Raw genomic sequence first — 57,671 nt, 5'->3', positions numbered from 1 at the left:
TGATCGAAGCGTCGGTTTGGAGCAAATGCTCGTATTTGTGGTCGCCTTCTTCATCCGCTATCGTAATCGGACGATCCTTAGCGCTAAGTACTCCCATCGTTATCGTATGATCGAATCCGTACGGATTGCCGATCGCGATTACCCAATCGCCGATATTCGTCGCGTCCGATTGTCCTAAAGTCAGGGAATGAAATGCTTTGTTTTCGGGGTTTTCCACCTTCAGTACCGCCAGATCGAGACTAGGATCCGAACCCACGACTTTCGCGGTAAGCGGCTCATCGTACCCTTCGACCGTAACCTTGACTTCCGCCGCCCCGGCGATAACATGCTCATTCGTTAGAATGTAGCCATCGTCCTTGAAAATAAATCCGGAGCCGGAGCCGACCAGTTCAATCTGCCCATTCGACTGTTGTTGCCGTTGACCTTCGCTCCGGTCACCCCCGAATAGATTACGGGTATTCGGGTTCATCTGAGAGTTTACCGTAGCGTAATTTTCGATTTTCACGACAGCCGGACTTGCCGTATCATACACCGATGCGATGCTTTTGTCGCCGATTACCGCCGAAGTTAATCCCGGATCTTGAAGCGACGAACTCCCGGCGACATTGATATGGCTATTCATAATAGCCTTACCCTCGACACCGAACCAATTCTGCCTGTCCGCCGCATAGGAGAATCCTCCGATGACAACCGCGCCAACCAAGAATGCAGCAAGCATGACTCTCATCGAATTGGCGGATTTTCGTTTCGGGTCACTCCCCCTATTTGCGTATTGTTGCATCATATCGGTATGTTTGCCGAGTTCCTTTTCGTAAGAAGACCTCAAATCGGATATTTCTTTAGCGGAGTCGTGAATGTAAGATGTCACCGGCGGGTTATGTTCGGCGTTATCGAACGCGTTCTGTTCATTCATTCCTATCATCCTCCTTGTCGCTGCCTATGAATCTATCATGGAGGACAAACCTTAAATGAAAGTTAAGCTTAAGTAAAATAAACATGAATAAATAAGTCAATGCGTAAGAATAGACGGTTTTGTTTATTCTATTTCTATAAGAAAGGAGCGATTAACCATGACGATTTCCCAAGGTACTTCGACCGAGCCCGTTCTCGGTACCCAGACGCAATCGCCCAGTCGCCCGAGTTCCTTCCCTCCGCAGCACCAGAACCGACAACCCGGAATCCAGCAAAATATGAATCCGCTACCCGAGGCCGAATCTCCGGTCTATCGCCCGGCAGGCAAGCTGACCGGCAAGGTCGCCATCGTTAGCGGGGGCGACAGCGGAATCGGTAGATCCGTATCGATTCTCTATGCCAAGGAAGGCGCGGACGTCGCCGTCATTTACTTAAACGAGGACGTGGACGCGGAAGAGACGAAACGCCAGATCGAAGCCGAAGGACGACGCTGCTTGTTGATCCGAGGAGATATCGGAGATCAAGCGTTTTGCAAGCAGGCGGTCGATCAAGCCGTCAATGGTTTAGGCCGGTTGGACATCGTCGTCAACAATGCCGCGGAGCAGCATCCTCAGGACAAGCTCGAGCAGATTACCCCGGATCAACTGGAAAGAACTTTCCGTACGAACGTATTCGGTATGTTCTATCTTACCCAAGCCGCGCTTCCTCACTTGTCCGCAGGCTCCACCATCATCAATACGACATCGATAACCGCTTATCGCGGAAGCCCGACTTTGCTCGACTATTCTTCTACCAAAGGCGCTCAAGTCGCTTTCACCCGCTCCTTGGCCTTGAATGTCATCGGACAAGGAATACGAGTTAACGCGGTTGCTCCTGGTCCCATCTGGACTCCGCTCATCCCCTCTACCTTCGATGCCCAGAAGGTAGCCAAATTCGGAGCCGACTCGCCGATGCAGCGAGCCGGTCAACCGGACGAGCTTGCCCCGGCTTACGTGTACCTTGCCAGCGAGGATTCGTCCTACATGGCCGGACAAGTCTTGCACGTCAACGGCGGAGAAGTCGTGAACGGTTAATGTCGCGGAATAAAAAGAAGCAGACCGATCTCCCAAGAGACCGGTCTGCTTCTTGCTCACTATGGCGATAATCAACCGTGCGCTTCCTTCATTCTTACTTCGTTGAAGTCCGTTCTGTAGTATCGAATCATGACGGCTAGCCCGAGAGCCACAAGGAACGAATACAGTGCAAGCCAAGCTCCTATGCTTCCCCAATCGAAAACCGTCACGAACAGATACGTTAAAGGCACGAACAAGAAGAGACTGAGAACGAACGAGGAACGCATGAGGAAGGTCGTGTCGCCGATTCCCCTCAAGCCGCCGGCATAGAAATTGTAAAATCCGTCGAATATTTGCAAATAAGCCGATACCTGAATCAAATGAGCAGCCAACTCGTAAACGCCGGGATCGTCGCTATATAACTTCGCGATTGGCACTGCCCATATTAATTCCGCCGTTCCGAGACAGATAAGGAATATCGTCCCCAGTATAGCCGTATTCGTTCCGGCCATTTTCGCTAATCGCGGTCTTCCTTGACCGATTTCCTGGCCTACGAGAATCGTCGCCGTGGAGCCGAACGCGAACGCGGGCATAAACCCGAACGACATGACGCTTAAAGCGACCTCGTTCGCCGCGGTTGCCATTTCGCCTAACGTTAGTACGAAAATCGTGAATATGTACATAGAGACGCTCATCGAGAATTCTTGCAATCCGAGCTTGCCGCTTTCCCGGGAAATCAGCTTTAACTCGCGCCAATCCGGTTTCTGCAGCTTTCTTGTTTGGTAGCGCTTATGCATCGGTCCCCAGAATACGGCAAGGCAGATCGCTAGCTGAACCGCTTCTCCGATCAATAAGGCATAACCCGCGCCGATAATCCCAAGATCCGGCAATCCCCAGTGACCGTAAGTTAACCCGTATGTCAACGCGACCATCAAGACATTCGCCACGATCGATACGATCATCGACGTCCGAGTGTCGCCGACCCCACGGAAAAAACCATGAAAAACAAAGCTGATAATTCCGAAAGACATCGCATAGAACCGCAGCTCCAAGTATCCGCCGCCGGTTTCGACCAGGTTATCGGAGCCGCCGGTTAGATTGAGCACGGCTCCGCTCGCCAGCCATCCGGCTAAAGCGATAACCACACCCACCCCTACGCTGACAAGCAGCGCGAGATACATTCTCTGCATCCCCTTGCCCATCTCTTTAGCGCCGAAATTCTGAGCGACAAGATAGTTGACCGAATGTCCGATTCCCGAAAATATGGCGAATACGTTGTACATGATAATGTTGGAAACGCCAACGACGGCAATAACCACGAAGCCTAGGTCGCCGACCAAAATTAAATTAACCGTACCTGTAAGCGTTTGCGTTGCGAATGCGAATAAGGATGGGAGAGCGAGTATTAGAATGCCATACCAGCTCTTGAGAAGTTTCATGATGTCATACCGTCCCCGCTAACTAAGATGTCCCCATTCTGCCTGAGTTGATCGACTAAGTCAATGAACTCTGCGGTGTTATTTTTATCGGATTATGCTCAATTTACGCTAGTTTAACCGCCGCTATTCTTAGCCTGCGATAATCCGCGGTCCATGTCCCCTCATCGTATAGCCGGGTTTGCTTGAGCCTGCTTGCGGCTTCTTCTATCCATGGTGCGGCTTCCTGCTCTCCAGCGCTCGGAAACATCGCCGAACCGAACATCCTTAACCAGCCCTTCATTCCGTCTTCGCCTTCTTGCAGAACCGTTGGACGGTCGAAGAGCAGTGCGCTTTGCACCTCCAGACCCGCCTTTTCCAACAAGGAAGAGTATTCTCCCACAGTAGGAAAATACCAAGGCATAACGAACGCATCCTCTCGGCCATGCATACTTAAGGATTGCCGTGTCGCCTCGATTATGGTCGAAACATTACGATGCCCACCCAACTCCGCGATCAATCTTCCTCCGGGCTTAAGTCCGCTGATCATGCTTGCGATTGCGGCTTCGGGATCCTTCATCCAATGCAGGGCCGCATTGCTGAATACGGCGTCGTAGGACCGTTCCGCTTTCCAGTCCATTCCGTTAGCTTGGAGAAAGCTCAAATGAGGGTACTTCCTCCAAGCTCTATCGACCATTTCCGGGGAAATATCCACTCCGAGAACCTCCGCCCCGCTTCGCGCGATCTCGGCGGCCAAATCTCCGGTTCCGCACCCGAAATCGACGATGGTTTCCCCCTTCCGCGGATTTAACCATTTCACGATATCTTCGCCATATCGCGATACGAAACTCATCGACTCGTCGTAACGATCCGCTTCCCAATTCACCTTTTGACTTAGGTCCCTTCGGTTCTCTTGATTTTCCATACCCGATCATCTCCCGTAACGAATTCATGATAGGTATGTTATAACATGACACTCCGTTATAAGTTAAATATATATAAACTATTTTATTGATAGGAAATAACTATAAACAATCAAAATAAAAAAACCAAACCTCGGCGGCTCGGCGGCTTGTTTTCCAGAAATGACCCACACTTATTTTTTCCAAAATAATGATGGCTTCGGAAAGGCTGTCTTGTACTTCGCGCTGTCTTCCTTAGCCAAGTGCTCTACTTTGCTTACGTTCGCTTCCGATACGGTCGCGAATTTACTATCCGCAGTCACCGGATGATCGAAATATACCTTGCGAGCCTTGCGATCAAATGAATTCACGTGGTTCATGTTGACAATATTTGTTCTATCCAGTCGTTCGAAGCCTGATTCCTTAAACAATATAAGCAATTCGTCCAAAGTAGTAGGATAGAAATACTTGTCATCCTTCGTAAAGAACTCAGGACCATCCGCCGAAGGCTTTATCGCAATCAGATCCTCGATATTTACTGTGCATGGATTCCCGTCGCGATCCAGCAAGCGGATTTGTTCAGTCATGAATTCACCCCTTCCATCATAAGTATATGAAAGTTTCAAACTAACCCCTTAACTCTTCCGGTATTTCAGGTCTATGCATAATCCACAAACAAGCTGTGCTGACGAATACAACCGCAAATAATCCTAGTAGCTTCGCAAACGGGACTAATAATTTCTTTTTCAAATTTATTCGCCTCCTTTCTCTTTAGGCAAAAGTAAAATCGATTGCAACACTAATATGGAAGTCAGCGTTGAATCTTTCCAAAATAAATTACTTCCACCAATCAACACTGCCGCTATTTTTAGAAATGGATAATATTTCTCTGGAATTCGAGCATAACCTTTAAAGTTTCTCGGTGCAAGTATCGCTATAATACCAACGGATACTACGGTAATAATCAGTGTCCACATTTGCGTAAAATGTATATATGGCGCAATGCAAACGAATAAAATTGATAGTACCGTGCACCATGTGGATGAATGAAGATGAAATCCTCCCGCAAATATCCTCAGCAATATGAAATACATCAATCCCATTAGAGTAGCCATTGGTTCATTAAAAATAATTGCTACCAAAGTAATTGAAATTATTGTAAATAAGTTATGCAGAATGATATATAGTGAATATTTCATCACGTCAATACTTGGCGTATTCTGCGCGTCAACCTGCTTAAGATATGTTGCTAATCCCATGGATAATTTATTTATCATTTTTATTATCCTTTCGGGTAGAGAAATAAATTAATATCACCAAAACAAGAATAATTACTATTGCAATCGTGTAAAAATATTGGGGTAAACCTACGGATCCTATATACATTGCATTAACGACGAAAACTACGAATAACGATATAACTAGCGTGACTAAGAATAGCCTGTTCCCTTTTACCTCTTCCTTAAAAAACCTGCTGCTTGCGCGTATATAACTGAATCCGCCATTTGTGACAAGTATAAAATACGAAATGAGTACCAACATAGCAGCCGATGACGCTTGAAGGATATATCCACTAAATGTATACGGTTTAATTTCGCTAAAAAGACCAAATTTGATGAAGATCGTCAGCAGTAACCATTGAACTAAGGTATATACTAAGTAGGATAATATGACCATAATTATGGAATGAAGAAGCCTGATTCTAAGAATGATCGATAACAAGAAGACTAGGAGAAATACATTGATCACCGGGGAGATATTTTGCAACGACTCAACTTGCAGAGTGTTTGAGACTAAAGCAAGAATAAATGACGATAAACAAAACTTAACGATGTGTTCCTTAACAGAAAACCGAAAAAGAACCATGGCGAATATCGAAAAGGTTATGTACTCTAACATTGATGCAAAAATGAATTGTATAAACTGCATTTTACGAGCCTCCGACTCAAATGACAGATGAAATGGTTCTTAATCTATAATAGCAAAAACGAAGAATAAATAATATTCATTTCAGTCTAAATATCGCTGTTATTTCTGTACATATTGAACTAGTACATTATAATAAAATAGTACTAGAAATATATCAATGTATTCTGACGTTATTCTTACATTTATTTCAATAATAATTAGATAAAATATCCATAGTTTTTATAATTAGGAGAGATAACGGCGTGCATGAGTTTTTTGACTTTCTTAAACTTAACCTCTTGGCTTCTCAACCTCAGACCTTCGTGTTCTGGGTGTTTTGTTTTTCGTTTTTAGAAATCCGACCTCCTAAATTAATTAAGAGAATCGCGATATTGACAGTTATTCATTCTATTTATACTGATATCTTGATTCTAGCATTGCCACTGCCTTTTCATTTCATCAATACCATTGTATCTGGATTATTACTTCTATTTATTATTTTCAAAGAAATCGGGACGAAACAAAAGCTTTTCCTAATGTTATTCTCTTTGGTTTTAGGCGTATTCACAGATTTAATATCAGGAAGTATTTTAATTTATGTGATGGGTGTTTCTTCCCATGCAGATATGATCCGAGATCATTTATATCAGCTTCTTACCGTCTTATATCCCGAATTACTCGTTTTGCTAGTCGCTTCCTGGTTTATCCACAAGCGGAATCTATTTTCCGCAAAAAGGTTATTCACTATAGTATTAAAAAATGAAAGGAGCACGTTAACGAAAGTAATTATTTTTATATTCATTCAATTCGTCCTTTTAGGAGCACTGCAAATTCTGCAATATACTCCCGATAATAACCAGGCTAGAAATTCCATTTTCATCTACGTCATCATATTCGTCAGTCTCCTAGCACTAGTCTCCATCATCCGCCTTCTCATCCGAACGAGGGAGCAAGCGGCGAGGATGACGCAGGAGGTTTACGTCGAAGAGATCAACGACATGTTCACGTCCATTCGCGGTCAGCGCCACGACTTTCTAAATCACGTGCAAGTCATCCATACGATGGTTCAGATGAACCGGACCGAGCAATTGAAGTCATACGTGTCCGAATTGGTTAAAGAGACTCGCGACGTAAGCGATATCGTTCATCATTCCTCTCCGGCTCTTGCTGCTTTCGTTCAAGCTAAGCTAACAGTATCGCTTGGGAAAAGCATTTCCTTCACCTACGAGCTTCCCGATCGATGGAATGCTCAAGAAACGACGGTCAAAGTGATCGACGTGGTCAAAATACTCGGAAACCTTGTGGACAATGCGTTCGACGAAACATCGAATCTCCCACTCGGACAGCGCCAGGTACATGCATCGATCTCTATTAACAAGGAGGACCGTATCGAGCTGCAAGTTTCCAACAAAGGCCGAACGATAGATTCGGCCGAGCGGGAACGCATCTTCGCGCCGGGTTACTCCACCAAGGGAGAAGGGCACTCCGGACTCGGGCTGGCGATCGTCCAAGAACGGGTTAAACATTATAACGGGGATCTGAGCCTGCAGTCGGACGATGCGAACGGGACCACTCTATTTCGCGTCACTCTTCCGCAAACCGCAGTTTAATATATTTCCTATTTATCCATATTCTTTGCATTTACTCCTCTCCCTATCTCCCGGAAAATAAGTAGTAACTACTTATTCAATAGACTCGCAAGCGAGCTTCTATTACCGGAGGGAGAGCGACAAGTGAAAGCGAATACAACCCGGCTCCGCCTGATGCTGCTGTTGATCGTCATCGGATTCGCGGCTTTACCGCCCCAATCGAGCCATGCCGGCAACGAAATCAAACTTACATACGAGAATACCCGCATCGTATTCGCTGCCCCCCCGATTACTTTGAATGCCAATACCTACGTGGAAACTCGCCCTTTTATCCAACCTATCGGCCTGAGTATCGAATGGATCGACAAAACCCAATTCAAGCTTGCCAAGCCGGATTTGACCCTCGTAATGGACGTCAACAGCACACTGGCCCGATTGAACGGGATTCAGGTCTATTTGACCGTGCCTCCCGTTCTTCGACAAGGAAAATTGTTCTTGCCTGTTCGCCCTATGGCGACGCTTCTGAATCTGAACTTAAGTTGGCAAGCATCGACGTACACCATCTCGCTGAGTCCCAAGAGCTCGAACACGATACCGCAACCGCCGATTACGGAGCCTGTACCCAATCCTAGCAGCCCCTACAAAGTAATCGCCTACTATCCATCTTGGGCGGTCTATCAGAATTATCCGGTTTCCAAGATCGCCGCGCCAAGCATCACCCATATTAACTATGCTTTCGCAAACATTCAGGACGGCCAGGTCGTCATGGGGGATCCTTTGACGGATACAAGCAATTTTCGGGAGCTTCGCAAGCTTAAGGAAACGAATCCCCATCTTAAAACGCTGATCAGCGTCGGCGGATGGACTTGGTCCGGCGATTTCTCGGATGCGGCCCTTACCGTCTATTCTCGCAATAGATTTGCCGATAGCGTCGTGCAGTTCCTAAGAGTCAACGGCTTCAACGGCGTCGATCTCGACTGGGAGTACCCGGTGGCCGGAGGATTGGCCTCCAACGTAACAAGGCCCGAAGACAAACGCAACTATACGTTGCTGCTTCAGGCCGTTCGGGACAAGCTGGATGCGGCCGAAGCCGCAGATGGCAAAGCTTACTTGCTTACGATAGCCGCTGGAGCTTTTACCGGATTCGCGAACCAGACCGAGATCGCCAAGGTCGCCGCGACGACCGACTGGATCAATCTCATGACCTACGACTATCATGGAGATTGGGAAAGCAGCAGCAATCATTTGGCGCCGCTCTATGCGGACCCCGCCGATCCGGCCAGCGCCAAATCGAACATCGACAGTACCGTGAAAGCTTATATCGGCGCGAAGGTTCCCGCGGATAAGTTGATACTCGGCATCCCGCTATACGGGAGAAGCTGGACCGAATGCGGCACGACCAATCAAGGACTCTATCAATCCTGTAACGGAGCAGCGCCGGGCGTCATCGCCGACGGAGTCCACGAGTACGGTAATCTGGAAGAACAGGGGTGGATTAACGGCAACGGGTTCGTCCGATATTGGAACGATACGGCCAAAGTCCCTTGGCTGTATAAGAAAACGACCGGAACCTTCGTCACCTACGAAGATCCGGAATCCATTGCATACAAGGCCGACTATATCAAAACTAAGAAGCTAGGCGGCGCCATGCTGTGGGAAATCAGCCAAGATTTCAACGGGACATTGCTGAACAAGCTTGTAAATTCGTTAAAATAGCTTTATTTCTTCTTTCCGCGTAAGCTGCTGAAAGAAGCGAATACTTCACTCAAGAACTTCAACCAGTAATAACCGATGGCGGGAATCGCGACAATGGCTAGCCAAGCAAAGCTTCCATGCGCAATTCCCGCTTTTACGGCTAGAACGATTGCCCAAAGCGTAATTAATGGGAGTCCTCCCCATACTTTCACTTTGATTGAAGCCTGATCGAGAAGCTCCTCCCGCCAATGAAACAACGCAATGTAAGGCTCGGATAACCATTGCTTCCATTGTCTTTGCAACATGGCCAGCAGCAACAGCGGAAGAACCAGCCATACGATGACCGCCAACGGAAGCGGAGATAGAATAATCGCGACGGCTCCGGCGCCCGCGAAATACAGAAAAGGCTTCAGGAGGTCGAATCGCCTCAGTACCGACTTGAACCAGCTATCGATCAGCCTATGGACATCGTCCCGATGCTTAATGAGAGGACGCGATTGCTTGAAGAGGACCGGCCTGCGCAGCTTCGGTAACGGTTTCTTATCCAGCGAATCGGAGAGAATCCAGCCCACGTTCGCGATATAAGCGGCATTCTCGACGGCGATCTCATGCATAAGCGTCCCCTTCTTCCGGATGCGCAGCCTCATTTGCCAAAGCGCGGTTGCCGATGCGAATACGAGCGCCGCGTATACAAACTCGCGATGCTGTTCTCCTAGCGTTGCTACCCATACGAAAACAACTACGAAAACCGGCCTGATGAGCAACGAGATCAGCGTTCTCCGCCACCCCTTCCACCTTCGCTCCACCTGGTCCCTTAGAACGATCCAGTTCAACCCGAGGATCGCGGACAACAAGGCTAGAATCGTTACATATATGCCGGGAAACTCGAAAATCCGGATTAAAACGGGAGAGATAACGGCAGCGACGACGGTAGCGACCACTGCGCGGACGATAATTCCGTATAGAAAACCGGACGCGGACAATCCGCGGTTCCACCTTGCGTTGCGATGCAGGAATAATCCGTCGCCGGACTCCGCGAACGTTCTGTATTTTCCCGTAAGCTGTACGACCGCAAGAGAAGTCAGAAGCAACGCGACGGGAATATCGAATAGCCAAGCCGGAGGGTTACGTACCAAATCGCGATACATCCCCCCGAAGATAAGCAATCCGGGAATAAATATATATAACCAGACTGCCCAGTCGAGAACGGTTCTCCAGCATTTCCAGATGGCTACCCAGTAGGCGGTCATTCGTTCCACGAATAGAGGAAACGGGCCGTAACGCTTAATCGGGAATACGTCGAGATGGCGTTCGTTCTTCATGTAAGTTCCTCTGCGTTCTTCGTCAATTTCACGAAACAATCGAATAACGACGCGTCTTCCCCGCACCTTGCCGCTGTTCGAATGTCCGCGAGAGTGCCGGATGCGGCCACACCTCCGTCATAGACAAGCAGGAACCGGTCGCATAGTCGTTCGGCGGAATCGAGCACATGGGTCGTAAGCAAGACGCCCGCTCCGCGATCTCGCTCCTCGTCCAATGCTTCCAGCAGTTCCATTACCGCGCCGGGATCAAGCCCGATGAAGGGCTCGTCCACCAAATAGAGCTCCGGCTTGATCATGAAACCGATAATCAGCATGACTTTCTGTTGCATTCCTTTGGAGAATTTAACGGGAAATTCATGCTTAACCTTATGAAGGCGGAACCGGCGCAGAAGCTTATCCGCGCGTTCCCTGAATATCTCCTCGGGAATGCTTCCGGCTGCCGCGACCAGCACGAGGTGCTCCCATAACGTCATCCGTTCATACAGTATGGGTTGTTCCGGAATGTAGGCAATGCGCGAAGACATCTCGATTCCGCCGACGTCTTCTTCTTTGCCATGCCAATAAATGTCGCCCTTCCAATGCGGAAGCTGTCCGAGCAAGCCCTTCATGATGGTGCTCTTGCCCGCGCCGTTAGGTCCCAAAAGCCCGACCCGTTCTCCGGCGGCGACGCCGAGTACGACATCCTTCACGATCGGATCTTCCGACTCGTATCCCGCTTCCCTAACATGGGCTCGAAAAAGCACCTCTGCTCCGTTATCCAATGGTCTTGTCCTCCTCCAATTCTTCACCATAACCTATACGCAATCGGAAGATTAACGGTTGCTTTTGACGGACGGCAAAAAAAATGCGGCCTCCCCCGAGTGGGCGAAGACCGCAACCTGTTATTACCTATTAAGCAAGCTTCCGACGTAACGAAGCAATTCGTTCGAACAGGCCGGACAATAGCCGTGCTCGTCGATCAGCCGTTTGGATACCTCGTTGATGCGCTTCAGTTGATTCTCGTCCGGCGTCTTCGTCGACGTCGTAATCTTCACGATATCCTTCAGATCGGTGAACAGCTTCTTCTCAATCGCTTCCCGGAGCCTGTCATGCATGCTGTAGTCGAACTTCTTGCCCTTCCTGGAATAAGCGGAAATCCGGATCAGAATTTCCTCGCGGAACGCTTTCTTCGCGTTCTCCGAAACTCCGATCTGCTCTTCGATGGAACGCATTAGCCTCTCGTCCGGATCCATCTCCTCTCCGGTCAGAGGGTCTTTGATCTTAGCCCAGTTGCAATACGACTCGATGTTGTCTAAGTAATTTTCGAACAAGGTTCTCGCGGACTCCTCGAAGGAATATACGAAGGCCTTCTGAATTTCCTTCTTCGCTAAGTTGTCGTATTCCTTGCGGGCAACGGAAATAAAGTTCAAATATTTCTCCCGCTCCTCCCGCGTGATGGACGGATGTTGATCGAGCCCGTCTTTCAATGCCCGCAATACGTCCAAGGCATTGATGCACGGTAAATTGTGTTTAATCAACGCGCTGGAAATCCGGTTAATGACGTATCTCGGGTCGATGCCGGACATTCCTTCTTCGGCGAATTCGTTCTGCATCTCCTTCAGATCCGCTTCCTTGTAGCCTTCGACTTCCTCTCCGTCGTACATCCGCATCTTCTTGACCAGATCCATGCCCTGTTTTTTGGATTCCTTCAATCTTGTCAGAATGGAGAAAATAGCGGCGGCGCGCAAGGCGTGGGGAGCGATATGGACATGGTTCATATCGGATTGGCCAATGAGCTTCGTATAAATCTTCTCTTCCTCCGACACCCTCAGATTATAGGGAACCGGCATGACGATCATCCGCGACTGCAGCGCTTCGTTCTTCTTGTTGGAGATGAAAGCCTTGTACTCCGATTCGTTCGTATGCGCCACGATTAGCTCATCCGCGCTGATCAGAGCGAAGCGGCCCGCCTTGAAGTTGCCTTCCTGCGTGAGCGACAATAAGTTCCATAGAAACTTCTCGTCGCATTTAAGCATTTCCTGGAACTCCATTAATCCGCGGTTGGCCTTGTTCAGCTCTCCGTCGAACCGATAAGCTCTCGGATCCGATTCGGAACCGTATTCCGTGATCGTCGAGAAGTCGATGCTTCCCGTCAAATCCGCGATATCCTGCGACTTCGGATCCGACGGACTGAACGTGCCGATGCCGACCCTGTTCTTCTCCGAGATCAGCACGCGCTCGATCGGTACTTTCTCGATATCGCTTTCGAACTCCGTGCGCAACCGCATCTGGCAAGAGGGACATAGATCTCCCTCAATGCGCACGCCAAGCTCTTGCTCCACTTCCGGCCTAAGCTCGCTTGGTATGAGATGCAGAGGATCCTCTTGCATCGGACACCCTTTAATCGCGTATACGGCCCCTCTGGCCGTACGGGAGTATTGCTCCAATCCCTTCTTCAAGAGCGTGACAATGGTCGACTTCCCGCCGCTCACCGGCCCCATCAACAATAAAATCCTCTTGCGCACGTCAAGCCTTCTCGCGGCGGAGTGGAAATACTCCTCGACGAGCTTCTCCATCGTCTGGTCCAATCCGAAAATTTCCGAATTGAAAAACTTATATTTTTTACTACCTCCCCGCTCCTCAACCCCGTGGGAAACGATCATATCGTATACCCGGGCATGAGCGGTCATCGCCGGAGTCTTATCGCGGCGAAGTAGATCGATGTAATCCCGAAAAGTGCCCGACCAGCTTAGCTTCTCACTCTCGGCCCGATACTCTGAGATCCGACTGAAGATGTCCATGCCGCTTCCTCCTCGCAACTTTCTCTACTCTTGACCTGACGTAATACATACTTATGCGAGGGAACGGACGAATTTGACCTAACATTGCTTTTACATTGTGTAATTCACGGAAATCCGTGTGCTATAATGGCGATAATCCAATGGTTATCCGTTGAAAGAGTAGGAGGGACAGCCGGTGGCCGTCAAATTTGAGACCGAATTATATCCTCCGGTGAAAGGCTTCTTTACCGCAAGGGGTTACGAAGTAAAAGCGGAAGTCCGCGGTTGCGACCTTGTCGCCTATCGAGCCGACCTGTCGGAACCCGTCATCGTAGAGATGAAGAAGACGTTTACTCTCCCCCTCTTGCTGCAGGGGGTCGACCGTCAGAAAACCGGTTCGATCGTCTGGTTGGCCGTCGAACGCAACCGCACGAAGCGCGGAGCTCACAATCAAAGATTCGGCGAGATTACCGCGCTTTGCCGTAGGTTGAATCTCGGATTCCTTACGGTGACGTTCTATCGGACCAAATCGCCGATGATCGACGTATGGTGCGAACCTGCAGGTTTCGTAGCCCTTAGTCCGCCCCTAACCGATCAAGCGCTGGTCGCGGAATCCCCGCTAGCATACTCAGCGGCAAAAGTCGGTCGGAATAAAGCAAAGGCAACGAAGCTGTTGAAAGAATTCGCGGCGCGCAGCGGCGATTATAACGTCGGCGGGAGCACGAAACGCAAGCTCGTCACGGCCTATCGGGAGAAATCCATTCAATGCGCCCTGGCGCTTGCCTGTCACGGCCCCTCCGCTCCCCGCCAGATAAGGGATTGGACGAATTGCCCTACTGCAGGTGCCCTGCTTAGGCAGAACTACTACGGCTGGTTCAGGCGTTTGACGAAAGGCGTCTACGAGCTCACGCCCGGCGGACATACCGCCTTGCAGCTATTCGGAGACGTCACGAAAGTATGGATCGATCAATTCCCGTGGGCTTCCGATTACTTGCCGGCAACGGGTAGCCAACTAACGGAAGAAGGAATATACACAAGATGAACGAGCAAAATATCGATATCGGATCGACGGAGTCCTTCTCCGAGTTTCCGGCAGCCGTTACGATCGAACGCGAACCGTATTGGCTTGTCCTCACGCCCGAAGGCGAATATCGCTTGTTTCTGGCGATTTGCCCCCACGCCGGGGGAGAAATTCGTCCCCATAACGACGTCCTCTTCTGCCCTCTGCACTTCTGGACGTTCGACGCGACAAGCGGAGCTTGCTTGAACGGCAACGATGAATGCCTCATGCAACGCAAGGTAGTCGCGATGGACGGTCGCCTGTATGCGGTAGGCGGCAATTATTAACTTCTGGACCAGCGCCCCGTAAACTCCTCCATGCTCTCGGCTAACCTTCCCAGGCCCTGCTTCATTTGACGCTCGTCTGCGAAAGCGTGAGTGATCCTCAGCGTGTTGACTCGGGGATCCTTAACGAAAAAGGGGGCACCCGGCTGGAAGATCAGCCCTTTCAACCAAGCCCCCCTCAGCAGGGCTTCTCCATCCAGACCTTCCGGTAGGGTGAGCCATAAATGAAGCCCTCCGGCGGGTTTGATCCAAGATAGATCGGGAACCTCCCTGATCGACAATTGTTCGATCATTCTTCTCATCCGCTCCGCGCATTGTACACGTAGCATGTCGAATAACGGCTCTAGCGGCTGCTCCTCCATCATTTGGGACAGAGCCCGGTGTTCCAAAGAATTCGCCCCCGTCTCCTTACGGGAGCTAGCCGCATCCGTCCTGGCGATTAGCTGCTCGGCAGCTCCCGCCACCCAGCCTAGCCGCAGCCCCGCTACCAATCCGGGAGGCAGCTGGCCGATAGATAAGACGCCAGCCTCAATCCTTCTGTTCGGCATGACGAAACCGGGCTCATAGTTCAGTAACTCTTGCCTATCGTCCGTTACGAGAAGAACGCCGGCTTCGCGGCATCTGTTGTGCAACGCCGTCCTGCATTCCGAACTCCAACTCAGCCCCTCGGGCTCCGTGCACGAGGGGGAAACGTAGACCAACCTCGGACGGTACTTGTACAGCGCCGTCGTCAACGCTTCCGGGTCCATCCCCCTTCGGTCTCCTTCCACCGCTTCCACCCTCATTCCCGCTTTGCGGAATGCCTGCAAGGCCGACCTGGACGTGAGCTTCTCGGTGAGCACGACATCCCCGGAAACGAGCTTATTATCCACGAGCCAAGCGAGCGCTCCATCCGCGCCATGCTTTAAGCGAAGTTGGTTGCCGTCTCCTCCCGTCTTTCCCCTTAATATACCGTTCGCCAGCTGCGCTCTAAGCTTCTCCTCCCCGAACGGATCGGATTTTCTCTCGATGACTCCAAGCTTCTCCGCCGCTTCAATGGCCGCGGCCGCCTCCACGCGTTCTTCCCAATCGGCCGCTGAAACCAACCCTTCCTTAGGCCATCCGCCCATCCAATTAATGACTGAACTCAAGGCGATCCCCTCCCTTGACGATCGATCTCGGCCTCGATTTCATTTATATGCCGAACGATATTAAAAAACGACCCCGCAAGAGCAGGGTCGTTCGGAGCTTTCATTGTCGTTGCTCTGAATCGTTGTACGTATTATTTCATGGATAACCGTTCCCATTCGCGGAAGTTGCTCACAAAGGATATTCGATTGTTCACAACATTTTGCGTTTTCTTTTCGGCAGGGGTTGGGTATAATAAGGGAAGTTAAGTGGAGGTGTGGAATATGTTTCTTGCGGAAACGGCTGCGAATGCGGCAGAGCATTTCGAATTGCTGGGCATGTCCAATAAGTTCTGGATCGTAATGCTAGTTCTGGTGTTGTTCATCGTGTCCATATTGACTTCTTCTTATAATGATGACAAGACTAAGGGACTGTAAGAACGATTCTAAAAAGCCGGATGCAGCCTCCCTTCGGGAGAGACATCCGGCTTTCTCTATAAAAGAGCGCAAAAAAAACCGTCCCCCCTTGGGACGGTTTTTTCGTGCCGGTTAGTTATGTTTACAGTCCGTGCATGTCTTTAACGCAAGATGCGCATACATAGCGCTCCTTGAACTCTCCGACGCCTTCCATCGAAGAACAGAACACGCAACGAGGCCGATAACGTTCCAGGATGATATGATCGCCTTGGACCAGTATTTCTACAGGGTCCCCTTCGTTCATTTGATATCGTTTACGCAACGATTTAGGCAGTACAATTCTTCCAAGTTGGTCCACTTTACGGACTACGCCTGCAGGTTTCAATGCAGTACCTCCATTCATACGCTATTCTAGCTAGTTATCACGAAACCTTTTAGCCACTCTATACCGTTCTATATCGAAGTTGGATTCCCTGCTTTAATGTCGATTTGCTTAAAATAATACAATATTTCGACACGGAAACTCATAAGATCGGTTATTATGTCGAATCGTGTAGTTTATGACAACGGGAAATCGTTTTGTCTAAGCGCTTCATAGACGAGGATCGCAGCCGAATTAGCCAGATTTAGAGACCTGACTTTGTCTGTCATAGGAATCCTCATGCACGTTTCCTTATGAGCATCGAGCAACGCCTGCGGTAATCCTGCGGTTTCTTTACCGAACACGAAGTAATCTCCGTCGCGGAATTCAAAATCCGTATAATTCTTCGTAACTCGCGTGCTAGCGAAGAAAAATCTGGCATCCGAGTTAGCCGCCTCGGCAACCTCCTCGAACGAATCGTAGTAGGTGATGTTAACCGCATACCAGTAATCCAGTCCCGCTCTCTTCAGAATCTTGTCGTCCGTCGAGAAGCCCAGCGGCCGGACAAGGTGCAGGTGAGTCCCGGTCGCGGCGCAGGTTCTAGCGATATTTCCCGTATTTGCCGGAATCTCCGGATTGACGAGCACGATATGGAACGCCATTGCATGTCCTCCTAAAACTCATAACCATGAATCATGAGAGTCGAATCGGCGCAGAGTAGGATTAACGGCCCTTCACCGCTAATCCTACTCTGCGCCGTATTCGGTTCTTCGTGATCAGGCATTGCGACTATGGAACTCTTTCATGAAGCTCGCCAACGCGCGAACGCTTTCCGGTGGTACCGCGTTGTAAATCGATGCCCTGAGGCCTCCGACGCTGCGATGACCTTTCAACCCGACGAAGCCTTGAGCTTCCGACTCCTTAACGAATTGTTTCTCCAGTTCTTCGTTTGCAAGGGTAAACGTAACGTTCATTAACGAACGGCTGTCTTTTTCCGCGAAGCCGCGATAGAATCCATTGCTGTTATCGATGACATCGTAGATAAAGCCGGCTTTCTCGCGGTTCCGTGCTTCCATTCCCGCCGCGCCGCCGTTTGCTTTAACCCATTTCAGTACTTCGTTCATCATATAAATAGCGAATGTAGGCGGCGTATTATATAAGGAGTCCGCTTTCGCGTGCGTATCGTAACGCATCATAGTCGGTACGGAAGCCGCAGGTTTAACGATCAGGTCCTCGCGAATAATGACGATGGTAACTCCCGACGGCCCTAAGTTCTTCTGCGCGCCGGCATAAATAACGCCGAACTTGGATACGTCGATCGGACGGCATAGAATATCGCTCGACATATCGCCGATCAGCGTAACTTCGCCCGTATCGGGAAATTCCGACCATTGGGTTCCTTCGATCGTTTCGTTCGACGTGATATGGAGATAGGCTACATCGGGACTATACGCCAATTCGACGATGGAAGGAATACGCTTATAGGAGTCCGCTTCCGAAGATGCGGCTATCGACGTCTCTCCGAACAGCTTAGCCTCCTGGATGGCTTTAGTCGCCCAACTGCCCGTCGCGACATAAGCGGCCGTAGATCCCTTGGGAAGCAGGTTCATGGGAATCATGGCGAATTGCGTGCTTGCTCCGCCCTGAATGAACAATACCTTGTACCCATCCGGGATCGCCAGCAGTTCCCTTAGCAGCGCTTCGGCTTCGAAGTGGACTTTCTCGTAGATAGCTCCCCGATGGGACATCTCCATCAAGGACATTCCGCTATTGTCGAATTCGACGAATTGCTCCTGGGCTTTCTGCAGTACCTCGAGCGGAAGTGCCGCCGGTCCCGCATTGAAATTATAAGCGCGGTTAGCCATGTTGTTCCCACCTTATCCTAAATTCATAATAGGGTTATCATATCAAAGCTTTACTCCTTAGAGCAACCATTAACTGTCCTTATTTCGATATTCAATAGCGAAAACACGAACGAAAGCGGTGACATATGTGTATAATTTTCGTCTTTTCCTAAGTATCACGCGTATGAAGACATGAAAAAGCTCCCCGAATGGGGAGCTTTCAATCAAGCTTCGATTAACAATCGAAGTAGAGGCCATACTCGTAAGGATGAATACGGATCGCAACGGCTTTCGCTTCGCCGCGTTTTACGTTTACGTAGTTCTCGATGAATTCCTTCGTGAACACTCCGCCTTCGGTCAAGAATTCGGAATCGGCTTCCAGAGCGTCAAGCGCTTCGTCCAGTGTACCTGGAACGCTGCGGATTTCTTTCTTCTGCTCGTCGGAAAGCTCATAGATGTTCGTATCGAACGGTCCATAACCTAGAGCGGAAGGATCGATTTTGCGTTTGATTCCGTCCAGACCCGCCATCAGCATCGCTGCGAATGCAAGGTAAGGGTTAGCCGTGGAATCCGGCGTACGGAACTCGATGCGGCATCCTTTAGGCGTTACTGCTGCTACCGGGATACGGACTGCAGCGGAGCGGTTACCTTTGGAGTAAACAAGGTTAACCGGTGCTTCGTAGCCAGGAACCAAACGTTTGAAAGAGTTTGTAGACGGGTTAGTAAGGGCGATAAGCGCTGGCGCATGGTGCAAGATACCGCCGATGTAGTGAAGCGCCATTTCGCTAAGGTTAGCGTAGCCGCCTTTTTCGTAGAATAAAGGTTCGCCGTCGTTGAAGATCGATTGGTGAACGTGCATTCCGCTGCCGTTATCGCCGAAAAGCGGTTTAGGCATGAATGTTGCGACTTTGCCGTATTGGCGAGCCACGTTGTGCACGATATATTTATATTTCATAAGGTTATCTGCAGTTGTCGTCAGCGTGTCGAAACGGAAGTTGATTTCCGCTTGACCTGCGGTAGCCACTTCATGGTGATGACGTTCAATACGAAGACCGGATTCTTGCATCAGGCGAACCATTTCGCTACGGATGTCTTGTTGGGAGTCTACCGGAGCAACAGGTACGTATCCGCCTTTAACGCCGACTTTGAAGCCCAGGTTTCCGCCTTCTTCTTTGCGGTTCGTGTTCCAAGCCGCCTCTTCGGAATCAACGAAGAAGGAAGAAGAATTCATAGTGGACTCGTAACGTACATCGTCGAAGATGAAAAATTCGGATTCAGGGGCGAAGAATGCAGTCGTACCGACGCCGGACTTCTGAAGGAACTCTTCCGCTTTGTGTGCAATAGAGCGGGGATCACGCTCATAACGTTGACCGTCTGGCGTATGGATGTTGCAAATGACGATTAAAGTCGAATGGGCTGTGAAAGGATCAACATACACCGAATTCGTATCCGGCATCATAACCATATCGGATTCTTCGATTCCACGGAAGCCGTGGATGGAGGAACCGTCGAATGCTACCCCGTTAACGAACGTTTCCGCATCGACTTCGGTAGCTGGTAAAGTAATGTGATGAGCGCGACCTGCGAGGTCGATAAAACGGAAATCTACGAACTCGATGCTCTTTTCCTTAATCAAATCCAAGACTTGCTGTGCTGACATTTGAATTTCCTCCCCATTTCCGAACATTAAGTGCGTGAAACCGATCGATTGTTCAAGTTTTCACCGAACTTATGAAGTTATTATAAAACTCCTCTATAAGAGCGTCAATACTTATGTAAGGTATTTTTTGCGCTTGTGTGAGCATTGCTCACAACTTCATGAAAACTTCATAATTGCTTATATCCGTTACCATCGCTTTATCTGCCACGGATTCCGGCCTTCCGCCCCATTGTCCTCTCTGCATGTGAGCGCTTACGTATTTCCCCCTCCATACCTAACATCATTCCGATAGTCTGTCGCATATTCATAATTTAATGAAATAGAAAATTTAAAGAGCCGTTAGCTCCTTCAGAAAGCCGAGATGCCAGATTCCGAACGAAGGTAAACAGGGAACCCGGCAACAACAAAAAGCCGCCCGAAATAGGCAGCTTTTTCGCAAACGCCTTACTTAATCCAAGTTGCGAAAGCTTCGGCTGGCGCTTTTTCCGTATCGAACTTCTTCCCTAATAGCGGAGCAAGCTGTTCGAGTTCCTTAAGCAGGTTTGCGAATTGATCAGGGAATAACGACTGCACTCCGTCTCCGGTGGCCGAATTATCGGGATCCGTATGCATTTCGATGATCAGTCCGTTCGCTCCTGCAGCCAACGACGCCTTGGTCATCGTCTCTACCAGTTCGCGACGTCCCGTCGCATGACTCGGATCTGCGATTACCGGAAGGTGGGACAGCTGCTGAATGACCGGAATCGCCGCTAAATCGAACGTATTGCGCGTGTAAGTCTCGAACGTGCGGATTCCGCGTTCGCATAACATAACATTGGGATTACCGCCCGCGAGGATGTATTCCGCCGCATTCAACCACTCGTCGTAAGTCGAGCTGAATCCGCGCTTCAATAACACCGGATTCTTAATCGTGCCCAGCTTACGAAGCAGATCGAAATTTTGCATGTTCCGCGTTCCGACTTGCATGATATCAGCATATTCGGCGCAAACGTCGACGAATTCGGGGGCCATGACTTCGGTGATCGTCAGCAAGCCGTATTTATCGCCCGCATCCTTCATCCACTTAAGCCCTTCGACGCCGATGCCTTGGAAGCTGTATGGCCCGGTTCTAGGCTTGAACGCGCCTCCGCGCAATACCTGCCCGCCCGCTGCTTTCACTAGACGCGCGATCTCGTCGATTTGCTCCGGCGTTTCCACCGCGCAAGGACCGCCCATAACGACCAGATTATCTCCGCCGATCTTCACGCCCTTCACTTCAATGATCGTGTCGTCCGGATGGAAATCGCGGCTGGCCAACTTATAGGATTTGGATATCTTGATCACGTTCTCTACGCCTCTCATGGAACGGATATGCTCGGCGAGCGTCGGCTCCGCTTTGCCGATGATTCCGATGACCGTACGGTCCGTTCCGCGCGATACGTGCGCCTGTACGCCAGATTGCTCGATATGATTGACGATTTCCGTAATTCGCTCTTCTGCGATATGTGGGGAAGTAATAACGATCATAGTGTCCACGCTCCCGATTGGTTTAACGCGTATACGCTTCAACGCTTATACGCTTTTAAGCACTAAAGTAAATATAGATGAAAAAATGCTCCATGTCAACCCCGCAAACCGCTATACGGCTGAGTTAATAGAGAGCATTTCCGCATTTTTTCGCCCATATTCAAGTACATCGTCCCTTACCTATTCGATAGCCGATCTCGGTTCGACCTTGTTCTTTAATTTCCTCTTGTCCTTGCGCTTAGCCTTATAAGCATTCAAGCTGTACTTAATAGGAAAGTAAAAGATCAAGCCGAGAATTGCCCCGTCGACCATACCTCCGACGATCAACTTTAAGTTCGTAAGCAGGAGATGGTTGAACCATTCCGGTACTACGGGAAGATGAATGCTCAGATGTTTCGGCAGAATCCACCCCCCGACTTTGGAGTTCGGATAGATCATCGGGATATAGATGACTTTGCCGACGACGAATCCGATAAGCGCGGCAGGAAGGTTCCCCCTTAATAGATAACATAACGGGAAGATAAGGATAAACGCGAATCCTAATGTCGGTAAGGTAAACATCTCGACCGCAAGTCCGATCGCGAAACCCATCGCGACTATTGAAGCCCCGCCTTCTGCCCTAATCAACATCATATACTTATATTTCAGCCAACGGCGTAACAGTCGAAGTCGATGCATGAGTTGCTCCTTCCATTGGATGACACGGCCGTCTAATACCGCAATTACGCGTTAGACTCCACGGCCCTTACTTTTACGTTAGGCAACAGTTTATTCGGATTGACCGTACGGGTTAAAGGCCAAGTCAGCGGATTATTCGAATCGAATTGTTCCAAGTAAGCGATGACTTCCTTCGTTAACGCGGTCGGTGTCGACGCTCCGGACGTAACGGCCACCCGTTCCAATCCTCGGAGCCATTCGATATCGATTTCCGACACGTCCGCGACGCGATAAGCCGGAACGCCGGCGATTTCTTGAGAGACTTGCGCCAATCGATTCGAATTATTGCTTCTCGGGTCGCCGACGACGATGCATAACTGTGCTTCCCCCGCTTGATCGGCCACCGCCTCTTGGCGAACCTGGGTCGCAAGGCAAATTTCGTTGTGGATTTCCGCGGTCGGGTACGCGGATAGCAGCAAAGCCATAAGATGTCGAATGTCCCATTGGGACATGGTCGTCTGATTCGTTATGATTACTCGATCGGAAGTTAGTTCCAATTTCGCGATATCCCCTTCGCGCTCGATAAGATGGACATGGCCCGGCGCAATTCCGATGGCTCCTTCGGGCTCGGGGTGATTCTTTTTCCCGATGTAGATGACCTCGTAGCCTTCTCCGACTTTCTCGCGAATAAGGTCGTGGGTTTTGGTCACGTCCGGACAAGTAGCGTCCACCAGCGTCAAGCCCTTCTCTTTAGCTCTTCGACGAACTTCCGGAGAAACTCCGTGCGCCGTGAAAATGACGGTTCCTTGTTCGATCTGCTCCAGAATTTCCAAGCGATCGTTGCCGTCCAAAGTAATAATTCCTTCTTCTTTGAACGCTTCCGTTACATGACTATTATGAACAATCATACCTAATATATAGATGGGGCGAGGAAGATCCAGATTTCGCGCTGTTTGCAGCGCCAGAACCATAGCATCGACCACGCCGTAGCAGTAGCCTCTTGGGGAAATTTTCACGACTTCCATGACCATACGCCTACTTTCTCGCCCAATTACCTAGGAATGAATTCGGAGTGGCGATGGGCGAAACGACACTATTCTTATTATAGCTTATTACAGGTACCGGGAAAAGGAGACGGGAAATACGCCGCTTATATGGATGACTGACAATTTACGAATTATTATCCCGTCAACACGAAAGCGAGTGTCACGATTAGAAAACCAATCGTGACACTCGCCTTAATATCGTTATTGAACGGGTTTCGCATTGGTCGTCAGGATCGGGAGCCACAGCATAATGACCGTGCCTTCTCCAAGCTGCGATTTCACTTCAAGCTTCGAATGATGCATATCGGCGATCCACTTCGCGATGGAAAGCCCCAATCCCGTCCCAGCCGTTTCGCCGCGGGAGACGTCGACGCGATAGAATCGCTCGAAGATGTGCGGCATCTCTTCCGCGCTGATCCCGATCCCGGTATCCGCCACCGCCAATCCGATATACCCATCGGATCTCATGGCATAGAGCCGAACGACTCCGGATGGAGTATACTTGAAGCCATTCTCGATAAGGATGAACAGCAGCTGCAGCAAATAATCCCGATTGCCGCGCACCTCCACTCCATCCAAAGCTTCCAGCGGACCGACCGCCCATTCCGCTTTCCGGGGTAGGAACCAAGCCCTCCGTGCCGCTTCCTCGGCCAACGAGCGCAGCGAGACGTTGTCCATCTCCATCGAGTATCCAGCGTCCGCTCTGGCTAACGATAACAAATCGTTGACCAAGGAACTCATGCGCCGCGCTTCGTCGGCGATGTCCCGAATCGATTCCAAGGACATTTCCCGCTTCTCGACGACCGACAGCTTGGATTGTTCGGGCTGATCCGTATCCTCTTCCGAATTTCTTAGATCCCCCTGTTTATCGTCCAGCCATATTTTTTCCAACAAATCCACATTGCCGCGTATCGTAGTGAGCGGCGTCCTTAGCTCGTGCGAAGCATCGGATACGAATCGCCTTTGAGCCGCGTTGGAATCCTCTAGATTCTTATAAGCATGCTCTAAGCCGGACAACATGCCGTTTAAAGTATCGGTCAATCGTCCGATCTCGTCATTAGGCTTCTCTCTGGGAATCCTTAAACCGAGTCCCGAGCCGCTTTGAATCCGTTCCGCAGCCTCCGTTACGCGGTTTATAGGCATTAATGCTTTGCGGGAGAGGAAAATACCGAGAAGGAAGGCCGCCATTAATCCAAGCAATCCCGAAATCCATAATATCGTCTTCAGTTGCGAAAATAAGGCAAACTCTCCTCTGGCTAATACCCCGACCTGCAACAAAGCGATAACCGCTTTCGAATCCTTGTCGTATAATGGATGCTCGTAAATATAAAAGGGAAATTCCCCCACCTGCTTGGTAACGAATCTTTTCTCGACGTCCGATTGGTTGAGAAAAGGAAAAGTAAGATTCGAGCGAACCATATTCGGCGATTTCCCCAAGACAATCCCGCTGTGCTGGTTGGAATAATCGATTAATTGCATTCCTATTATCGTAGAATCGAAGCCTGGAGCGGAAGAGTTCAAATTTAACTCGTTCGGCTGTCTAGAACCGGAAGCCTCCGTATTGTTCGCTACTTGAATTAGCCTCTCGCGTAGCTCGCTCATTGTATTATGAAATACCACGTTGTACACGATAAGACCGAATGCCACGAAGGCCACGGCAAAAAGACCCGAATACCACAACGTAAGCCTAAGCCGGATGGACATGCTCAGCCTTCTCCCTTCAAGACGTACCCGGCGCCTCTGACGGTTTGGATCAATCTTCTTTCTCCATCTTCCTCCAGCTTCTGCCTCAGCATGGCGACGTAAACCTCGAGGACGTTGGATTCTCCGCTATAGTCGTAACCCCATATCCGTTCCATGATAAGATCCCTGGAAAGCACTCTCTTCGGATTCTGCATGAACAGATGCAACAGGTCGAATTCCTTCGCCGTCAGCTCTATGCGCCGGTCGCCCCGAAGCGTCTCTCGCCCATCGACGTCCAGCAACAGATCGTCGTAACGGTAATGACCGCTTTCGTCGGCCTTATCGGGACGTCTGCGAAGAAGCGCCCTAACTCGCGCCATCAATTCCTCGAGAGCGAAAGGTTTAACCAAGTAATCGTCCGCGCCTAGATCCAGCCCTTTCACTCTGTCCGTCACTTCATCCTTAGCCGTCAGCAGAAGTACGGGAGAAGAAATCCCCGCCTCTCGGAGCCTTCGGCATACTTCCCAACCATCCATCTTCGGCATCATGACGTCTAGAATGATCAGATCCGCTTGCCTCTGACTAAGTAACTTTAGTCCTTCGGCTCCGTCAGGAGCCGTCGAAATTTCATAACCTTCGAACGCTAAGCTTCTTCTAAGCAGAGCTGTGATTTTCTCGTCATCGTCGATAACCGCGATATGGGGTCTCATAGGGCACGTCCTCCTCTTACGACAAAGAGCGGGATAAACCCTCGTTCGGTTTCCCGCTCCTTCTTATGCTTTCTTATCTCGATTATACCGTTACTGTTGCTGTTGCTGCTCGTTAAGCTCGTTTTTGTCGCCGATTTCGACGGTCAATTGAGCCTTCTTATTGCTGCGGATGACATCCAACGTCACCTTATCGCCGACTTTAGTCTCCTTGATGGCCGCAATAAGTTCATCCGTGTTTTTATAAGTTTTGCCATTCATGCCCGTAATGACGTCGTATTGGCGCATATCTCCTTTGTAAGCCGGAGAATTGAAAAGGACCTCTGTTACGAAAGCGCCTTGCGTTTTCTCGTCGATACCCAATTGCTTCGCGATATCGGCAGTTACGTTAGTAAGCGTTGCTCCGATATACGGGGATGGCTTCTGCGGGATCTTCGTGTTGCTCTTCAGATTATCAAGCACTTCCGATATCGTGCTGGTCGGAATCGCGAAACCGATTCCTTGGGCTTGAGAGCTTACGGCCGTGTTGATGCCGATAACTTCGCCTTGCAGATTAAGCAACGGTCCGCCCGAATTGCCCGGGTTGATCGAAGCGTCGGTTTGCAGCAGATGCTCGTAGTTTCTCGTTCCGTTCGCGTCAGGTATGCTGATCTTGCGTTCGTTGGAGCTTAGAACGCCAACCGTAACCGTATGCTCGAAACCGTAAGGGTTGCCGATCGCGACGACCCAATCGCCCATATTCAGGCTGCTGGATTCTCCGAGCTTCAACGTCGGGAAGTCGTTTCCTTCGATCTTAAGAACGGCTAAATCCAAATTGTAATCCGATCCAAGTAATTTTGCCGTGAAAGGCTTCTCGTGACCTTCGACGGTCACCTTGATTTCGCTAGCTCCGCCGACAACATGCTGATTGGTAAGGATATAACCCGTCGAATCGAAAATAAATCCGGATCCCATCCCGCTCGGCTGCAATTCGCCTTGAGCTCCGTTATTCCCGCCGCTATCTCCGCCGCCGAAGTCGTCACCGAAAAATTGGCGGAAGAAATCGTCTTCCATCGAACCGCCGTTATTTTGTTGCGGGGCTGCATAAGTTTCGATCTTCACGACCGCAGGCGATGATTGCTCGAAGATTTTCGCGATGTTGTTCGGACGAACGACGTCTCCCGTATTACCTACCGCGTTGCTTACAGGCTTAACCGACGCGTCCTGCACTTGAGACGGTCCCCCGAATTGTTCGGAAGAGAATAGATTCTGTCTATCCGCCGCGAACATCAAACCGCCAACCACGATTACGCCGACCATGAACGACGAGAATATGGCCTTAAACGATGTACGCTTGGGAGGTTTCGCGCCCCAATCGTGGCGAGCGGGTCCGCCCGAGACGGTGAACGGGCGATATTCCCTCGTTGAGGAAGGCGTGACGTCCAAAGTCGTTCTGGGCGGCTCGGAATTGAAATTCTCGCTAGGTCCTGAAGTATGGCTAGGTCCGAAGGGACCGAATGTATAAGGCTCGGATTCCCTGCGGACATCCGCGTAGGGATCGTCCCTCTTCTCCGAATCATATGTGAATCCTTGCTGCTCTTCCGGTTTTTTGTTGTCTTCCATCTCTAATAGCCTCCTCGCGCAGCTTTAAGCTTGCGCCGTACTTAACTTCTTAACTGTATATTAAACCAGTTACCTTAAAACTATCTTAAACGGAAATGAATACGAAGTAAAAGCGGAGAAAAAATGTTTCCTTATCCTAATAAATCATGAAGAAACGGCACTTGCGTGCCGTTTGATTAATTCGGATATATCGATTCGACCTGACTAAGCTTTTTCTTGGCTTGTTCGATCCAATTCGATTCGATTTCGTCGTCCGGATCGACCGGATCGGAAAACTGATCCATCAGCGCCCCTACCGCCCTTGGTTGGGCTTCCTTGTCCAAGCCTTCATTGTATACGTGCTTCAGTACGAAAGGCTCGCCGAACTGTATTTTCGTGTCGCTCTCCGGCGATTCGATATCCAGATTACCTACCGTCACGTCGAACGGCAAGCGCAGCCACACTTTCTTCGCTTCGTCCAGCGCGCAATCGAACGATCCATGGTCGTAATCCCAGTTGCCTCCAAGCGTAAATCCCTGCTCGGTTAAAGCATCCTTCGAATTCAAATAATCCTGCACTTGCGAGGTTAATGTGGAAGGAAGGGCATGCATGCCGGGGAATCCCCCTTTTTTTCTTACTAGAGTATCCCTTTGCTCATAAATTATCCTTCTTTGGCCCAACCTTTTCGATGGGCGAATATGGCAAGCTGCGTGCGATCTTCCAAGTCGCATTTCATAAGGAGATTACTTACATGCGTTTTGACGGTCTTGATGCTGATATGCAGCTCTTCGCCGATATCTTTGTTGTTCCGCCCTTCGGCGATTAGAAGCAGTACCTCGCGTTCTCGTTCCGTCAATCCTTCTACCTCATGGCTCGCGGATCGCTTGCGAAGTCCTCGCGTCAAAGCTTGCGATACATCGCTGCTCATAACGGGCATGTTCTTGACGGCCCCCTGCATCGCATAGATGAGCTCATCGGCCGATACCGTCTTGAGCACGTAGCTGACCGCTCCCGCTTCAATGGCCTCGACGACCTTCTCGTCTTCGAGGAAGCTTGTCAGAATAATGATTCGCAGCTCGGGATACCGGCTTAACAATACTCGCGTCGTCTCTACGCCGTTCATATCCGGCATCATGAGATCCATAAGAACGATCTGTGGCATTCGCCCCTCGTAATCGCCGTTCTCCAGCGAATGAATCGCAGCCTTGCCGCCGCTCGCTTCGCCTACCACTACGAACCTTGAATCCAACATGAGATAAGTGCGCAAGCCCATCCGAACCATTTCGTGATCGTCCACGATTAATACTTTCCAAGGGCTCTGTATCGGTTCAGTCATCTCGTTCGCTCCTAAGCTCTATTCTTCAGCCGTTCCCATCCGAATCGTCGTCGGAATTCTCCGAATCGAACTTCGGAAACCATGCCTTTACTCGCGTTCCAGATCCCGGTTTAGTTACGATTTCCGCTTCTCCGCCCAGCTTCTGAGCGCGTTCGCGCATCGTAGACAGGCCATATGCTCCCGTCCTGACTTGCTCCGCCCTGAAGCCCGCCCCGTCATCCTCGATCGACAAGGAAATCTGGCGATCCGTCTCCCCAAGGAATAAGCGAACGCTCTTCGCTTCGGCATGCTTTACCACGTTCGCCATCGCTTCCTGTATGATCAGAAACAGCTGATGTTCCTTTGCTTCCGACAAGCGACCGCGAATCTGAATTTCCAACGTTCCTTGAAGCCCGTTCTGCCTGCAATAGTCCGGAAACCATCGCCCTAGGGCTTCCTCCAGCGTCCTGCCTTGGAGCTCCATCGGCCTTAACTGCGCAATTAATCCGCGCATTTGGCGTTGGGCGGAAGAAGACATATCGATCAATTGCGCCATAAGCTGCTCGGCATGCTCCTTGTCTATTTCCAGCAGCTTCGGAAGAGAAGAAGCCGACATATGCAAAGCGAACAATTGCTGGCTCACCGTATCATGCAAGTCCCGAGCCAACCTCTTACGCTCTTCCAATACGGCTTCTTCTTGAGAAGTTACCTCCTCCATGACGTTGCGCTCGCCGATCTGCTGCAACAGCTTAAGCCTATCCTTCAAATTGTCCAACATCATATTGAATTCCCTGTTCACGCCCGAGAACGCATCCCCGGACACGACCGGTAGCCGCGGATCCCAATTGCCAGCCGACGCCTGTTTCATCGCAAGCAATAAGTGGTCGAGCTTGCGTTGCGTTCGGTGCCCGATTCGGTAAGTGATCGCGATTTGGCAGATCACGACCACGCTCGTCCAGCCGAACCAAGATTCAGGGGACGGAGGAGTTTCCGAAAGGGCAACCCAGCCGTAATAGACGGCGACCAGCAAGAGCAAAGTCACAACCCCCGCGTAAATCGAGGATTCCCACTTACTCGTTCGAACCCAATTCATCATCCCCGCTAGCCTACCTTCGTAACGCGAACGTCGCCGATCAAGCTGCTGACGACTAGCACGATTCGCTTATCGGTATCCGCGTAACTCGGAGTCGTTACCGACATTTGGTTGAATAACCCTCCGCGCTTCTGATCCAATACTTTCACGTCGCCGATCAAACAGCTGGATACGACCTGCAATCCGACGTTAAAGTCGTTCGGCACGTATACCTTCACGTCGCCGATAAAGGATGAAACGTGGATTTTCGTTTCGCCGACCGGAATTTGCGCTTTGGTAAGATCCAATGTCGTATCTCCGATAAAATTCGAAATGCTCATCGGTCGAAGTTCCCAGTAATCTTGGCCAAGATGGATGTCGCCGATAAATCTACTGTGATCGTATTGATCCGCATTCGGCCAGCCGTGTCCTTTCCGTCCGTATTTCGCGCCGTGTCCCCATTTCATGCGTTCCGTCGAATGATAGGGGTCCAGCGGTGCTTTAGTTTGCAGAGGAGTTTTCGGAGCATAAGACGGTTGAGGCTCCTCCTCCCCGGACTTGCGGTTACTTCCATCGAATTCATCCCACTCCGGTGGCGCAGGCGGAGGCCCCGGAGGCATTGGCGTAGGAGGGATCGGCGGAGTAATGGGGTTCCACTTCTCTTTGCCTTCGTGCCGCCTTCGCTCTCTCTTAGGCCTGTTTCCTCTAAATATCAAGCTTATTCCGAAAATAATAATCGCTATCGGACCGATAAGCCGAATGACGTCCGACAAATCCTGATCGAACCAGTCGAGGTTTCGCCCTAGGAAGTAGAAACCCGCCAGCAACGTGATGCCGTTCCACCAGAATCCTCCCGACTGCTGCAGCAGAAGTCCCTGCAGTCCCACCAAGATGAGGATAACCGGCCAAAAAGTCGAGATGATATCGCCGATATCCAGATCGGTCACTCCGGTTTGATTCAATAAAAATACGGTTCCTACAGCCACGATTACGAGTCCCCAAAGCAATCGGTGCGCGGTCGATGATTGCATATCCCTGTCCTCCATTAGATGCGAATCGACTTTCCTTCTAATCTCTCTGTAACCAGTATAGCTAATCCGCCATAGGTAAGAACAGCGCCGCGGGTTGTAACTTTACCTCCGTCTGCGGACCGAGTGCCGAACGGATTATTCCGGATATGCAAAAGCCGTGCCTTCGACGTTACCGTCGAGAAGCACAGCTTGAGTTGAGACTAGATATAGCATACTTATTACTTATTTCACGATGCTCTCAAGAACGTCGTCGATAATCTGAGTGTTCGCGATCGTACCCGTGTACAACCAGCTGCTCGTATTCGGATATTCGTATAGGTTTCCGTTCTTAACCGCGGGAATTCCTTGCCACACCGGATCTTTAAGCGCTTCGGAACCCGTCGACGCATCGCTGTTCACGAGGAACAGATGGTCGGCGTCTAATTGCGCCAGTTGTTCGAGAGAGATCGGCAACCAGTTGCTGCCCGATGTCTTGGAAATCTCCGCTACGACGCTTGGCACCTTCAAACCCAAATCTTGATAAAGAACGGAACCGCTCGAGAGCTTGTCGCTAACGACGTAGAATTGCTTTTGCACGAGCCAGAGCGCTGCCGCCGATTGATCCGGCGCCGCTTGCTGCAGCTTGTCTTTCGCGTCCGTCGCTTTCGCTTCGTAATCGGCCAGTACTTTCTCGGCTACATCGCTTTTATTTAGGATTTCTCCGATCTTCAATAGCGACTGGCGCCAATCGTTATTCACTTGATCCCCGATCGTATACGTAGGCGCGATTTGCGAGTATTGCGCGTACTTGTCTCCTTCGACCGCAGCCGCCGAACCCATGATGATCAGGTCGGGTTCGAAGCTAGTCACGGCTTCGAATGGCAGGTCGTAGGCAATCGTCGGGACGCCTTCCAATTCGGCTTTCAAATAATCCTGGACGCCGTTCGCTACGGACCACTGCGCGACGGGTTTAACGCCAAGAGCAACCAATTGGTCTTCTAAGTAAGTAGCAAGGACTCTTTGCGGATTTGCCGGGATGACGACTTCATTGCCCAAAGCATCTGTCATCGTTTTTTCGGTAGCCGTGACCGCCGAAGCCGATGGGCTAGCGGATGGTTCCGTAGAAGCCGGTGCGGAAGCCGATGCGGACGGAGACGCGGAAGCATCTTCGTTATTCTCGTTTTTACCGCAGGCCGCCGCCACTAAAGTAAGTGCGATCATTCCAACCATAAGAACAGCGAACTTGTTTTTTTGCTTTCTTCCATTAAACACGACAGTTCCCCCTAAACGACTATATCGTTCGTAATTGTAGCAAAATAAATTTTTGCTTCATCCTTTACAACGATTCAAATGATAACAATTATCATTCTCACTGTCAACGGAATAATTTTCTGCTTTTGTGTCGCTTATGTTACGTATCATTACATTTATCGTTGACTTAGGTAACTCTCCACTATATAATGAGGTCGGATTTCCATCATATATGTAAGGTATTCATAAAGATTAGGGGTTGAAAAAATGGAAATAGAGCAATTATCGAGAGGGATGGACACGATATGGGTAGTCTTGACCGCAGCGATGATTCTATTGATGGAAGGCGGTTTCGCTTTACTTGAAGCCGGCTTCGTACGTCAGAAAAACGCCGTTAGCATTATTATGAAAGTTTTCGTCGATATCGCATTCGGAGCGCTTGTATTTTACGCCATCGGATTCGCGTTCATGTACGGCAAAGATTCGGGCGGTTTGATCGGCTTGTCCGGCTTCTTCATGGGAGGAGACCTAACGCATCTTTCGTTAAATATTTCTCACGATACATACTGGCTGTTTCAATGCGCGTTCGTTATCGCGGTTATTTCCATCGTTTCCGGCGCGGTCGCCGAGCGCATTCACTTTCGCGCATACATTATATACACGATAATTATGACAGGTCTTATTTATCCGATTTCCGGACATTGGATATGGTCGGCAAACGGTTGGTTGGCTAAGCTCGGGATGATCGATTTTGCCGGCTCCGCCGCCATTCATGCTTTAGGCGGCTTCGCGGCGCTTGCCGCTGCCATATTTATAGGCCCTCGAATAGGCCGATTCGGCGCGGAGGGGAAAATCAATATCGTTCCGCCCTCTAATCTTCCTCTCGCATCCGTCGGAGCCTTTATTCTCTGGTTCGGGTGGTTCGGATTTAACTCCGGCAGCACGCTTAGCGCCACGAACGACGGAATCGGGCATATTGCGGTAACCACGATGCTGGCATCCGCGGCCGGTTGCGCCGCGAGTATTTTATTTACGATGTTGCGCTACCGGAAAGCCGATCCTCCTATGGTTATCAACGGTGCCTTGGCTGGATTAGTCGGCATTACGGCCGGTTGCGCCTTCGTTTCGGACGCGGCGGCCATTCTCATCGGTGCCGTATCGGGGATCGTCATGGTACTGGCAAGCGAATGGCTAGAGAAGCGAAAGGTCGACGATCCCGTCGGCGCGTTCGCCGTTCACGGCATCAGCGGCAGTATCGGAACGCTGGCGGTCGGACTCTTCGCCATGCCGGGTACCGCAACTTATACGGGGCTGTTCTACGGCGGCGGCTGGCATTTGTTAGGCGTTCAAGCCCTCGGCCTTGTCGTCGTAGCGGTTTGGGGCTTTGCTTTAACGTGGCTCGCCTTAAAGCTGATTCAATATTTCAAGCCCGTTCGCGTGTCGCGAGACGAGGAGCTTATCGGCCTAGACGTTAGCATCCACGGTGTTCCCGCGTATAGCCAAGATCACGATTTCCTAGATGTCGATCAGCTTCGCGGCAGCTCCAAGGAATAAGATAGGCTGCAATAAAAACAAAAATAGGAGCTTTCTCAAAGGTTAACCCTTTTGAGAAAGCTCCTATTTCATTTCCTATAAGCCGAACAATGCAAACCTAACATCAAACGAGCATTTCGGGGAGTTCGGTAGGGATCGAGCCATTAAGCATTTCCCGATAATTAGCGATCTCCAGACGGAGCGTCCGCGCTTTCTCCATCGGCTTCTTAACGTAATGAATATATTCCAACGCCAGGTGATGATCCGGTTTCTTACCCGTTAACATACGACGAAGCGTGGACATCGACCGGTAAGCTTGCTCTTCCAACCTTAAACGCCGCTCGTAACGCTCCACCATCTGTTCGATTTCCGATATTTCCTGTTCTCGCTTCGAGATCAAAGCCTCCAACAAAGAATGTACCTCCCCCGCTTTGCGACGCGGAGACGCCGAGGGTACGAATGATACGGATGGTTTCGTCATGATAGATCACCTGCCTAGTTCTTGTTAACTTTCATAACATTATCTATATCATACCGCAAAATCATCCATTTGAGAACTGTTTTTGCTCGGTTTTTTGTCAAGAAACCACAATGTCGATTCCGATCACTCCGAAAGCCGTCCCATCCGGGCGCCGCAATGGCATCGAAACCGTTAAACAAGGCTTTTTCGTTATCGCGGATATATAGATTTCCGAAACGAAGGTTTCACCGTTCATCGCTTTCTTCCACCACTCTCTACCTCTCGCGTTGAGCAACCCGGCTTCCGGCTGCGAAAAGACGAAGGAACCGTCGCTGCGGTTCGACCAAATCGCATCGATTCCCGCGTTTCTTTGCATGCAGCCTCCGAGCACCTCGCGATGGTCTTCTTCTCCCATTCCGGCTAGGGAAGGATCGGATATCAACGTTCTAAGCAAATCGGTCCAACGCGCCGTATCCGAGGCAGCAACGCCTTCCCAAGCGCGGCCTCCCGCGTTCTGAACGGCTTCGATCAACTCGTCCGCGGACTCCCTCAACTCTTCGGATACCCGACCGAGATTCGTGATTTCCGTCCTTTGCCTTCTATTCTGGGCAAGCGTATCGTCCACGCTGCTGATCGTTAAGCCAACGGATTCGACGACGTCCTCTAGCATAGCGTTAGTCGCCGACGTACGGTCCGCCTGTTCCACCGCGAATTCCAAGGTTTTGTTAATATGCTCGTCTACCGTAAGGAAAGAATTAAAGATAACGTCCATTTTCTCGCGCGTTTTGTTCATTTCCACGATGCCGAGAGCAACCGAATTTTTCTCGTTATCCACCGAGCTTACGACTTGGCGAATACCCGACTCGATATTCTGCACGATGCTGGTCGAGCGCTTTACGGCTTGTCCGCTTTGTTCGGCCAGCTTCCTGATTTCCTGCGCGACGATGGAGAAGCCGCGCCCGTGCTCGCCCGCGTGCGCGGCTTCGATAGCCGCATTCAAGGCCAGCAAGGAGGTTTGCGTCACGATTTCCTGAATCAGCTCGTTTATTTCACCGATTTTGGAAGCTTGGGCGATTAATCCGTTGATCCGCTCCTCCATCGTGCCATGGTTCTTGGCAAGGTCGTTCATAACGTCATCCGTATGGTTCAGAGACCGGCAGACGTCTACAACGACGTCCCGCGTCTTCAGACTCTGGGAGCTCAACACTTCCGTGACGCCGCGAATTTCTTGCGATGCGGCGGAAACTTCCTGCAAGGACGAGAACGCCTCTTCCAGCCGGAGCATGGCAGTCTTGCTGTTATGTCGAAGCTTCTCTTCGTGATCCGCCGTCTTGTCAGCGATAGCATCCAGCTGGTTCATGCTGGAATCCACTTCCGATACTGCCGCTTGAAGTCGATCCGAGATCACTACCGCTTCCTCTATCATATGTCTGAGTGCGTCGGGCTTGGTTTCAACGGAGGCGCTTATCTTCTGCGAGACGTCGTTCGACTTATCGGGTCGGGAAAGTTGAATATTGTTCGTCCCTTTATCCGAATTCTTTAACCACCGTTGCCATTGCGCCATCTCTCATCACTCCAACATCAATTGTCAAAATACGTTAGTTTTCCTAACATTATAAACGGATTTTCGACAAAAAGAAAGGGACCCTTAGAGTCCCTCTCTAAAAATCCCATCATGTTATCTCACATACAACTGGTATTCCGACCTTCAACATAACGCAATTCTAACGCACCCTACTAACGATTAGACTGGTTAGAATTTTTCTGTGCAGCTTTATTAACCGTGTTGCTGTTGACGTTCGATTCGGATGCGAATTCCGTTTGATTCGAGTTCGCGTTTCCGAGTTTTTGTTTTTTGTTTTTTGCCATTTCACCCTCACCTCCATACCATAGCATGAACAGAGGGGAAATGGATTATGTATGTCGATCTACGTCCTCGACTTGGGTTTTCAACCTTGCCTTGCCGCGATGAATTCGAGCCTTTACCGTCCCGACCGGCAACTGTAAAGCGGTCGCAATCTCCGCATCCTTCAAACCGTAATAAAATTTGTACAGAAGCAGCGTTCTTGTCACAGGATCCAACTGCCCCAACAAATCGGACAGCTCCATTAGCGATTCAGGGTCAGCAACAGACCTCGTACCGGATAACTCGTTCTCCAGATGCTCGTCGATACTTTCGTGGTCGCCTTGCGCGATTAGCATTAGAAGCAAGGTTGGAGGCGATCGCCTTAGCCCAAGGAATAAGCTTGTCCTTGTTCCTTAAAGTCGATCTCTTTTCCAATATACGTACCCAGGCTTCTTGTACCACGTCACCCGCATCGTTCTTACGCCATAACTTATGGCGAACGACCTTCAACATCTGTGAATAGAGTTCGCCCAGCACTTCATCTTCTGACCAGAACGCTTCCGGTATATTCGAATCACGGAGGAAGTTCATGTATCCAGCCACTCCTAAAAGGATGCATATTTGAAGTAATCTCATTCTATCACAAACGCGATAAAAAGAGAATATTTTCCATATAATAGGAAATATGCGACAGTTATTGTCGGATCAATTTCGAGAAAATAAGGCAGCTGCTCCCACCAAGCCTACATCGTCGTTCAAACCGGCCGGCACAATATCGAAGGTACGACGGTAAGGTTCCATGACAAGCTCTTCCGTTCTCGCCCTAAGCGCCGCGAAAAGTAAATCGCCCGCTTTGCTGACTCCGCCGCCTATGACGATCCGATCCGGATTAAACGTATGGATCACGTTCACGAGGCCGAGCGCCATGTATTGAATCGTCCGACCGATCACCTCGATAGCCACGGGGTCGTCCCGCCTAAGCGCTTCAAAAACATGCTTTGCGGATACGGCCTCGTTGCTCGCGCCCGCTATTTCCGAAATGAGCGACGGCCTACTATCCATTAACCTGAGAGCCGACTCTCGAATAGCGGTTCCGGAAGCAAATGTTTCCCAGCACCCCCGGCTGCCACAGCTGCACAAAGGACCGGCCGGATCGATAATGGTATGGCCAAGCTCGCCGGCGAAAGAATGGGTACCGAGCAGCAAATTACCGTCTAACACGATTCCCGCGCCGATTCCGGTGCTGAAGGTCACGTAGACCATATTCTCCGCTCCTTTGCCAGCACCGCTCACGTACTCTCCCCATGCCGCCGCATTCGCGTCGTTAACGACCTTTACCTGAGTGCCCAAGGAAGTCTCCATCCACCTTTTCAACGGAACGTCTACCCATTCCGGAAGATTCGTCCCGTTAAGGACGATTCCTTCACGGCTGTTCACGGCGCCCGGCGATGCAAGACCTACACCGTAAATCTGTCTTCCTTGCGCAACACGATTAATCATCGAAACCATTCGCTGAACGACCTCTTCCGCGGTTTTCGTGCCCGCCGTGTCCATACGTTCGCGATTGATTATGCTGCCGCCGGCATCGAATAACGCAGCCGCGATTTTCGTGCCTCCCAAATCCACTCCTACTACGTATCTATCCTCTGGATGCAATTTGTTCACCTTTTTCAACTCTATTTTCAGACCTTCTCGTGAAGAATGCCGGCTAATGTCCTTAACTTAAGGCAATCGATCGGTTCAAGACCGGACCCATTGAATCGAACCGCGGAGCCGAAATGCACTTCCTTGACCTTCGTTTGTTCGATGAAGGATAGAATGCCTTCCACCTTTAATCCGCTGCCGGCAAGAATGGTCAATGAGCTTCCGTCCGCCTCCTCCACAAGCCGCCGAATTTCGGGGATCGCTTCTAGGGCGGACTTGATTCCTCCCGATGTAAGCACACGGTTGATTTGCGAATAACCTTGTAGAATCCGCAGTCCGGCAACCTGATCCTCCAACTCGTCGAACGCGCGATGAAATGTCACGTTCATGGTTCCTGCGAAAGAAAGCAAAGCTTCCAAAGAACGCTGGTCAATGTTCCCCTCCGAAGTTAAAGGTCCCAATACGACACCCGCGGCGCCGATTGAAGATATGGCTTTGATATCGGCGGTCATCGTATCTATATCGTAGCGATCGTATACGAAGGTTCTGCTATGAGGCCTGACCATGACGTGTACGGGAATGCTTATCGCTCTGACGATCTGTTCGACCAGACCGATGTTTGGCGTTAAACCGCCTTCGGCATACGAGGTAATCAGCTCTAAACGGTCGGCTCCATTGTCCTCGGCTTGCACGGCATCCTGCAGACTAGTCGCGATTACTTCCAGAATCATAGACTCACTCCCCTTTATCCGCCAAGCTTAGCGACCGGCTTGTCGCATAGTCGGCGAGAAGCCGGGCTCCGTAACCCGTTGCACCCGCTTCCGAATGAACCACATCCTGCTTGTACTGCACCGTTCCCGCCATGTCGATATGAACCCAGCGCATAGATGCCGCTACGAAACGGCGAATGAACAACGCCGCGGTAATCGCGCCGGCCAAGCCCGACGTTCCGACGTTGTGCAAATCCGCGTAATGACTTCGAAGATCCGACTCGTACTCATCGACGAGCGGCATTGGCCACAACCGCTCCCCGTTCTCCTCGCCGATCCCAACCAGCGCCTCGGTCATGCCGGAATCGCCCCAAATGCCTGCCAATCCTAGTCCGAGAGCTTGTCCGACATTCCCCGTTAACGTGGCAATATCTATCGCTTCCGATGCGCCTAGTTTGGCTGCGTGCAACAGCGCGTCGGCAAGAACCAACCGGCCTTCTCCATCGGTATTGGCCACTTGAACGGTGAGCCCGTTCGGAAATCGGACGATGGATGACGGAAGCATGGCCGCGGTTCCCGGAAGGTTGTCGGCGATAGCAAGCAGAGCCGTCACGTTAACTTTGGCGCGTTGACGAACCAGAATGGCCATCGCGCCGATCACCGCCGCGGCTCCTCCCATATCCATGCGCGCGTCGCTGATATCCCTGCCGGTTTTGATATTCATGCCGCCCATGTCGAACGTGATCCCTTTACCTGCGAGCGCCAGCATCGGGAGGCTTGCATCCGCTTCGTAACGTATCTCTATCAAGGCAGGCCGATACTTGCTGCCCGATCCTACCGCGATCAATCCGTTCATTTGTCGTTCCTCAAGCTCCCGACCGCGATAGACATGCACCTGAACCGGCATGTTCTCGAAGTAAGCTACCGTTCTTTCCACGAAAGCTTCGGGATTAAGCACTTCGGGAGGCTCGTTGACCAAATCTCTCGCCAGTCTTACCCCTTCCGCTCTCGCTCGTGCTAACGATATCGTGTTTTCCAGCTCGATTTCGGTTAGCTCCGGCCAGTCCGCAGGCATCAAATTAAGAGTAACGTCTCTTGAACCGTTATCATAAACCGCTTTGTACTTATCGAACCGGTACAAGCCGTACATCCAACCCTCCAGCCATGCTTGCAGCCAAACGGCAACGCCCTCTTTATCCATGACGTCCACCAAATCGAGAGTACGGACAAGCGTCGCGTTGCTGTTGCCCTCGCTTAACAGCTGTCTTGCGGCGGCGCCTCCCGCTCGACGCACGCGCTCGGAGGTCGCGTCTTTCCGTTCGCCCAATCCGACCGCGAGCGCCTCCGGCTCCCCGGCTACTCTACCGCGAAACCATGTGGTCTTCCCGGGTGCCCTGTTCGTATCGCTTAGCGGAAACGGAAAGCTCCCATCCTTGTAGACCGGGTGAATGAATACTTCCGCTTCCAGGCTAGAATTTATCGTGATTGGCATGATGGCCCCTTCTTCTACCGTTAGTTTATATGAACTCCGTCCTTGCCCATTATCGTTTCGTCGTATAGATGGCACGCTACCCTATGATCAGGCTCGACTTCTTGGAATACAGGTTGAATCTGCTTGCAAATGTCCATACAGGAAGGACAGCGGGTATGGAACCGGCAGCCGGATGGCGGGTTCACCGGACTTGGAATATCCCCCTTCAGTATAATGCGCTCCTTCTTCTGGCTGGGATCGGCAACGGGAACGGATGATAGCAATGCTTGGGTATAAGGATGTAGCGGTCGGTCGTACAAAGCGTCCTTGCCCGCCGTTTCCACGAGAGCCCCCAAGTACATAACTCCTATCCGGTCGCTAATATGCTCGACGACGCTCAGGTCATGGGAGATAAAAAGATAAGTCAGCCCGTATTCCTCTTGAAGATCCTGCAGCAAATTCAGCACTTGTGACTGAATCGATACGTCCAGCGCGGACACGGGCTCATCCGCCACGATTAGACTAGGACGAACCGACAACGCCCTGGCAATTCCGATCCGCTGCCGCTGTCCTCCGCTGAATTCATGGGCATGCCGCTCCGCATGGTAACTGCTTAAGCCCACCACTTCCAGTAACTCGGTCGCGAATTTATCCCTTTCGCGAGAGCTCATCTTCGTATGGATGAGCAGCGGCTCGGATACGATGTCCTTAACCTTCATTCGAGGATTAAGCGATGCATACGGATCTTGAAAGACCATCTGCATTTCCTTGCGAACGGGGCGCATTTGATTGTCGTTGTACGCGCTGATGTTCTGGCCGTTAAACCATACCTCGCCTTCGTTCGGCTTCAGAAGGCGGGTAACCAGACGTCCCGTCGTCGATTTTCCGCAGCCGCTTTCCCCAACTAGACTAAAGGTTTCTCCTTTACGGATGGCGAACGAAATGCCATCTACGGCGCGAACGTATTTGCTCTCGCCTAGAAACCCTTTTTTAACGACGAAGGACTTGTGCAAGCCCTTAACTTCAATCAGCGGAGTATTCATGTACCGTTTCCCCTCCCCGTTCATCGATCTGCGTTAACCAGCACCGGCTTTTCCTGTCCGTTCGACCTTCGACCGCAACAAGGTCAGGCTCAGCCGAAAGGCATTTCTCCATGACGAACGGACAACGCGGCGCGAACTTACAGCCTGCAGGCATTCTGGACAGATCGGGAACGTTTCCCGAAATCGATTCCAGCCTCCTTACGTTTTGCCGCAGCTTGGGAACCGATCGAATCAGCCCCTTCGTGTACGGGTGCTGAGGTTGCTCGAACAAATCCTTCACGGATGCTTCTTCCACCACGCGCCCGGCATACATGACGACGACTCTGTCGCACATCTCCGCCACGACGCCGAGATCATGGGTAATCAGCAGCATACCCATGTCCTTTTCTTCCTTTAAACGTCTCATCAAATCGAGAATTTGCGCTTGAATGGTAACATCAAGAGCCGTCGTCGGTTCGTCGGCGATAATGAGCTTAGGATGACAGGACATCGCCATCGCGATCATAACGCGTTGTCTCATTCCGCCGGATAACTGATGCGGATAATCGTCGACCAGCTCCTCGGCTCTAGGAATTCCGACTAGCTTTAAAGTTTGAATCGCATGCTCTCTCGCTTTTTTGCGATTATATCCGAGATGAAGCCGAATAGGCTCTTCAAGCTGCTTGCCGATCCGCAGAACCGGATTAAGCGACGTCATAGGCTCCTGAAAAATCATAGCCATATCTTTGCCCCTAATGCGGCGCATGTCGCTTTCCTTCAACTTGGTCAGATCGGATCCTTCGAAGCGTACCGCTCCGCCGGAGATTTTGCCCGGCGTATCCTTCAACAGCCTCATGATCGATAAGGAAGTCACGCTTTTACCGCAGCCCGACTCTCCGACCAAGCCGAGTACTTCGCCTTTATTAATATGAAAGTTCACTCCGTCGACGGCGGTGATGCTGCCGCCGTCCCGTTTGAACTCCGTTTTTAGTCCGTCTACCTCGAGCAATTTGTTCGCCGTCACGGCCTATCCCCCCCTTAATTTTTCATTTTGGGATCAAGAGCGTCTCGCAGTCCGTCCCCAAGCAGGTTAAACGCAAGCACGGTCAGAAAGATAGCCACGCCGGGAAAATAGACGACATGCGGAGCTATGCTAAGATAGTCGCGCCCCATGCTCAGCATCGCGCCCCAATCCGGCTCCGTCGGCTTGGCTCCCATTCCGAGGAAGCTCAAGGAGGAGGCCGCCAATATCGCCGTTCCTATCTTCATCGTCAGATTGACGATTACGCTCGGCACCGTCTCGGGAAAGATGTGGCGCCAGATAATGCGGCTGTCTTTAGCTCCGATCGACCGAGCGGCCTCTACGAACAACGTCTCCTTTACGGATAGCGTGACGCTTCGGATCATCCGAGCGAACGAAGGGATGCCGAACACGGCTACCGCGATGACTACGTTCAACAATCCAGGCCCGAGAATGGCCACGATACCGATCGCGAGCAAAATATCCGGAAAAGAAAACAGCACGTCGCTGCCTCTCATAATCAAACGGTCCAGCCATTTTCCGTAAAACCCGCTTAACAATCCGAGAATAGTTCCTATAACCGCGGCTATAAACACCGAACTAAGACTTACGGCCAGAGAAAGCCTGGCCCCGACGATCAGGCGACTCAGAATATCCCGGCCGTATTCGTCCGTTCCGGCCCAGTGGTCGGCCGACGGACCGGCCATCATTTTATCGTAATTCGGCGTATCCGGATTGTAGGGCGTCAGAAAAGGCGCGAAAATAGCGACCAGAAAAAGCATTACGATAAATATACCGGCAATCAAAGACAGCTTTTGCTTGCTGAATTTGCGAAGAAACTGTCCGAACGGATTTTTCGGCTTGTCCGGGACGACTGCTTGCTCTCGTCCGCCCGGCGCGCCGGATCCCATAACCGTCGAATGATCATTCATCTTAAATCCCCCTCTCCTCTAGTTGTCCGCGTATCTGATCTTCGGATTCAGCACTCCGTATAACAAATCAACGACAAGGTTGATCAAAATGAATTCGGCGGCAAACAACAGCAGCTCCGCTTGAATGACCGTGTAATCGCGGAACGAAATCGAATCGACCAGCATTCTGCCTAATCCGGGTATGCTGAACACCGTCTCGACCATAACCGAGCCGCCAAGCAGAAAGCCGAATTGGAGCCCGGCGATCGTCACGACTTGAATAAGGGAATTGCGCAGGGCATGCCGGCCCACAACGACAAACTCCATCAAACCTTTCGCTCTAGCCGTACGAATGTAGTCCTCCCGCATCGTCTCCAGCATGGAGGACCTGGAAAACCTCGCGATCATCGACATAATGCCGGCTCCGAGCGTCAGGGACGGAAGCACGTAGCTTTTCCAGCTATCGATTCCCCCCGTCGGGAACCAACCTAATTGAACGGAAAAAATTTGTATGAGCACAAGCCCGAGCCAAAAGCCGGGGATGGAAATTCCTGAGATCGCGATAAGCATGCCGGCATAGTCCGGCCATTTATTTCTTTTCACCGCCGAAACGATTCCGATAACGACTCCGATAACGACCGCCCAAGCCATGCTCAACAAAGTGAGCCATAGCGTTGGCAAGAATCTGCTCTTCATCATCTCGGTAACGGGCAAGCCCGATCTAATGGAATTGCCAAGATCACCTTGAAACATGTCTTTCATGTAGCTAAGGTATTGCTTCCATAATGGCTGATCCAAGCCCAAAAGTACCCGGGTCTGGTTAATCTCTTCAAGCGTCGCTTCCTTACCCGCGATAAGTCGCGCCGGGTCTCCGGGAATCAAATGAATGAACATGAATACCAATACCGATACGATGAACAGCAGCGGAACGATTCCGATTAGCCTTTGCAGTGCGTATCTTCCCAAACGCGTATACCTCCTTCGCTTCCAAATGGGAAGAGAGGCCGTTTCCAGACAATCCCGGAAGCAGCCCCTCTCTTATCTAGCCCTTGTTTTCGCTGCGTGAATCCATGCTGTATGTGTTTACTTGACTTCCGCTTTTAAGATGTTGATCGAACCGTCCGGAAGCACGGTCACGCCTTCGATATTGTTACGTTTACCGGAGATGACTTGGTCGACTCCGAGGAATGCCCAAGGAGCATCCGCCCATATTTGTTTTTGGATATCCGCGAATATCGTTTTCGCCGTTTCCGGATCCGTCGCTTTATTGGCGTCTTCGATCCATTTATCTACGTTGTCGTTTTTGTAATATGCCGTATTGGAGCCCGCCGGAGGGAACATCGTGCTGCTGAACAACCCTCTCGTAGCGCCGTCCGCGTCATTGGAGGACGGGGACCAGCTCACGAACCACATTTGGATTTTCGCGTCCGCCGGAGTTGCCGGCGTGTTGATCTGATCGGACAGCGTAGCGCCTTCCATCGACTTCACTTCCAGCTTAATGCCGACTAACTCCAACTGTTGCTTGATGAACTGCATGCCTTTTACGGATTCCGAGTCGTTCTCGCCCCAGATTTCGGCATCGAATCCATCCGGATAACCGGCCTCTGAAAGCAATTGCTTAGCTTTCTCAACATCGTAATCGTAAGCCGGCTGCTGAGAGTAGAACTGAGTTTTGGAGGACATAGTTGAATCAAGCTTCGCGCCTAGTCCTGATTTGACGACCTTCAGGTAAGCGTCTTTATCGATTGCGTAGTTAATGGCTTGACGAACCTTCAAATCGTCGTAAGGCTTCTTCATCGTATTAAGCGTAATATAACGAACGATTGTGGAATCGATTTTGTCGACGACGATATTGCCGTCTCCTTCTACTTCGGCCACTTGCTCCGTCGGCATCGGATAGATAAAGTCCGCTTCGCCCGTTTTAAGCATCGCGATCCGCGATCCGTTCTCCGGAACAGGCTTAAACGTTACGCTGTCTACTTTAGGAAGTCCTTGCTGCCAGTAGTCGGGGTTTTTCTCGACCACCAGACGATCGCCTTCTACCCATTCCTTGAACTTGAACGGACCTGTTCCGGAAGGGTGCTTGGAAATATCGGTTCCGAACTCGGTCAATGCAGCCGGGCTGATCATAAGGCCCATCGCAAGCTTGTTCAAGAACGCGTTGTACGGTTCGCTAAGCGTAAAGACGACCGTTGCGGCATCCGGCGTTTCGATTTTCGAGACTTTCGCGAAGCTCTTGCGGAATCTCAAGTTGTTTTTCTCGTCGAGAATACGTTCTATGTTGACTTTGACGGCTTCGGAGTTAAAGTCGGTGCCATCGTGGAATTTAATGTTTTGTTTTAACTTAAAAGTGTATACAAGCCCGTCTTCGCTGATTTCGTAGCTCTCTGCAAGAACGGGAACGACTTGCATGTTGTCGTCGAAGCCCATCAAGCCTTCGTACATCGTTCTTGCGCCCGTGATGGACAGCGTGTCGCTCGTATTGTGCGGATCTAAAGTAATAAAATTGGCGTTGACTGCAATTACGGGGTTATTGCCGTTCTTCGACGGCGCTGCGCCGCTTTCCGAAGGCGCGGACGCGGATGAGGACGGCGAACTGCCATTTTCGCTGCCGGCAGCGTTATTGTTGTTTGAACTGCAGGCGGAAGCCACGATTGCCATAACGATAAGCAACGATAGCATAGACCAAGATTTCCCTTTGAACTTCATCTTTTTACCCACTCCTCATGTTGTAGATATTTATTAGAATCTCTTCTCGCCCGCATAAAGTTATCCCAGGCAGAAGCCTATTCTCGAGTTCACGCTTGCAAGGAAAAGACCGCTTTTCTTTCTCCGACGATCGTCCCGCCGTCGTTCGCGATTGTATTCGGCACGAGATCGTATAAGCGCTTGATCGTGTCGTTATTGTCGTAACCGATTCGTTCCAATATCGATGCGATAATACTCGGCCATACCTGTTCGGAACCATCGGACACCTTCAGAGATATTCCGATCCGTTCTTTCCTAAGACCGATGCCGTATACGCCTTTCGCCCCGCCCTTGGCGGATAGATTAGGATCCTTGAGCAAAGCAGAGCAGACGAAGCTTCGATCGGCGATCATATCGGGATTATCGTTCATCGCCTTGGCCATCCGAGCCGCGGCGTCTCGCGTTTCGGGGTCCCCGATCAAATCGGGACATGCGAGCTTCACGAACGATAGGGCGATTTTATTCAACGGAAGCGCGTGTACCGGGAGTCCGCAGCCGTCGATGCCGACGGGAATGCTTTCCTTAGGGACCTCGGCGATATAAGCCAACGTTTCGATGATCTCTTGCTGTACGGGGTGACTCGGTTCGTAGTATGTGGATTCATCCCACCCCATTTTTCTGCTAAGAGCGATTAAACCGGAATGCTTGCCCGAGCAATTATGGAATATTCTCCTTTTCTGCTCGTTCGCCCGATGCCGCTCTGCTTTGGCGTCTTCATTAAGCGGATAAGTAGCGCAGCAGTGAAGAGTGTCTTCCGAAATGCCCGTTTTGCGTAAAATGGATTCGAGAGCCGCGATATGGTAGGACTCGCCTCGATGGGAAGCCGCGAACAGCGCAGTTTCTTCGGATACTAGGCCGTATACCTCGTCAATCCTTCTCTTCATTGCGGGAATCGCTTGAAACGGCTTTGCGGCGGAGCGCAAAAAGGTCATATGATCCGGATCTCCTGCCTTGTACAGGACATTCCCTCTCTCGTCGACAACGCTGACCGCGCCGTAATGTACGTTCTCTAGCACTCCTCCGCGATATTCTTCGACCAATTTCACAAAGCTCATATCGATATCCCCCATCTTGGCTGTTTTGCGTTATTCTAGCGTGAAAAATCGCGTCTGGGCGAGTAGTCCGGAACCGATGAGAACTCCTTGCTCGTTCAGCTCCGAACGAAGAAAACGATAAGATTCCCGAAGAGGCTCCCAGACCAATGTCGTAGAGCACAGCTCCTTGACTTCCTCGTATATGTCCGGAAATTTATCTACGAGCTCTCCGCTTAAGATAACGCTATCCGGATTGTACATGCAGACTATGTTGTTAACGGTAATGGACATGTACATCAGCGCTCGATCGACCAAATGGACTGCCCATCGTTCTCCCGCCTTCTTCGCCTCGAACAGCTCCTCGATCGTGTGAACCTGACGGATCTTGCTTGCTTCCAACAGCAGCGAGCTGATGTTGACGTACGTTTGTAAGCAACCCGCCTTGCCGCATTCGCATAACATGCCGTTTGGATCGATCGTCGTATGGCCGATTTCCCCGGCGCTGTTCATATCGCCCCGATAAATTTCACCGTCGATGATCAGGGAAGAACCTACACCGTTACCGAAACCTATGAGCGCCGTTCGGTTAGATCCGATCGCCGAGCCCTTCAGGTGCTCGGCGAGCGCTTTGACCTTGAGCTCGTTGTCTACGGCCACTTCAAAGCCGGTCAAATCTTTCAATAGTTCGGCTAGCCGAACGTTCTTCCACCCCATCTGCACGGAGAAAACGACAATACCCGTTTCGTTATTCACGATGCCCGGGAGACCTACTCCGATACCGACCACTCTTGCCGGGTCTATTCCGCCCTTCCGAAGCAAGTCGCCGACGATCTTGCCGATTCGCATCATCGTCGTTTCAAAGCGTTCGTCCGGAAAATGACCGTGGACTTCGCTGCATACCGCCTTCCCCTGCAGATCCACGACGCCAACGCTTATTTTGTGGCGATCCAGCTCGATTCCGATCGATAACACCGAAGCATCGATCAGCCCGAGCAGCGTGGATTTCCTTCCCAAGCCGGCGGATACTTGCTCGGATTCCAAAATATAACCTTGCTCGGTCAGTTCGCCTACGATACGGCTGATCGTCGTGGCGCTCATTCCCGTCTGCTTGGCGATGGACGCCCTGGAGATGGGCGGCTGGTTCTTGATAATTTCAAAAACCGTTAGCCTATTCTGACGCTTCATAAAGTCCTGATCGTGTTTTTTCATAGGATTTCCCCTAATTATTTTCACCATGTTATTAAATATGGCGATATTTTATCATAATACCAAAAATTACGAGGAAAAACTGACTATTATTCATTAATTTTTGCTAAAACCTTTTTAATTACTCCAGTGATGTTAATAATAGAGGATGTATATATGGATGTCAATATAAATGACACCGATTTTTCATTCTGTGATTATTAACATAAAAAGTAAGCGCTTCATAAAATACGGGATGAATGGCAGCGTTGTCATCTTCATAATCCCGAATCACGGAGCACAAAAACATAACATATATGTAACTTACTCAGTTAGTTTCAGCATTCGGAATGCCGAAGAAACCCATAAGCAAGATCGCTTATGGGTTTCTTTTGATAACCAACCTTTGGTCATCAGTTGTCCTATTATGTTAATCGATTCTCTTGGAGGAAATTTCGCCTGAAATACGGGTTACGAAATCTTCGACCGATTGAGCCCCAAGATCCCCTTCGCCGCGGCGACGGACCGATACGGTGCCATTCAGCGATTCGTTCTCGCCGATGACGAGCATATAAGGAATTTTCTCCAGCTGCGCTTCGCGAATCTTATATCCGAGCTTCTCGTTGCGCATATCCGATTCGACTCTTACGCCGGCCAGTTTGAGCTTCTCTTCGACTTCCTTGACGTATGGTTCGTAAATCGGGTTTACCGGAATCAGCTTCGCTTGCACAGGCGACAACCACAACGGCAACGCCCCAGCGAAATTCTCCAGCAAGAACGCGGTCATGCGCTCCATCGTGCTGATAATGCCGCGATGAATAACGACCGGACGGTGCTTCTTGCCGTCGTCCCCGACGTATTCCAGTTGGAAGCGCTCCGGAAGGAGCACGTCCAGTTGAACGGTCGAGAGCGTTTCCTCCTTGCCTAAAGCCGTCTTGATTTGAACGTCCAGCTTAGGACCGTAGAACGCGGCTTCGCCTTCCGCCTCGAAGAACGGCAAATCCAGCTCCTCCACGACTTCGCGAAGAATGCGTTGGGAAGTTTCCCACATTTCATCGTCCGGCCAATACTTCTCCGTGTCCTTAGGATCCCTGTAAGAAAGACGGAATCGGTAATCCTTGATTCCGAAATCTTCGTACACTTGGCGAATAAGATTTACGACTCGCGTAAATTCATCCTTGATCTGATCGAACCTGCAGAAAATATGCGCGTCGTTCAGCGTCATGGCGCGAACCCGATGCAGCCCGGTCAACGCTCCGGACATCTCGAAGCGATGCATCGTGCCCAATTCAGCGATCCGAACGGGAAGATCCCTGTAGCTTCTCATATCGCTCTTGTAAACCATCATATGATGCGGGCAGTTCATCGGGCGAAGTACCAGCTCTTCATTATCCAGCTCCATCTTCGGGAACATGTCTTCTTGATAATGCTCCCAATGCCCGGAAGTCTTATAGAGGTCCACGTTAGCCAGTACCGGAGTATAGACGTGGTTGTATCCGAGCTTCTCTTCCAAGTCGACGATGTACCGCTCTAGAGTCTGGCGCAATTTCGCGCCGTACGGAAGCCATATCGGCAACCCCTGACCGACCTCGCGGGAAAACGTAAAGATTTTAAGCTCGCGGCCAAGCTTCCGGTGATCCCGTTTCTTGGCTTCTTCCAGGAAGTGAAGATGCTCGTCCAGCTCCGCTTTCTTCGCGAACGCCGTTCCGTATATCCGTTGCAGCATCTTGTTCTTGCTATCTCCGCGCCAGTACGCGCCAGCAACGCTAAGCAGCTTGAAGGATTTGATACGGCCGGTCGACGGCAAATGAGGACCGCGGCATAGATCGAAAAATTCTCCTTGGTCGTAAATCGTGATCGCAACGCCTTCCGGCAAATCGCGAATGAGCTCGAGCTTCAACGGATCCGATATTTCGCCGAATATCCGAAGAGCTTCTTCGCGGCTAACCTCGCGCCTTGTAATCGGGAGGTTCTCCTTGACGATTTTATCCATTTCCTTCTCGATCTGCGCAAGATCTTCCGAAGAGATCGATTGCTCCATATCGATGTCGTAATAGAAACCATCTTCGATGACGGGTCCGATGCCCAGCTTCACTTTATCCCCGCCATAAATCCGCTTGATCGCTTGAGCGAGCAAATGGGCCGTACTGTGACGCATGACCTCGAGCCCTTCGGCATTGTCCAGAGTCACGATTTCCAGCGACACGTCGTTCAGGATAGCCGTATTCAAATCCACGACTTTACCGTCTACCTTGCCGGCTACCGCCACTTTCTTTAATCCGGGACTAATCGAGAAGGCGACATCTTCGATCGTAACGCCCTCATCGAAAGTCCGAATCGCTCCATCGGGTAATTTCACTTGAACTGACATTCCGAATTCCTCCTTAGGTTTATGGGAAACAAAAAAACACCTCGTCCCGAAAGGGACGGGTGCTCTGAATGCGGCCCGTGGTTCCACCCTCCATTAATCGATTGAAAAGAAATCGATACTCTGGCATGAATGTAACGGTCATGACCCGGCAAGGAATACTAACGCCATCGGCATACGATGGAGAATTCATCCCGGCAGCTCGAAAGAGGTAAATGCCTGCGGATACGGAAGGAACTTGCAGCCTAGGTTCCTCTCTCTGAGCCGTCCTGTTCAAAGCATCGTTGACTTTCTCATCGCTTCTGAATGTGGATTGATATCGAACATTATACCTATTTGCAGGCATATCAGTCAAGCGCTAAGAGGATTTCGCAGCCCTGAACGAAGGGGATGGCATACTCTGTCAATGAGCCGGTATATCCGGCAACTCCGAATAGAGAGCAGCCCTGTCGCCGAATATCCCGATAATCGTACGAATCACTTGAGAATCCGGCTCCGGCGTGTGAATGTAGAGCTGGCGCGGCGACGCCGCCAATAATCGGCTCACCACCTTGCTCTCTTCCTCTTGCTCTTCCTCGAACCTCATTTTGAGCCCGTCGTTAGGCTTTTCGCCTTCTTCGGCCGGTTCCTGCTCAAGCGGCCGCATTTCTTCATCCAGCAATCGGAACGTATGCCCGCCGGAATGCAGAACGTGTACGGTCGAAGTTCTCGTCTCTTGCCATTCCACCATCGATTTTAACAGCTTCATGAACTCTTGGTACTGCTTTTCCATCAACCGTTCCTCGATGGCCGTCTCCGCCGCCTCTTGGACCTCCGCGCGGTAATCGCTCAACCGAAACCGGAGAAATCCATCCAACTGAAGACGTTCGTTATTTTCTAAGTAAACGGAAAACCGAGTTGTCAGCTTCTGCAATCGTCTTTCCCTTCCGCGGCCCATCCAGCTCTCTTCAATGTCCGGCTCCCCGTCCAACAAGGTTACCGCTTCCGCGATCAGGATATCGGTCTCCACTTCGTCTTTAAGACTGAAGCGATTCCGGAATAGATTACGGAGCAAGGACGGTTCTTGATCGGAAAGCGTATATTCAGCCAGAACGCGCCCCACTCTATCGCAGTAGCTTTTTTTATCTTGCGGTCCGGGTCCTAACGGAAATTGGCAACGGATCACGCCATCCTCCCGGCTCAATTCCCACCCCACGCTATCCACGGGATTTTCGGTGCCCACCAGCGTTCTATTCAACATGCCGGCCAGACGTTCCAACGATGGATGATCGTTTCCGTACTCCACGACGAATTCAACCTTCTTCAATTCCGCACCTCCATCTTCCGAGCTTGATACTTACTATATGGTGGCCCAAAAAGGGATATACGATGGGTTATTAGTTATGGTATATTTTATGAAGTTTGATCGTGAAAGGAAGTCCATATGTCTTTGCCTTCGCTTGGAATTAATCAAGAACGTTGGAATCGCCTCCTGCTCAAGAGTTACTGGGTCGTATTCGTGTTATCCATCATCGTAGAATGCCTTTATTTGCTAGTAACCGATCTTCCCGCCGAACAATTCGTCAGCTTATATATCGTAAGACCGACCATCATCATGGCATTCATCGTATTGCTTGCGGAATGCGGCGTGCGCTATTTGCCTAAACATCACGATTACGTGCTTATCTCTTCTGCCACGTTGCTGACCGTTACGGTTACCGCCATTCATTCCTCACTGGAGTATCTCCTGTTCTTGCTTTTTTTCCCCATCATGATTAGCATTTTTTATTTCCAGTACAAAAAATTGCTCTACGCCATGCTGAATACGATTATTGCCCTAATCTGCTTGTACTTGGCCGACGCGGAGATCCGTTCCAACATCCCCTTCATCGGATTGGTGTCGATGTTGGTTATCATCATCGTATATAGCGGAATTTCCTTAGGAATATTGGCCAGGGGCAGAGAGGTACTAAAGCATCTTCGGACTTCGTACGAATCCAACCAAGAGCTCTTAGTACGGACAATATTAATGGACAAGCTGGCCAAGACTGACGCGTTGACCGATACATACAACCATATGGCCTATCACGAGTTCAAGGATCATCTCGTCGAGCAAGCGAATAACGGACGGATATCGCTGCACTTGGCCATTCTGGACATCGATAACTTCAAGAAGGTTAACGACACTTACGGCCATAAAGCGGGGGATAAGGTATTAAAGATCGTGGCTTCCATCATTCAATCCAAGACGGGTAGCAACGATATCGTGGCAAGATACGGCGGAGAAGAATTCGCGGTGTTGATCGCGGAGAAGAGCTTTCAAGAGGTTTACGATCTTGTGGAAGAGATCCGGAAATCCATCGCGATCACCCAACACGATGCGATCGAGGGCTTGAACGTCACGGTTAGTATCGGACTTAACACTTACATGCCGGGAATGGGAAGAGAAGCGCTGTTTCAAGGCGCAGATGCGGCATTATACGAAGCCAAGCATTCCGGAAAGAACCGAACGATGTTAGCCGCTTCCATGCGATCTCCTCGCTCGGATTCCGTCGTTTAATTCATCGTCATCCTTCCAATGTTTTCATAAGAAAAGAGCTGTCCCGGGAGATCTACTCGACCCGGGGCAGCTCTTCTTCATTGTTGTCAAAAATACGGAATGGGATTAATTCTGCATGACGTAGTCTTTAGCGACGGTATCGTTCTCGTTGTAAATCTTGATCGTTTGATACTTCGTATTGCGCTGAGCAGGAATCTTCCCCGACTCGCGAATCAGCTTGAGTATAAGTTCGATATTGACCTTGTGCGTCGTACCCGCAGCCGAAACCACGTTCTCTTCGATCATCGTGCTACCGAAATCGTTGCAGCCGTATGAAAGGGACATTTTACCGACATCCGGCCCCATCGTCACCCAAGATGATTGGAAATTATCGATATTATCGAGCGCGATCCGACTGATCGCAAGCGTCTTGAGGTACTCTTCCGGCGTTGCCTTCACGCGCTTCATGTTCGTATTCTCAGGTTGGAACGTCCACGGAATGAAAGCCAAAAATCCCGGAGACGGATATTGGTTATTTAAGCATTCGTCTTGGGCATCGCGAACGCGCATAAGATGCAATGCCCGCTCCTCCATAGACTCGCCGAAGCCGATAACCATCGTTGCTGTCGTGTTCATCCCCGCTTTATGAGCGGTCGTCATAACGTCCATCCAATCGCGCCAAGTGCCCTTCAGACGACTGATCTTCTGGCGGGTCCTATCGTCCAGAATTTCCGCTCCGCCGCCCGGCAAAGAGTCTAATCCGGCTTCGTGGAGCTGCCTTACGACGTCTTCGATCGGAATATTGCCGGCAACGACTTGCATTTTGCGAATTTCCGCGGGGGAGAACGAATGCATCGTTATTTGCGGAAACCGTTGCTTAATCGCGCGCAATAAATCCAAATAATAACTGAATGGCAAGTCCGGATTCGTTCCGCCCTGCATCAAAATCTCCGTGCCGCCTACGTCGATCGTCTCTTGAATCTTCTGAAAGATGACCTCGTCGGGTAGCACATACCCCTCTTTGGAACCGGGCGCACGATAAAAGGCGCAAAATCTGCAATAAACGTCGCAAACATTCGTATAATTCACGTTACGCCCTACCACGAAAGTAGTAATCGGCTCCGGATGTTTCCTCAACATGATCTGGTTGGCCGTATGCCCCATCTTCTCTATCTCATCGCTATCGAACAAAGCAACGATCTCTTCTAACCCTAATCTCTTCCCTTGTAACGCTCCATCCAAAATCCGGTCCACTTGGTTCATTTCCGGACCCTCCTTCTTACGGGACTATAGTCCTTATGCATCGCTTATTCCATCGTAACATATAAACACCGCGGTAGTCACCTTAAGAGGCGACAAGTCCACGGCGATGTTGGATTTTGGTTTTCGTTTCTTGGAACATATCCCTCTCGTCCTCATGAAGGAGAGCGTTCGGTCTCGCGAAATAAAATCCCTGCCCCATTGCCACGTCAAGCCTAAACAGCACGTCCGCTTCTTCCTCGCGCTCGACGCCCTCGGCAACGATCTCGCACTTCATCTCGCGGGCAGCATTTACGATCGCCTTCAATAATGTCTCCTTGATGGCGATGCGATCGACTTGTTGAATGACGGATCTGTCGATCTTAATCAACTCCGGAACCAGCTCGCCGATCCATTGCAAGCTCGAATATCCGGAACCGGCGTCGTCTACGGCAAATCGGAATCCATGCTTGCGATAGTTGCGCAGAATATCGATCATCGCTTCCATGTTCGTAATCTGATGGCGCTCCGTAATCTCGAAATAAACTTGTTGCGGGCTGAGCGGCGGATGCTTCTCCAAACACTGAAGCACATGGGACAAAAATAACGGATGGGACAAGGTTACCGCGGTCACGTTAAGGAATACGGGTTCCTTGACTTTTCTAGAAGAAATTTCTTCGAACGCCCGCTTGATCACCAGAAATTCCAATCGGCTTAACAGCTTGGTTTGCGAAGCGAACTGAAATAGCTCGTCCGGCAAATGCAGAACCGTTCCTTCGGGGCCGCGGGTTAAGATTTCCCAACCGTATACGTCGCCGCTTGTCAGATTCATAATGGGCTGTGCCAATACGGAAATGGAACCTTCGGCAAGTAAGTTTTCCATTTGTTCGCGCAAGGCTTCCATCTGAGGAGTGACGACTCCCGTAGCCATAGCTAATGCGGATTGGTAGCTTTCCATCAACCGTTTTTCTACGCTCGAGTGAGCAGGACAACGGGAAACGGGTACGGTCGAAACCGTAACCCGCAAGCAATTTCTCCACTCCGGACGGTGACCGGCCAATCCGATTTCCAAATCGCTTCGCACATCGTTTACCTGTTGCTTAAGCTTAGAAGGGATTAAAGCTCCTTGTTCTTTCGGCGATTGTTCTTCTATTAGTAGGATAAAGTCCATTTTATTATATTGGTCGATTGCGATAACCCGGTTTTCACCTAACCTATTCGTTGCGGCAAATCTAAGATGTCTTCGGCAGCTTTCATGAAACGCCGTCCATACCTCATCCGGAACTTCATGCTGGAGTGACGAGAAATCCAAACGGTATAAAGCCAAATAACACTCCGTTCCTTGTTTCATTCGCAGGTTGAGCAATGAACTTATCGGACGGCGCACTGTGAAATCCGGCGGAAAATATTTCAAGGAACGATCTGGCAATATCAGCTTGAAAGCAAGCGCTAACCGATCGATCAACGTTTGGAAAATCAACTCCATCATCCTCGTCTCAGGCAGATTGGAATCATTGTAGCATGATTACAACTACTGTAATAGACAATATTACCAAAAAACCGCAAGAAATCTGAATATTCTCACGGTTTATCGACTAATTATTGGTTATTATCGCAGAATTAGCGGCTAAAGAGAATCTTTCCAAGGCATCCATCAATAATGAACGCCGACAGGCGAGATTAACGCGCAAATATCCTTCGCCTTGTTTGCCGAACACCGAGCCCTCGCTAAACGCGACGCCGGCTTCATTAAACATAAGCCTTTTCAATTCTTGCGGCTTATCCGAGATCGCCGTGCAGTCCATCCATACCAAGTAGGTTCCCTCCGGAATGATGACCTTTACCTGAGGAAGCCGCTCCTTGATGAACTCGGAAAAAGCATTCAAGTTTCCTTCTATATACTCAAGTAACTGATCCAGCCACTCATCTCCGTGAGTGTAGCTGCTTTCTATAGCCGTCAATCCGAAATAGCTTTCCATGTGGATGGACAAGGTCTTGAGCAAGGCATTGTATTTACGCCTGATTTCCTCGTTCGGAATGATTACGGAAGCCGTTTGAAGTCCCGCAAGATTAAAGGTTTTGCTCGGGGCGATGCAAGTTACGGAATGCTGGGAGAATTCCTCCGAAATCGAGGCGTACGGCACATGCTTACGGCCGGAGAACACGAGATCGTGGTGAATCTCGTCGGCTACGACAAGCACGCCGTACTTCGAGCAAATACCGCCTATACGGGTCAATTCTTCTCTCGTCCATACTCTCCCGCCCGGATTGTGCGGGGAGCATAGCAACAGCATCTTCGCGCCTGCTTTCGCCTGCTGCTCCAATAAGCCGAAGTCGATGGAATAGCGTCCGTCTTCCAAAATCAGGGGGTTGTCTACCACCGTTCGACCGTTCATCTTGATGACGTCGTAGAAGGGATAATATACCGGGGACTGCAGGATGATACCGTCGCCCGGCTCCGTAAACGCGAGAACCATTAAGCTAAGCGCGGGTACGACGCCGGGACTCGAGCTGATCCAATCCTGCTCGATATTCCATCCGTGTCTTCTCGATAACCATCCGACAATCGAGTCGTAGAACGATTGGGTTCTAACCGTATAACCGTAGATCCCTTGCTCGGCCCTGCGGGTTATCGCTTCGACGACTTCCTTCGGAGCTTCGAAATCCATGTCCGCGACCCATAGGGGCAAAATATCGGGACGACCGAATAATTTCTCCGATTGATCCCATTTGTAGGATGCCGTACCCGTCCGGTCGATGATCTTATCGAAATCGTATTTCATCCAAGTATCCCTCCGGTTCCCTTACCCTTTGATTTCCCGCTCCGCGGCTTCGATCGCTTGCTTCAAGTCGTTCATGATATCGTCGACATGCTCTATTCCGACCGAGAAACGCAGCAACCTATCGTCCACTCCGATAGCTTCGCGAATTTCCTCCGGGATATCCGCATGAGTCTGTACGGCCGGATAAGTCATCAAGGACTCCGTGCCGCCGAGACTTTCCGCGAACGCGATCAGCTTAATATGCCTGAGAATCGGTTCGATCGTCCGTGCATCCTTCATCTTGAAGGAGAATATGCCCGTATTGCCCGATGATTGCGAGTTCTGAATATCATGTCCTGGATGATGAGGAAGCGCCGGGTAATAAACCTCTTCCACCGACGGATGAATTTTTAACCATGCGGCCAACCGGGTCGCGTTATACTGATGTCTTTCCATCCGAAGCGCTAACGTCTTCATTCCTCTCATTAGAAGCCAAGAATCCTGCGGTCCGAGGACGGCTCCGATAGAGTTATGAAGGAAGGCGACATCAGCGGAGAGCTTCTCGCCTTTCGTCACGATCAGGCCGGCAAGCACGTCATTATGGCCGCCTAAATACTTGGTTGCGCTATGCACGATAATATCGGCCCCGAGTTCTATCGGCCGTTGGAAGAATGGCGTCAGCAACGTATTATCGACGATCGTGAGCAATCCCTTTTGTTTCGCCCAAGCCGCTACCTTCGCGATATCCGTCACCATCATGAGGGGATTCGTCGGCGTTTCGATCAGGATCGCTTTCGTGTTCGGCGTCCGATGCGTTTCCAAGGCGTCCAAATCATTCGTATCGATGTAGGAAGCCGTCACGCCGAAACGGGACATGATTTTCTCCAACAGACGGTATGTACCGCCGTATAAGTCGAGGGAAACCAGCAAATGATCTCCCTGGCCGAATAAAGCGAATACGGTCTGCAAAGCGGCCATACCCGAACTGCAGGCAAATCCGGCGTCGCCGCTTTCCAGATCCGCCGCCGCCGCTTCCAGAACCGCCCGAGTCGGGCTCTTCGTTCGGGCATAATCGAATCCCGTGC

54 protein-coding genes (2 of these 54 cut by a window edge) are annotated in these 57,671 nt (G+C 50.5%); 8 read left to right on the top strand and 46 right to left on the bottom strand.

The window, feature by feature from the left end; genetic code table 11:
* Nucleotides 1-913 carry the 5' portion of a S1C family serine protease gene (locus tag DFP95_RS07755; protein ID WP_181907311.1) on the bottom strand. 155 nt of this gene lie to the left of the window's left edge, so 913 of the gene's 1,068 nt are visible here — the first part of the coding sequence; the start codon lies at nt 911-913; its stop codon lies beyond the left edge, outside the window.
* 157 nt (nt 914-1,070) lie between these two features.
* Between DFP95_RS07755 and DFP95_RS07750 the strand changes: the two genes are divergently transcribed.
* Entirely contained in the window at nt 1,071-1,985 is a 915-nt protein-coding gene (locus DFP95_RS07750) for an SDR family oxidoreductase (RefSeq protein WP_115992026.1), read from the top strand.
* 71 nt (nt 1,986-2,056) lie between these two features.
* Here DFP95_RS07750 and DFP95_RS07745 read toward each other — a convergent pair whose 3' ends face one another.
* From DFP95_RS07745 to DFP95_RS07725, 5 genes are all read right to left on the bottom strand, one after another.
* Nucleotides 2,057-3,403 (bottom strand): MATE family efflux transporter, encoded by a 1,347-nt coding sequence (locus tag DFP95_RS07745; protein WP_115992025.1) that lies wholly within the window; start codon nt 3,401-3,403, stop codon nt 2,057-2,059.
* 103 nt (nt 3,404-3,506) lie between these two features.
* Nucleotides 3,507-4,304: a class I SAM-dependent methyltransferase gene (locus tag DFP95_RS07740; RefSeq protein ID WP_115992024.1), complete on the bottom strand. Its 798-nt coding sequence runs from the start codon at nt 4,302-4,304 to the stop codon at nt 3,507-3,509.
* 171 nt (nt 4,305-4,475) lie between these two features.
* A complete protein-coding gene (locus tag DFP95_RS07735) occupies nt 4,476-4,868 on the bottom strand; it encodes a LytTR family transcriptional regulator DNA-binding domain-containing protein (RefSeq protein WP_115992023.1) in 393 nt (130 codons plus the stop codon).
* A gap of 40 nt (nt 4,869-4,908) precedes the next feature.
* Nucleotides 4,909-5,031, bottom strand: coding sequence for a cyclic lactone autoinducer peptide (locus DFP95_RS29790; RefSeq protein ID WP_220376354.1), 123 nt, complete (start codon nt 5,029-5,031; stop codon nt 4,909-4,911).
* Between the two features lie 2 nt (nt 5,032-5,033).
* On the bottom strand, nt 5,034-5,558 hold the full coding sequence (locus tag DFP95_RS07725) for an accessory gene regulator ArgB-like protein (RefSeq protein WP_115992021.1): 525 nt from the start codon (nt 5,556-5,558) through the stop codon (nt 5,034-5,036).
* Nucleotides 5,559-7,151: 1,593 nt separating this feature from the next.
* On the opposite strand from DFP95_RS07725, the gene DFP95_RS28850 reads away from it, so the two are divergent.
* Together DFP95_RS28850 and DFP95_RS07710 are read left to right on the top strand one after the other, a co-directional pair.
* Nucleotides 7,152-7,799, top strand: coding sequence for a sensor histidine kinase (locus DFP95_RS28850; RefSeq protein WP_181907310.1), 648 nt, complete (start codon nt 7,152-7,154; stop codon nt 7,797-7,799).
* A 123-nt stretch (nt 7,800-7,922) separates the two neighbouring features.
* Nucleotides 7,923-9,494 carry a glycosyl hydrolase family 18 protein gene (locus tag DFP95_RS07710; protein WP_115992018.1) on the top strand — a complete coding sequence of 524 codons (1,572 nt, stop codon included), beginning with the start codon at nt 7,923-7,925 and terminating at the stop codon, nt 9,492-9,494.
* Between the two features lie 2 nt (nt 9,495-9,496).
* Here the strand turns inward: DFP95_RS07710 and DFP95_RS07705 are convergent, their stop codons facing one another.
* The 3 genes from DFP95_RS07705 to DFP95_RS07695 form a co-directional block, all read right to left on the bottom strand.
* Entirely contained in the window at nt 9,497-10,795 is a 1,299-nt protein-coding gene (locus DFP95_RS07705; RefSeq protein WP_115992017.1) for an ABC transporter permease, read from the bottom strand.
* The gene (locus DFP95_RS07700; RefSeq protein WP_245987462.1) at nt 10,792-11,556 is read right to left on the bottom strand and encodes an ABC transporter ATP-binding protein; all 765 of its coding nucleotides are present in this window, start codon (nt 11,554-11,556) and stop codon (nt 10,792-10,794) included. The genes DFP95_RS07705 and DFP95_RS07700 overlap by 4 nt, the downstream gene beginning before the upstream one ends.
* 123 nt (nt 11,557-11,679) lie before the next feature.
* Nucleotides 11,680-13,575, bottom strand: coding sequence for a PrkA family serine protein kinase (locus tag DFP95_RS07695; protein WP_115992015.1), 1,896 nt, complete (start codon nt 13,573-13,575; stop codon nt 11,680-11,682).
* A 175-nt stretch (nt 13,576-13,750) separates the two neighbouring features.
* On the opposite strand from DFP95_RS07695, the gene DFP95_RS07690 reads away from it, so the two are divergent.
* Complete coding sequence (locus DFP95_RS07690) at nt 13,751-14,596, top strand: DUF2161 domain-containing phosphodiesterase (RefSeq protein WP_115992014.1); 846 nt, start codon at nt 13,751-13,753, stop codon at nt 14,594-14,596.
* On the top strand, nt 14,593-14,901 hold the full coding sequence (locus DFP95_RS07685) for a Rieske (2Fe-2S) protein (protein ID WP_115992013.1): 309 nt from the start codon (nt 14,593-14,595) through the stop codon (nt 14,899-14,901). Before DFP95_RS07690 ends, DFP95_RS07685 begins: the two co-directional genes overlap by 4 nt.
* On the opposite strand, the gene DFP95_RS07680 is transcribed toward DFP95_RS07685, so the two are convergent.
* Nucleotides 14,898-16,028 carry an aminotransferase-like domain-containing protein gene (locus tag DFP95_RS07680; protein WP_147304147.1) on the bottom strand — a complete coding sequence of 377 codons (1,131 nt, stop codon included), beginning with the start codon at nt 16,026-16,028 and terminating at the stop codon, nt 14,898-14,900. The two genes, DFP95_RS07685 and DFP95_RS07680, sit on opposite strands and share 4 nt — an antisense overlap.
* Before the next feature lie 261 nt (nt 16,029-16,289).
* Here DFP95_RS07680 and DFP95_RS28845 point away from each other — a divergent pair, with 261 nt between their 5' ends.
* Nucleotides 16,290-16,442: a hypothetical protein gene (locus DFP95_RS28845; protein ID WP_181907333.1), complete on the top strand. Its 153-nt coding sequence runs from the start codon at nt 16,290-16,292 to the stop codon at nt 16,440-16,442.
* A 121-nt stretch (nt 16,443-16,563) separates the two neighbouring features.
* On the opposite strand, the gene DFP95_RS07675 is transcribed toward DFP95_RS28845, so the two are convergent.
* The 15 genes from DFP95_RS07675 to DFP95_RS07605 form a co-directional block, all read right to left on the bottom strand.
* Nucleotides 16,564-16,806, bottom strand: a complete 243-nt coding sequence (locus DFP95_RS07675) for an AbrB/MazE/SpoVT family DNA-binding domain-containing protein (RefSeq protein WP_115992011.1) — start codon at nt 16,804-16,806, stop codon at nt 16,564-16,566.
* Between the two features lie 173 nt (nt 16,807-16,979).
* The gene (gene trmL, locus DFP95_RS07670; RefSeq protein WP_115992010.1) at nt 16,980-17,444 is read right to left on the bottom strand and encodes a tRNA (uridine(34)/cytosine(34)/5-carboxymethylaminomethyluridine(34)-2'-O)-methyltransferase TrmL; all 465 of its coding nucleotides are present in this window, start codon (nt 17,442-17,444) and stop codon (nt 16,980-16,982) included.
* Nucleotides 17,445-17,558: 114 nt separating this feature from the next.
* Nucleotides 17,559-18,647, bottom strand: coding sequence for a 3-phosphoserine/phosphohydroxythreonine transaminase (gene serC / locus DFP95_RS07665; RefSeq protein WP_115992009.1), 1,089 nt, complete (start codon nt 18,645-18,647; stop codon nt 17,559-17,561).
* Between the two features lie 214 nt (nt 18,648-18,861).
* A complete protein-coding gene (glnA, locus tag DFP95_RS07660) occupies nt 18,862-20,286 on the bottom strand; it encodes a type I glutamate--ammonia ligase (protein WP_115992008.1) in 1,425 nt (474 codons plus the stop codon).
* 444 nt (nt 20,287-20,730) lie between these two features.
* Nucleotides 20,731-21,792, bottom strand: coding sequence for a 3-deoxy-7-phosphoheptulonate synthase (gene aroF, locus DFP95_RS07655; RefSeq protein WP_115992007.1), 1,062 nt, complete (start codon nt 21,790-21,792; stop codon nt 20,731-20,733).
* A 180-nt stretch (nt 21,793-21,972) separates the two neighbouring features.
* Nucleotides 21,973-22,470 (bottom strand): DUF2062 domain-containing protein, encoded by a 498-nt coding sequence (locus DFP95_RS07650; RefSeq protein ID WP_115992006.1) that lies wholly within the window; start codon nt 22,468-22,470, stop codon nt 21,973-21,975.
* 44 nt (nt 22,471-22,514) lie between these two features.
* Entirely contained in the window at nt 22,515-23,474 is a 960-nt protein-coding gene (locus tag DFP95_RS07645) for a 4-hydroxy-3-methylbut-2-enyl diphosphate reductase (protein ID WP_115992283.1), read from the bottom strand.
* A gap of 222 nt (nt 23,475-23,696) precedes the next feature.
* Nucleotides 23,697-25,199 carry a sensor histidine kinase gene (locus tag DFP95_RS07640; protein WP_115992005.1) on the bottom strand — a complete coding sequence of 501 codons (1,503 nt, stop codon included), beginning with the start codon at nt 25,197-25,199 and terminating at the stop codon, nt 23,697-23,699.
* A 2-nt stretch (nt 25,200-25,201) separates the two neighbouring features.
* A complete protein-coding gene (locus DFP95_RS07635; RefSeq protein ID WP_115992004.1) occupies nt 25,202-25,888 on the bottom strand; it encodes a response regulator transcription factor in 687 nt (228 codons plus the stop codon).
* A gap of 90 nt (nt 25,889-25,978) precedes the next feature.
* Complete coding sequence (locus DFP95_RS07630; RefSeq protein WP_115992003.1) at nt 25,979-27,487, bottom strand: S1C family serine protease; 1,509 nt, start codon at nt 27,485-27,487, stop codon at nt 25,979-25,981.
* A gap of 176 nt (nt 27,488-27,663) precedes the next feature.
* Nucleotides 27,664-28,077: a YugN family protein gene (locus DFP95_RS07625; RefSeq protein WP_115992002.1), complete on the bottom strand. Its 414-nt coding sequence runs from the start codon at nt 28,075-28,077 to the stop codon at nt 27,664-27,666.
* A 50-nt stretch (nt 28,078-28,127) separates the two neighbouring features.
* The gene (locus tag DFP95_RS07620) at nt 28,128-28,802 is read right to left on the bottom strand and encodes a response regulator (protein ID WP_115992001.1); all 675 of its coding nucleotides are present in this window, start codon (nt 28,800-28,802) and stop codon (nt 28,128-28,130) included.
* Between the two features lie 25 nt (nt 28,803-28,827).
* Nucleotides 28,828-29,877 carry a HAMP domain-containing sensor histidine kinase gene (locus DFP95_RS07615; RefSeq protein ID WP_342768198.1) on the bottom strand — a complete coding sequence of 350 codons (1,050 nt, stop codon included), beginning with the start codon at nt 29,875-29,877 and terminating at the stop codon, nt 28,828-28,830.
* A 5-nt stretch (nt 29,878-29,882) separates the two neighbouring features.
* The gene (gene liaF / locus DFP95_RS07610; RefSeq protein ID WP_220376353.1) at nt 29,883-30,884 is read right to left on the bottom strand and encodes a cell wall-active antibiotics response protein LiaF; all 1,002 of its coding nucleotides are present in this window, start codon (nt 30,882-30,884) and stop codon (nt 29,883-29,885) included.
* Between the two features lie 222 nt (nt 30,885-31,106).
* The gene (locus DFP95_RS07605) at nt 31,107-32,135 is read right to left on the bottom strand and encodes an iron-hydroxamate ABC transporter substrate-binding protein (RefSeq protein ID WP_425453255.1); all 1,029 of its coding nucleotides are present in this window, start codon (nt 32,133-32,135) and stop codon (nt 31,107-31,109) included.
* A gap of 246 nt (nt 32,136-32,381) precedes the next feature.
* Here DFP95_RS07605 and DFP95_RS07600 point away from each other — a divergent pair, with 246 nt between their 5' ends.
* Nucleotides 32,382-33,668 carry an ammonium transporter gene (locus DFP95_RS07600; RefSeq protein WP_115991999.1) on the top strand — a complete coding sequence of 429 codons (1,287 nt, stop codon included), beginning with the start codon at nt 32,382-32,384 and terminating at the stop codon, nt 33,666-33,668.
* 103 nt (nt 33,669-33,771) lie between these two features.
* Here the strand turns inward: DFP95_RS07600 and DFP95_RS07595 are convergent, their stop codons facing one another.
* The 17 genes from DFP95_RS07595 to DFP95_RS07525 form a co-directional block, all read right to left on the bottom strand.
* Nucleotides 33,772-34,128, bottom strand: a complete 357-nt coding sequence (locus DFP95_RS07595) for a P-loop NTPase family protein (RefSeq protein WP_115991998.1) — start codon at nt 34,126-34,128, stop codon at nt 33,772-33,774.
* Between the two features lie 97 nt (nt 34,129-34,225).
* Nucleotides 34,226-35,671: a methyl-accepting chemotaxis protein gene (locus tag DFP95_RS07590; protein WP_115991997.1), complete on the bottom strand. Its 1,446-nt coding sequence runs from the start codon at nt 35,669-35,671 to the stop codon at nt 34,226-34,228.
* Nucleotides 35,672-35,844: 173 nt separating this feature from the next.
* The gene (locus DFP95_RS29590; RefSeq protein ID WP_281273400.1) at nt 35,845-35,976 is read right to left on the bottom strand and encodes a hypothetical protein; all 132 of its coding nucleotides are present in this window, start codon (nt 35,974-35,976) and stop codon (nt 35,845-35,847) included.
* A gap of 45 nt (nt 35,977-36,021) precedes the next feature.
* Nucleotides 36,022-36,309: an RNA polymerase sigma factor gene (locus tag DFP95_RS29255; protein WP_245987488.1), complete on the bottom strand. Its 288-nt coding sequence runs from the start codon at nt 36,307-36,309 to the stop codon at nt 36,022-36,024.
* Entirely contained in the window at nt 36,230-36,466 is a 237-nt protein-coding gene (locus tag DFP95_RS29250) for an RNA polymerase sigma factor (protein WP_245987486.1), read from the bottom strand. The genes DFP95_RS29255 and DFP95_RS29250 overlap by 80 nt, the downstream gene beginning before the upstream one ends.
* Nucleotides 36,467-36,658: 192 nt before the next feature.
* Nucleotides 36,659-37,618, bottom strand: a complete 960-nt coding sequence (locus DFP95_RS07580; protein WP_245987461.1) for an ROK family protein — start codon at nt 37,616-37,618, stop codon at nt 36,659-36,661.
* A 17-nt stretch (nt 37,619-37,635) separates the two neighbouring features.
* On the bottom strand, nt 37,636-38,328 hold the full coding sequence (locus DFP95_RS07575) for a copper homeostasis protein CutC (protein WP_115991996.1): 693 nt from the start codon (nt 38,326-38,328) through the stop codon (nt 37,636-37,638).
* 4 nt (nt 38,329-38,332) lie between these two features.
* On the bottom strand, nt 38,333-39,799 hold the full coding sequence (locus DFP95_RS07570; RefSeq protein ID WP_115991995.1) for a M17 family metallopeptidase: 1,467 nt from the start codon (nt 39,797-39,799) through the stop codon (nt 38,333-38,335).
* A 20-nt stretch (nt 39,800-39,819) separates the two neighbouring features.
* Nucleotides 39,820-40,821 carry an ABC transporter ATP-binding protein gene (locus DFP95_RS07565; protein WP_115991994.1) on the bottom strand — a complete coding sequence of 334 codons (1,002 nt, stop codon included), beginning with the start codon at nt 40,819-40,821 and terminating at the stop codon, nt 39,820-39,822.
* Complete coding sequence (locus DFP95_RS07560; RefSeq protein ID WP_115991993.1) at nt 40,802-41,824, bottom strand: ABC transporter ATP-binding protein; 1,023 nt, start codon at nt 41,822-41,824, stop codon at nt 40,802-40,804. The genes DFP95_RS07565 and DFP95_RS07560 overlap by 20 nt, the downstream gene beginning before the upstream one ends.
* A 14-nt stretch (nt 41,825-41,838) precedes the next feature.
* Entirely contained in the window at nt 41,839-42,753 is a 915-nt protein-coding gene (locus tag DFP95_RS07555; RefSeq protein ID WP_115991992.1) for an ABC transporter permease subunit, read from the bottom strand.
* An 18-nt stretch (nt 42,754-42,771) separates the two neighbouring features.
* Nucleotides 42,772-43,698 (bottom strand): ABC transporter permease subunit, encoded by a 927-nt coding sequence (locus tag DFP95_RS07550; protein WP_115991991.1) that lies wholly within the window; start codon nt 43,696-43,698, stop codon nt 42,772-42,774.
* A 117-nt stretch (nt 43,699-43,815) separates the two neighbouring features.
* Nucleotides 43,816-45,441 carry a glutathione ABC transporter substrate-binding protein gene (locus tag DFP95_RS07545; protein WP_115991990.1) on the bottom strand — a complete coding sequence of 542 codons (1,626 nt, stop codon included), beginning with the start codon at nt 45,439-45,441 and terminating at the stop codon, nt 43,816-43,818.
* An 89-nt stretch (nt 45,442-45,530) separates the two neighbouring features.
* On the bottom strand, nt 45,531-46,535 hold the full coding sequence (locus tag DFP95_RS07540) for an asparaginase (protein ID WP_115991989.1): 1,005 nt from the start codon (nt 46,533-46,535) through the stop codon (nt 45,531-45,533).
* 30 nt (nt 46,536-46,565) lie between these two features.
* Nucleotides 46,566-47,723 (bottom strand): ROK family transcriptional regulator, encoded by a 1,158-nt coding sequence (locus tag DFP95_RS07535; protein WP_115991988.1) that lies wholly within the window; start codon nt 47,721-47,723, stop codon nt 46,566-46,568.
* A 406-nt stretch (nt 47,724-48,129) separates the two neighbouring features.
* Entirely contained in the window at nt 48,130-50,070 is a 1,941-nt protein-coding gene (gene thrS, locus DFP95_RS07530; protein ID WP_115991987.1) for a threonine--tRNA ligase, read from the bottom strand.
* A 400-nt stretch (nt 50,071-50,470) separates the two neighbouring features.
* Nucleotides 50,471-51,373: a putative sporulation protein YtxC gene (locus DFP95_RS07525; RefSeq protein WP_115991986.1), complete on the bottom strand. Its 903-nt coding sequence runs from the start codon at nt 51,371-51,373 to the stop codon at nt 50,471-50,473.
* A 117-nt stretch (nt 51,374-51,490) separates the two neighbouring features.
* On the opposite strand from DFP95_RS07525, the gene DFP95_RS07520 reads away from it, so the two are divergent.
* Nucleotides 51,491-52,606, top strand: coding sequence for a GGDEF domain-containing protein (locus DFP95_RS07520; protein WP_115991985.1), 1,116 nt, complete (start codon nt 51,491-51,493; stop codon nt 52,604-52,606).
* 105 nt (nt 52,607-52,711) lie between these two features.
* On the opposite strand, the gene mqnC is transcribed toward DFP95_RS07520, so the two are convergent.
* The 4 genes from mqnC to DFP95_RS07500 form a co-directional block, all read right to left on the bottom strand.
* Entirely contained in the window at nt 52,712-53,848 is a 1,137-nt protein-coding gene (gene mqnC, locus DFP95_RS07515; protein WP_115991984.1) for a cyclic dehypoxanthinyl futalosine synthase, read from the bottom strand.
* 82 nt (nt 53,849-53,930) lie between these two features.
* Nucleotides 53,931-55,313 carry an EAL domain-containing protein gene (locus tag DFP95_RS07510; protein ID WP_115991983.1) on the bottom strand — a complete coding sequence of 461 codons (1,383 nt, stop codon included), beginning with the start codon at nt 55,311-55,313 and terminating at the stop codon, nt 53,931-53,933.
* Between the two features lie 106 nt (nt 55,314-55,419).
* Nucleotides 55,420-56,607 (bottom strand): MalY/PatB family protein, encoded by a 1,188-nt coding sequence (locus tag DFP95_RS07505; protein ID WP_115991982.1) that lies wholly within the window; start codon nt 56,605-56,607, stop codon nt 55,420-55,422.
* Nucleotides 56,608-56,628: 21 nt separating this feature from the next.
* Nucleotides 56,629-57,671 carry the 3' portion of a PLP-dependent transferase gene (locus tag DFP95_RS07500; protein ID WP_115991981.1) on the bottom strand. It continues 115 nt past the right edge of the window, so 1,043 of the gene's 1,158 nt are visible here — the last part of the coding sequence; the start codon falls outside the window, past its right edge; it ends in the stop codon at nt 56,629-56,631.

This window comes from Cohnella lupini (assembly GCF_003386205.1).
GTDB classification, from domain to species: domain Bacteria; phylum Bacillota; class Bacilli; order Paenibacillales; family Paenibacillaceae; genus Cohnella; species Cohnella lupini.
The sequence above is the reverse complement of the archived record's forward strand: the minus strand, read 5'-3'. Positions and strand labels throughout refer to the sequence as shown.

Coding starts and splice junctions, on each gene's coding strand:
- DFP95_RS07590 (WP_115991997.1), bottom strand. CDS start 35,671: ATGGCGCAATGGCAACGGTGGTTAAAGAATTCGGATAAAGGGACGAAC.
- DFP95_RS29590 (WP_281273400.1), bottom strand. CDS start 35,976: ATGGCAAAAAACAAAAAACAAAAACTCGGAAACGCGAACTCGAATCAA.
- DFP95_RS07535 (WP_115991988.1), bottom strand. CDS start 47,723: ATGAAAAAACACGATCAGGACTTTATGAAGCGTCAGAATAGGCTAACG.
- mqnC (WP_115991984.1), bottom strand. CDS start 53,848: ATGAACCAAGTGGACCGGATTTTGGATGGAGCGTTACAAGGGAAGAGA.
- DFP95_RS07705 (WP_115992017.1), bottom strand. CDS start 10,795: ATGAAGAACGAACGCCATCTCGACGTATTCCCGATTAAGCGTTACGGC.
- DFP95_RS07595 (WP_115991998.1), bottom strand. CDS start 34,128: ATGACGAAACCATCCGTATCATTCGTACCCTCGGCGTCTCCGCGTCGC.
- DFP95_RS07650 (WP_115992006.1), bottom strand. CDS start 22,470: ATGCATCGACTTCGACTGTTACGCCGTTGGCTGAAATATAAGTATATG.
- DFP95_RS07555 (WP_115991992.1), bottom strand. CDS start 42,753: ATGAATGATCATTCGACGGTTATGGGATCCGGCGCGCCGGGCGGACGA.
- DFP95_RS07520 (WP_115991985.1), top strand. CDS start 51,491: ATGTCTTTGCCTTCGCTTGGAATTAATCAAGAACGTTGGAATCGCCTC.
- DFP95_RS07600 (WP_115991999.1), top strand. CDS start 32,382: ATGGAAATAGAGCAATTATCGAGAGGGATGGACACGATATGGGTAGTC.
- DFP95_RS28850 (WP_181907310.1), top strand. CDS start 7,152: ATGACGCAGGAGGTTTACGTCGAAGAGATCAACGACATGTTCACGTCC.
- DFP95_RS07510 (WP_115991983.1), bottom strand. CDS start 55,313: ATGATGGAGTTGATTTTCCAAACGTTGATCGATCGGTTAGCGCTTGCT.
- DFP95_RS07625 (WP_115992002.1), bottom strand. CDS start 28,077: ATGCATGCCCTTCCTTCCACATTAACCTCGCAAGTGCAGGATTATTTG.
- DFP95_RS07505 (WP_115991982.1), bottom strand. CDS start 56,607: ATGAAATACGATTTCGATAAGATCATCGACCGGACGGGTACGGCATCC.
- DFP95_RS07575 (WP_115991996.1), bottom strand. CDS start 38,328: ATGATTCTGGAAGTAATCGCGACTAGTCTGCAGGATGCCGTGCAAGCC.
- DFP95_RS07725 (WP_115992021.1), bottom strand. CDS start 5,558: ATGATAAATAAATTATCCATGGGATTAGCAACATATCTTAAGCAGGTT.
- DFP95_RS07570 (WP_115991995.1), bottom strand. CDS start 39,799: ATGCCAATCACGATAAATTCTAGCCTGGAAGCGGAAGTATTCATTCAC.
- DFP95_RS07740 (WP_115992024.1), bottom strand. CDS start 4,304: ATGGAAAATCAAGAGAACCGAAGGGACCTAAGTCAAAAGGTGAATTGG.
- DFP95_RS07565 (WP_115991994.1), bottom strand. CDS start 40,821: ATGAATACTCCGCTGATTGAAGTTAAGGGCTTGCACAAGTCCTTCGTC.
- DFP95_RS07640 (WP_115992005.1), bottom strand. CDS start 25,199: ATGTCCATCCGGCTTAGGCTTACGTTGTGGTATTCGGGTCTTTTTGCC.
- DFP95_RS07615 (WP_342768198.1), bottom strand. CDS start 29,877: ATGATGAATTGGGTTCGAACGAGTAAGTGGGAATCCTCGATTTACGCG.
- DFP95_RS07695 (WP_115992015.1), bottom strand. CDS start 13,575: ATGGACATCTTCAGTCGGATCTCAGAGTATCGGGCCGAGAGTGAGAAG.
- liaF (WP_220376353.1), bottom strand. CDS start 30,884: ATGCAATCATCGACCGCGCACCGATTGCTTTGGGGACTCGTAATCGTG.
- DFP95_RS07645 (WP_115992283.1), bottom strand. CDS start 23,474: ATGGAAGTCGTGAAAATTTCCCCAAGAGGCTACTGCTACGGCGTGGTC.
- DFP95_RS07540 (WP_115991989.1), bottom strand. CDS start 46,535: ATGAGCTTTGTGAAATTGGTCGAAGAATATCGCGGAGGAGTGCTAGAG.
- DFP95_RS07750 (WP_115992026.1), top strand. CDS start 1,071: ATGACGATTTCCCAAGGTACTTCGACCGAGCCCGTTCTCGGTACCCAG.
- trmL (WP_115992010.1), bottom strand. CDS start 17,444: ATGGCGTTCCATATCGTGCTCGTCAATCCGGAGATTCCGGCAAATACG.
- DFP95_RS29250 (WP_245987486.1), bottom strand. CDS start 36,466: ATGTTGAAGGTCGTTCGCCATAAGTTATGGCGTAAGAACGATGCGGGT.
- DFP95_RS07630 (WP_115992003.1), bottom strand. CDS start 27,487: ATGGAAGACAACAAAAAACCGGAAGAGCAGCAAGGATTCACATATGAT.
- thrS (WP_115991987.1), bottom strand. CDS start 50,070: ATGTCAGTTCAAGTGAAATTACCCGATGGAGCGATTCGGACTTTCGAT.
- DFP95_RS28845 (WP_181907333.1), top strand. CDS start 16,290: ATGTTTCTTGCGGAAACGGCTGCGAATGCGGCAGAGCATTTCGAATTG.
- serC (WP_115992009.1), bottom strand. CDS start 18,647: ATGGCTAACCGCGCTTATAATTTCAATGCGGGACCGGCGGCACTTCCG.
- DFP95_RS07620 (WP_115992001.1), bottom strand. CDS start 28,802: ATGACTGAACCGATACAGAGCCCTTGGAAAGTATTAATCGTGGACGAT.
- glnA (WP_115992008.1), bottom strand. CDS start 20,286: ATGTCAGCACAGCAAGTCTTGGATTTGATTAAGGAAAAGAGCATCGAG.
- DFP95_RS07685 (WP_115992013.1), top strand. CDS start 14,593: ATGAACGAGCAAAATATCGATATCGGATCGACGGAGTCCTTCTCCGAG.
- DFP95_RS07545 (WP_115991990.1), bottom strand. CDS start 45,441: ATGAAGTTCAAAGGGAAATCTTGGTCTATGCTATCGTTGCTTATCGTT.
- aroF (WP_115992007.1), bottom strand. CDS start 21,792: ATGATCGTTATTACTTCCCCACATATCGCAGAAGAGCGAATTACGGAA.
- DFP95_RS07745 (WP_115992025.1), bottom strand. CDS start 3,403: ATGAAACTTCTCAAGAGCTGGTATGGCATTCTAATACTCGCTCTCCCA.
- DFP95_RS07635 (WP_115992004.1), bottom strand. CDS start 25,888: ATGAGACCCCATATCGCGGTTATCGACGATGACGAGAAAATCACAGCT.
- DFP95_RS07735 (WP_115992023.1), bottom strand. CDS start 4,868: ATGACTGAACAAATCCGCTTGCTGGATCGCGACGGGAATCCATGCACA.
- DFP95_RS29255 (WP_245987488.1), bottom strand. CDS start 36,309: ATGCTAATCGCGCAAGGCGACCACGAAAGTATCGACGAGCATCTGGAG.